The 57,671-nt window shown below is 63.6% G+C and carries 48 protein-coding genes and 2 pseudogenes (1 of these 50 running past the window's edge); 21 read left to right on the forward strand and 29 right to left on the reverse strand.

Annotated elements, in window-relative coordinates:
• Positions 1 to 177: 177 nt before the first annotated feature.
• A complete protein-coding gene (locus Q8T13_16945) occupies positions 178 to 2,583 on the reverse strand; it encodes an ABC transporter permease (protein ID MDP3719452.1) in 2,406 nt (801 codons plus the stop codon).
• A gap of 97 nt (positions 2,584 to 2,680) precedes the next feature.
• Here Q8T13_16945 and Q8T13_16950 point away from each other — a divergent pair, with 97 nt between their 5' ends.
• A complete protein-coding gene (locus Q8T13_16950; GenBank protein MDP3719453.1) occupies positions 2,681 to 3,196 on the forward strand; it encodes a PH domain-containing protein in 516 nt (171 codons plus the stop codon).
• Entirely contained in the window at positions 3,186 to 4,760 is a 1,575-nt protein-coding gene (locus Q8T13_16955; protein MDP3719454.1) for a PH domain-containing protein, read from the forward strand. Before Q8T13_16950 ends, Q8T13_16955 begins: the two co-directional genes overlap by 11 nt.
• A gap of 22 nt (positions 4,761 to 4,782) precedes the next feature.
• On the opposite strand, the gene Q8T13_16960 is transcribed toward Q8T13_16955, so the two are convergent.
• The gene (locus Q8T13_16960) at positions 4,783 to 5,655 is read right to left on the reverse strand and encodes a hypothetical protein (protein MDP3719455.1); all 873 of its coding nucleotides are present in this window, start codon (positions 5,653 to 5,655) and stop codon (positions 4,783 to 4,785) included.
• Between the two features lie 174 nt (positions 5,656 to 5,829).
• On the opposite strand from Q8T13_16960, the gene Q8T13_16965 reads away from it, so the two are divergent.
• Positions 5,830 to 7,353 (forward strand): multicopper oxidase family protein, encoded by a 1,524-nt coding sequence (locus Q8T13_16965; protein MDP3719456.1) that lies wholly within the window; start codon positions 5,830 to 5,832, stop codon positions 7,351 to 7,353.
• 2 nt (positions 7,354 to 7,355) lie between these two features.
• Here the strand turns inward: Q8T13_16965 and Q8T13_16970 are convergent, their stop codons facing one another.
• Positions 7,356 to 8,351 carry a sodium:calcium antiporter gene (locus Q8T13_16970; GenBank protein ID MDP3719457.1) on the reverse strand — a complete coding sequence of 332 codons (996 nt, stop codon included), beginning with the start codon at positions 8,349 to 8,351 and terminating at the stop codon, positions 7,356 to 7,358.
• 10 nt (positions 8,352 to 8,361) lie between these two features.
• On the reverse strand, positions 8,362 to 9,264 hold the full coding sequence (locus Q8T13_16975) for a universal stress protein (protein MDP3719458.1): 903 nt from the start codon (positions 9,262 to 9,264) through the stop codon (positions 8,362 to 8,364).
• A 179-nt stretch (positions 9,265 to 9,443) separates the two neighbouring features.
• Between Q8T13_16975 and Q8T13_16980 the strand changes: the two genes are divergently transcribed.
• The 4 genes from Q8T13_16980 to Q8T13_16995 all read left to right on the forward strand — a co-directional run bounded on the left by Q8T13_16980 (position 9,444) and on the right by Q8T13_16995 (position 13,647).
• Positions 9,444 to 10,586, forward strand: a complete 1,143-nt coding sequence (locus tag Q8T13_16980) for a hypothetical protein (protein MDP3719459.1) — start codon at positions 9,444 to 9,446, stop codon at positions 10,584 to 10,586.
• A 15-nt stretch (positions 10,587 to 10,601) separates the two neighbouring features.
• Positions 10,602 to 11,057, forward strand: coding sequence for a cytochrome c nitrite reductase small subunit (nrfH, locus tag Q8T13_16985; protein MDP3719460.1), 456 nt, complete (start codon positions 10,602 to 10,604; stop codon positions 11,055 to 11,057).
• Positions 11,054 to 12,439 (forward strand): ammonia-forming cytochrome c nitrite reductase subunit c552, encoded by a 1,386-nt coding sequence (locus Q8T13_16990; protein MDP3719461.1) that lies wholly within the window; start codon positions 11,054 to 11,056, stop codon positions 12,437 to 12,439. The genes nrfH and Q8T13_16990 overlap by 4 nt, the downstream gene beginning before the upstream one ends.
• 113 nt (positions 12,440 to 12,552) lie before the next feature.
• Positions 12,553 to 13,647 carry a WYL domain-containing protein gene (locus Q8T13_16995; protein ID MDP3719462.1) on the forward strand — a complete coding sequence of 365 codons (1,095 nt, stop codon included), beginning with the start codon at positions 12,553 to 12,555 and terminating at the stop codon, positions 13,645 to 13,647.
• Here the strand turns inward: Q8T13_16995 and Q8T13_17000 are convergent.
• Positions 13,556 to 14,827, reverse strand: coding sequence for a VWA domain-containing protein (locus Q8T13_17000; protein MDP3719463.1), 1,272 nt, complete (start codon positions 14,825 to 14,827; stop codon positions 13,556 to 13,558). The genes Q8T13_16995 and Q8T13_17000 overlap by 92 nt on opposite strands.
• Positions 14,828 to 14,922: 95 nt before the next feature.
• Positions 14,923 to 15,483 (reverse strand): outer membrane beta-barrel protein, encoded by a 561-nt coding sequence (locus Q8T13_17005; GenBank protein ID MDP3719464.1) that lies wholly within the window; start codon positions 15,481 to 15,483, stop codon positions 14,923 to 14,925.
• Between the two features lie 186 nt (positions 15,484 to 15,669).
• On the opposite strand from Q8T13_17005, the gene Q8T13_17010 reads away from it, so the two are divergent.
• A complete protein-coding gene (locus Q8T13_17010) occupies positions 15,670 to 16,071 on the forward strand; it encodes a hypothetical protein (protein ID MDP3719465.1) in 402 nt (133 codons plus the stop codon).
• Positions 16,072 to 16,117: 46 nt separating this feature from the next.
• Here the strand turns inward: Q8T13_17010 and Q8T13_17015 are convergent, their stop codons facing one another.
• The 4 genes from Q8T13_17015 to Q8T13_17030 form a co-directional block, all read right to left on the reverse strand.
• Positions 16,118 to 19,372, reverse strand: a complete 3,255-nt coding sequence (locus Q8T13_17015; GenBank protein ID MDP3719466.1) for a UvrD-helicase domain-containing protein — start codon at positions 19,370 to 19,372, stop codon at positions 16,118 to 16,120.
• Complete coding sequence (locus tag Q8T13_17020) at positions 19,365 to 22,460, reverse strand: PD-(D/E)XK nuclease family protein (GenBank protein ID MDP3719467.1); 3,096 nt, start codon at positions 22,458 to 22,460, stop codon at positions 19,365 to 19,367. The genes Q8T13_17015 and Q8T13_17020 overlap by 8 nt, the downstream gene beginning before the upstream one ends.
• A gap of 75 nt (positions 22,461 to 22,535) precedes the next feature.
• Positions 22,536 to 22,877, reverse strand: coding sequence for a transcriptional regulator (locus Q8T13_17025; protein MDP3719468.1), 342 nt, complete (start codon positions 22,875 to 22,877; stop codon positions 22,536 to 22,538).
• Positions 22,878 to 23,031: 154 nt separating this feature from the next.
• Complete coding sequence (locus Q8T13_17030) at positions 23,032 to 23,364, reverse strand: hypothetical protein (protein ID MDP3719469.1); 333 nt, start codon at positions 23,362 to 23,364, stop codon at positions 23,032 to 23,034.
• A gap of 192 nt (positions 23,365 to 23,556) precedes the next feature.
• On the opposite strand from Q8T13_17030, the gene Q8T13_17035 reads away from it, so the two are divergent.
• From Q8T13_17035 to Q8T13_17045, 3 genes are all read left to right on the forward strand, one after another.
• Positions 23,557 to 23,859, forward strand: a complete 303-nt coding sequence (locus Q8T13_17035; protein ID MDP3719470.1) for a hypothetical protein — start codon at positions 23,557 to 23,559, stop codon at positions 23,857 to 23,859.
• A gap of 41 nt (positions 23,860 to 23,900) precedes the next feature.
• Positions 23,901 to 24,113: a hypothetical protein gene (locus tag Q8T13_17040; GenBank protein MDP3719471.1), complete on the forward strand. Its 213-nt coding sequence runs from the start codon at positions 23,901 to 23,903 to the stop codon at positions 24,111 to 24,113.
• A gap of 181 nt (positions 24,114 to 24,294) precedes the next feature.
• On the forward strand, positions 24,295 to 24,735 hold the full coding sequence (locus Q8T13_17045) for a hypothetical protein (GenBank protein MDP3719472.1): 441 nt from the start codon (positions 24,295 to 24,297) through the stop codon (positions 24,733 to 24,735).
• A 73-nt stretch (positions 24,736 to 24,808) separates the two neighbouring features.
• Here Q8T13_17045 and Q8T13_17050 read toward each other — a convergent pair whose 3' ends face one another.
• Together Q8T13_17050 and Q8T13_17055 are read right to left on the reverse strand one after the other, a co-directional pair.
• The gene (locus Q8T13_17050; GenBank protein ID MDP3719473.1) at positions 24,809 to 25,117 is read right to left on the reverse strand and encodes an RCC1 domain-containing protein; all 309 of its coding nucleotides are present in this window, start codon (positions 25,115 to 25,117) and stop codon (positions 24,809 to 24,811) included.
• Positions 25,097 to 25,411 (reverse strand): annotated as a pseudogene (locus Q8T13_17055) (transcriptional regulator). Before Q8T13_17055 ends, Q8T13_17050 begins: the two are co-directional and overlap by 21 nt.
• Before the next feature lie 176 nt (positions 25,412 to 25,587).
• Here Q8T13_17055 and Q8T13_17060 point away from each other — a divergent pair.
• Both Q8T13_17060 and Q8T13_17065 read left to right on the forward strand, forming a co-directional pair.
• Positions 25,588 to 25,866 (forward strand): type II toxin-antitoxin system VapB family antitoxin, encoded by a 279-nt coding sequence (locus Q8T13_17060; GenBank protein ID MDP3719474.1) that lies wholly within the window; start codon positions 25,588 to 25,590, stop codon positions 25,864 to 25,866.
• Positions 25,863 to 26,210 (forward strand): type II toxin-antitoxin system VapC family toxin, encoded by a 348-nt coding sequence (locus Q8T13_17065; protein MDP3719475.1) that lies wholly within the window; start codon positions 25,863 to 25,865, stop codon positions 26,208 to 26,210. Before Q8T13_17060 ends, Q8T13_17065 begins: the two co-directional genes overlap by 4 nt.
• A gap of 42 nt (positions 26,211 to 26,252) precedes the next feature.
• Here the strand turns inward: Q8T13_17065 and Q8T13_17070 are convergent, their stop codons facing one another.
• Together Q8T13_17070 and Q8T13_17075 are read right to left on the reverse strand one after the other, a co-directional pair.
• Complete coding sequence (locus tag Q8T13_17070) at positions 26,253 to 26,456, reverse strand: DUF433 domain-containing protein (protein MDP3719476.1); 204 nt, start codon at positions 26,454 to 26,456, stop codon at positions 26,253 to 26,255.
• Between the two features lie 19 nt (positions 26,457 to 26,475).
• Entirely contained in the window at positions 26,476 to 26,760 is a 285-nt protein-coding gene (locus Q8T13_17075) for a DUF2442 domain-containing protein (protein MDP3719477.1), read from the reverse strand.
• 394 nt (positions 26,761 to 27,154) lie between these two features.
• Between Q8T13_17075 and Q8T13_17080 the strand changes: the two genes are divergently transcribed.
• From Q8T13_17080 to Q8T13_17115, 8 genes are all read left to right on the forward strand, one after another.
• Positions 27,155 to 28,585 (forward strand): MoxR family ATPase, encoded by a 1,431-nt coding sequence (locus Q8T13_17080; GenBank protein MDP3719478.1) that lies wholly within the window; start codon positions 27,155 to 27,157, stop codon positions 28,583 to 28,585.
• On the forward strand, positions 28,582 to 29,034 hold the full coding sequence (locus Q8T13_17085) for a hypothetical protein (GenBank protein MDP3719479.1): 453 nt from the start codon (positions 28,582 to 28,584) through the stop codon (positions 29,032 to 29,034). The genes Q8T13_17080 and Q8T13_17085 overlap by 4 nt, the downstream gene beginning before the upstream one ends.
• Complete coding sequence (locus Q8T13_17090) at positions 29,031 to 30,404, forward strand: VWA domain-containing protein (GenBank protein ID MDP3719480.1); 1,374 nt, start codon at positions 29,031 to 29,033, stop codon at positions 30,402 to 30,404. Before Q8T13_17085 ends, Q8T13_17090 begins: the two co-directional genes overlap by 4 nt.
• Positions 30,405 to 30,409: 5 nt before the next feature.
• Complete coding sequence (locus tag Q8T13_17095; GenBank protein MDP3719481.1) at positions 30,410 to 31,498, forward strand: methionine adenosyltransferase domain-containing protein; 1,089 nt, start codon at positions 30,410 to 30,412, stop codon at positions 31,496 to 31,498.
• 195 nt (positions 31,499 to 31,693) lie between these two features.
• Positions 31,694 to 32,116 carry a hypothetical protein gene (locus Q8T13_17100; protein MDP3719482.1) on the forward strand — a complete coding sequence of 141 codons (423 nt, stop codon included), beginning with the start codon at positions 31,694 to 31,696 and terminating at the stop codon, positions 32,114 to 32,116.
• Positions 32,117 to 32,481: 365 nt separating this feature from the next.
• Complete coding sequence (locus Q8T13_17105) at positions 32,482 to 32,694, forward strand: DUF2283 domain-containing protein (GenBank protein MDP3719483.1); 213 nt, start codon at positions 32,482 to 32,484, stop codon at positions 32,692 to 32,694.
• Positions 32,695 to 32,752: 58 nt separating this feature from the next.
• Positions 32,753 to 33,454: a DUF433 domain-containing protein gene (locus Q8T13_17110; protein ID MDP3719484.1), complete on the forward strand. Its 702-nt coding sequence runs from the start codon at positions 32,753 to 32,755 to the stop codon at positions 33,452 to 33,454.
• The gene (locus Q8T13_17115; protein MDP3719485.1) at positions 33,451 to 33,870 is read left to right on the forward strand and encodes a hypothetical protein; all 420 of its coding nucleotides are present in this window, start codon (positions 33,451 to 33,453) and stop codon (positions 33,868 to 33,870) included. Before Q8T13_17110 ends, Q8T13_17115 begins: the two co-directional genes overlap by 4 nt.
• Before the next feature lie 438 nt (positions 33,871 to 34,308).
• On the opposite strand, the gene Q8T13_17120 is transcribed toward Q8T13_17115, so the two are convergent.
• From Q8T13_17120 to Q8T13_17190, 15 genes and pseudogenes are all read right to left on the reverse strand, one after another.
• Complete coding sequence (locus Q8T13_17120) at positions 34,309 to 34,512, reverse strand: hypothetical protein (protein MDP3719486.1); 204 nt, start codon at positions 34,510 to 34,512, stop codon at positions 34,309 to 34,311.
• A 416-nt stretch (positions 34,513 to 34,928) separates the two neighbouring features.
• Positions 34,929 to 35,324: a DUF5615 family PIN-like protein gene (locus Q8T13_17125; GenBank protein ID MDP3719487.1), complete on the reverse strand. Its 396-nt coding sequence runs from the start codon at positions 35,322 to 35,324 to the stop codon at positions 34,929 to 34,931.
• A complete protein-coding gene (locus Q8T13_17130; protein ID MDP3719488.1) occupies positions 35,321 to 35,554 on the reverse strand; it encodes a DUF433 domain-containing protein in 234 nt (77 codons plus the stop codon). The genes Q8T13_17125 and Q8T13_17130 overlap by 4 nt, the downstream gene beginning before the upstream one ends.
• A gap of 120 nt (positions 35,555 to 35,674) precedes the next feature.
• Positions 35,675 to 35,878, reverse strand: a pseudogene (locus tag Q8T13_17135) (ATP-binding protein).
• 260 nt (positions 35,879 to 36,138) lie between these two features.
• Entirely contained in the window at positions 36,139 to 38,313 is a 2,175-nt protein-coding gene (locus Q8T13_17140; protein MDP3719489.1) for a phospholipase D-like domain-containing protein, read from the reverse strand.
• Complete coding sequence (locus Q8T13_17145; GenBank protein ID MDP3719490.1) at positions 38,313 to 39,863, reverse strand: hypothetical protein; 1,551 nt, start codon at positions 39,861 to 39,863, stop codon at positions 38,313 to 38,315. Before Q8T13_17145 ends, Q8T13_17140 begins: the two co-directional genes overlap by 1 nt.
• 137 nt (positions 39,864 to 40,000) lie before the next feature.
• Complete coding sequence (locus Q8T13_17150; protein MDP3719491.1) at positions 40,001 to 40,933, reverse strand: DUF5655 domain-containing protein; 933 nt, start codon at positions 40,931 to 40,933, stop codon at positions 40,001 to 40,003.
• A 406-nt stretch (positions 40,934 to 41,339) separates the two neighbouring features.
• On the reverse strand, positions 41,340 to 42,632 hold the full coding sequence (locus Q8T13_17155; protein MDP3719492.1) for a hypothetical protein: 1,293 nt from the start codon (positions 42,630 to 42,632) through the stop codon (positions 41,340 to 41,342).
• Between the two features lie 33 nt (positions 42,633 to 42,665).
• The gene (locus tag Q8T13_17160) at positions 42,666 to 44,762 is read right to left on the reverse strand and encodes a macro domain-containing protein (GenBank protein ID MDP3719493.1); all 2,097 of its coding nucleotides are present in this window, start codon (positions 44,760 to 44,762) and stop codon (positions 42,666 to 42,668) included.
• Between the two features lie 105 nt (positions 44,763 to 44,867).
• The gene (gene radC / locus Q8T13_17165; protein MDP3719494.1) at positions 44,868 to 45,530 is read right to left on the reverse strand and encodes a DNA repair protein RadC; all 663 of its coding nucleotides are present in this window, start codon (positions 45,528 to 45,530) and stop codon (positions 44,868 to 44,870) included.
• A 4-nt stretch (positions 45,531 to 45,534) separates the two neighbouring features.
• Entirely contained in the window at positions 45,535 to 48,456 is a 2,922-nt protein-coding gene (locus Q8T13_17170; protein ID MDP3719495.1) for a DEAD/DEAH box helicase family protein, read from the reverse strand.
• Positions 48,449 to 49,783, reverse strand: a complete 1,335-nt coding sequence (locus Q8T13_17175; protein MDP3719496.1) for a restriction endonuclease subunit S — start codon at positions 49,781 to 49,783, stop codon at positions 48,449 to 48,451. The genes Q8T13_17170 and Q8T13_17175 overlap by 8 nt, the downstream gene beginning before the upstream one ends.
• Positions 49,784 to 49,785: 2 nt before the next feature.
• Positions 49,786 to 51,777, reverse strand: a complete 1,992-nt coding sequence (locus tag Q8T13_17180; GenBank protein MDP3719497.1) for an N-6 DNA methylase — start codon at positions 51,775 to 51,777, stop codon at positions 49,786 to 49,788.
• An 81-nt stretch (positions 51,778 to 51,858) separates the two neighbouring features.
• On the reverse strand, positions 51,859 to 54,267 hold the full coding sequence (locus Q8T13_17185; protein MDP3719498.1) for a DEAD/DEAH box helicase: 2,409 nt from the start codon (positions 54,265 to 54,267) through the stop codon (positions 51,859 to 51,861).
• 333 nt (positions 54,268 to 54,600) lie between these two features.
• Positions 54,601 to 57,671: the 3' portion of a tetratricopeptide repeat protein gene (locus Q8T13_17190; protein ID MDP3719499.1), read on the reverse strand. 1,732 nt of this gene lie beyond the right edge of the window; the window shows 3,071 of its 4,803 coding nt (coding positions 1,733–4,803); its start codon lies beyond the right edge, outside the window; the stop codon is at positions 54,601 to 54,603.

Consider the following 57,671-nt stretch of genomic DNA (forward strand, 5'->3'; position numbering starts at 1 on the left):
GGTGCTATCACGGGGGTTCAAGCCGAAGGTGCTATCACGGGGGTTCAAGCCGACCCTCCGTGCTTGAACCTCCGTGCTTGAACCTCCGTGCTTGAACCTCCGTGCTTGAACCTCCGTGCTTGAACCTTCGTGCTTGAACCTTCGTGGTTGAACTCCCGTGGTTGAACCCCCGTGAGGCTACTGCTCCCGCAACGCGATCATCGGATCTACCCGCGTCGTGCGCAGCGCCGGCAGCACGCTGGCGGCCACGCCGGCAATCATCAGGACCGTCGCGGCCAGGGCAAACGACGGGATGTCGAACGGCCCGACCCCGTAGAGTATGCCCTGCATCGAGCGCGCCAGCAGGCTGGCGGCTACCAGGCCGACCGCGCCGCCAATGGCCACGAGCGCCACGCTGCTCTTCACCACCAGCGCCACGGTGTTGCCGCCCGAGGCGCCAAGCGCCATGCGCAGGCCAATCTCCCGGGTCCGCTGCGACACCGAGTACGACAGCACGCCGTAGATGCCGAGCGCGGCCAGCAGGAGCGCAGCCACCGCGAACAGCGCCAGCAGCGTGGTGCTGAGGCGCGGCAGGAACACCGCGCGCGCGAGAATCTGATCCATGGTGCTCAGTTCGTAAATCGGCTGGCCCGGATCGACCTCCCAGATCACCCGCTGGATGGTGTTGGCCACCGTCATCGGGTCCTGGTTGGTGCGCGCCACCACCGCCATGCCGGCGGTCGGGCTCTGCTTCATCGGCAGGTAGACCTGCTTGCGCGGCTCGCGGTCGAGGCCCTGGTTGTGCACGTCGCCGACCACGCCCACCACCTGGCTCTTACCGTGGGGGTTCTGGATGACCAGGCCAAGCGGGCTGCGATCCGCAAAGTAGCGGCGCGCCATGGTCTCGTTGATCACGCTGGTGCGCGGGCCCACGTCGGCATCGCGCTCGTCGAGAAAGCGGCCCTCGATCAGCCGGATCTTCATGGTCTCGAAGTAGCCGGGCGCGACAATGCGGACGTCGGCCAGCGGATCTTCGGTGGGTGGCGGCGGCTGTCCTTCGACGTTAAACGGCAGGGCGCCGGCGGCGCCCACGTCGTGCAGCGGCATGGCCGACACCGCCGAGGCGTTGGTCACCCCGGGCGCGCGGCGCATCCGCTCGATCACATCCTCGTAGAACCGCACCTGCGTCTGGCGCTGGTACTTGGTGGCCGGCAGCAGCACGCGCGCGGCGATCAGGTTGGTGGAGTCGAACCCGGGATTCACCTCCAGCAGCTTCGAGAAGCTGCGCGTCATCAGGCCCGCGCCCACGAGCAGCACCAGCGCCAGGGCGACTTCCACCACCACCAGCCCGCTCAGCAGGCGGCGCGCGTACGGGCTGCCGGTGGTGCCAGACGATTCCTGCATGTTGTCGCGCAGGTCCTGGCGCGACGCGTGCAGCGCCGGCAGCAGGCCGAACGCCAGCGCGACGCCAATCGAGATCACCGTCGTGAACAGCAGCACGCCGCCGTCGAGCGCCAGGCCGTCCATGCGCGGCAGCTGGCTTTCGGGCAGGTTCGACAGCAGCCGCAGGCCGCCGAAGGCGGCGAGCAGGCCCGTCACACCGCCCGCAAACGACAACAGCAGGCTCTCGGCGACGATCGGCTTGGCAATTTCCCAGCGGCTCGCACCAAGTGCTCCGCGCACGGCCATCTCGCGCCGCCGGCTCGACAGCCGCGCCAGCAGCAGGTTGGCCATGTTGGCGCACACGATCAGCAGCAGGAACCCGACCGCGCCCATCAGCACCATCAGCGCCGGGCGCGACGCGCCCACCAGTTGTTCATGAGCGGCGACGACGCGCGCGGACCAGCCGGCGTTGCTGTCCTTGAATTCGGCGGCAATGCGGCTGGCGAGGACGGTGACTTCTTCCTGCGCCTGCTGCGCCGAGCTGCCTGGCGCGATGCGGCCGACCACCGTCAGCGACCGCGCCCGGCGCGATCGGCCGTGCATGTCCTTGGGATCGAACGCCAGCGGCGTCCACACCTCGACCTTGGTGCTGGTCGGGAACTCGAAGGCCGGCGGCATGACGCCGACCACGGTGAACGGCACCGCATCCAGTTGAATCACCTGGCCGATGATGCCGCGGTCGGCGGCGAGCACGCGCGTCCAGAAGCCATGGCTCAGGACCACCACGCGGTCCGCGCCGGGGACGGCCTCGTCCGCGGTGAACGTGCGGCCGAGTGCCGCGTTGCTCTTGAGGACCTTGAACAGGTCCGGCGTCGCGCGCAGGCCGGGGACGTTCTGCGGATCGCCGGTCCCCTTGTACGAGAAGTCGACGTGCCGGTACGCCGCCAGCGATTCCAGGCTCGTGGCCTCGCGCTGCCAGTCCTCGAAGGTGGGGATCGAGACCGGCCCCTGGTTGCCGTCGGGGTTCACCTCCCACAGCACGGCAATCTTCTCGGGATCCTCGTACGGCAGCGGGTTGAGCACCACCGTCTTGATCACGCTGAAGATCGCGGTGTTGGCACCAATGCCCAGCGCCAGGGTCAGCACCGACACCAGCACGAAGGTGGGCTGCCGGCGCAGGGTGCGGAAAGCGTAGGTGAACGCGGCGGTCCAGTCGGACATGCGGGCATTGTATATGGGTGCCTGGGTGCCAGGGTGCCAGGGTGCCAGGGTGCTTGGGAGTCAAACTTCCAGCCGGCAAGTTCCGTAGAATCAAGCAGTGAGCGAATCTGACAGCGTTGCCGACGGCCTGGACCACCAACTCGATCCCCGCGTCATCCCCATGCAGCGCATTTCCGGCGGCCTGTTCATTGCGGCGGTGCTGTTGGCCTCGCTGGTGGGGTTGGGTATCGCGCTGCTCGCCGGAGACGACATCCCGGGGTGGTTGCGAATGATGCTGTCGCTCGTGTGGCTGGTCCTCGCCATGCTTGGCGGCGTGTTCGCCTATCGCTGGCCGGTGCGTGCCTACCGGCACACCTCGTACCGCGTCGACGACCAGGGCATCGAGATCCGCCAGGGCGTGTACTGGCGAATCGTGATCAATGTGCCCCGCTCGCGCGTGCAGCACATCGACGTCGCCCAAGGCCCACTCGATCGGCGCTATGGACTCGGCAAGCTGGTAATCTACACGGCCGGCACCGATCACGCGAAGGTCGAGCTCGAGGGCCTCGCGCACGAACGCGCATTGCGCGTCCGCGCGCACCTGCTGCCGTCGGGAGCGGGCGATGCCGTCTGAACAGCGCCTGCACCCGGCGACGCTGCTGTTCGATCTGGCCGGTCACATCAAGCGGTTTGCCATTCCCGCCGTGCTGGTGATCGTCGGCGCCTCGCGATCGACCGGCGGTGACGGCGGCATGGTCCGCGGCGTGCCGGCCGGCTGGGAAGCGTGGCTGCTCGTCATGTTCGTCCCCGCCATGATCTTCAGCGTGGCCCGCTACCTGTCGTTCCGCCTCCACTACGACGAGCGTGAGCTGGTGATTCGCACCGGCCTGGTGTTCCGCAACGTGCGCCACATTCCGTTCGCGCGCATCCAGAACGTGGACGCCGTGCAGAACGTGTTTCATCGCTTCTTCGGCGTGGTCGAAGTGCGCGTCGAGACCGGCGGCGGCAAGGAGGAAGAGGCGCGGCTGAGCGTGCTGCCACGCGCGGCCTTCGACGAGATGCGCCAGCACGTCTTCAGCGCCCGGTCGGCGAACGGTGGAGGCAACCCCTTCCTGGGGTTGCCTGCAGAGGCCGGCGCCGAGCCGGTGCCTGAGCCGGCCGGCGACACGCTCGTTCACTTGCCGCTGCGCGAGTTGCTGCTGTGCGGGTTCCTCGAGAACAAGGGCATGGTCCTCGTCGGCGCGGGCGCCGGCGTCGTGTGGCAAACCGGCCTCGGCGACCTCATCATGGGCCGGATGTTCGGCGGCAGCGAGGCGGTTGGCCGCGGCTTCTTCCGCTCGGTCTTCCGAGGCATCTTCGATGGCGGCCCGCTGCCCATCGCCAACATCGGACTGGCGATCGCCGCCTTCGGGTTCTTCCTGATCGCGATCCGCGTCGTGTCCATGGTCTGGGCATTCGTGCGCCTCTACGACTTCCGGCTGACGCGCATCGGCGAAGACCTGCGAACACACTACGGACTCTTCACGCGGGTGACGACGACGGTGCCGATCAGAAGGGTGCAGACGTTGATCGTGTCGGCCGGCCCCCTGCACCGCTGGCTGGATCGCGCGACGGTGCGCGTCGAAACCGCTGGCGGATCCGGCCAGGGACCATCGTCTGCCGGCGGCCGCGAGTGGCTGGCGCCGCTGATTCGCGTCGCGGCGCTGCCCGGCCTGATTGAGCAGGTGGTGCCGGGCGCCGACCTGTCGTCGCTCGAGTGGCATCCGGTCCACCCGCGCGCGTTCCGCCGGGCAATGAAGCCGAATCTGGTGGTCGCGGGAGGCCTGACGATCGCTGCCAGTCTCGCGATCGGCTGGGGCGCGATCGGGGTGCTGGTGCTCGCGTCCACCTGGGCCGTAATCAGCGCCCGGCAGTATGTCGCGCACCTGGGGTGGTCGGAGACAGACGAGGTGGTAGTGATGCGCAGTGGGTGGCTGTGGAAGCAGGTCACGCTCGCGCGGGTCAACAAGATCCAGGCGGTATCGCTATACCAGACGCCGTTCGATCGCCGCGCCGCCATGGCGCGCGTGCGGGTCGACACCGCGGGCGCGCGCGAGATGTCGCATCGCATCGACGTCCCCTACCTGGACGTCGTCATTGCCAGGAACCTATACCGGCGCCTGTCGGCGCATGCTGCCGTCACCGCGTTCAAGTGGTGAATGTAACGGTGCCTGGCCCCAATTAGCCCTTTTTCATTGCAGAATCTGCGACTTCGAGGCGTCTTCTGTCGCCATCGTCAAGGACATCTCCATACAAGCGATGGGCGCACGAGGGACACACGCCATGTGAGAACTCCGCGTCGCTGTGGTCGCGCACGTAGCGCTCGATCTGCTGCCACTCGCCCGCATCGGTGCGCACGTGCTTGCAGCTGGCGCAAATCGGGATGATGCCGTGCAGCGCCTGCAGCTGCTGGGTGGCGTCCTCGGCGCGATGCTGTGCCAGCCGCTCGCGATCGCGGGCCTCGGCCTCGAGTTGCCAGGACTCCGCGACCTGGTGCTGCAACAGACTCCGGCGGCGGACCGCAAGAACGCCAATGGTGTTCAGGAACACGATCACCACCAGGTCGGCGATCAGGCCTGCATCGGATGGCCCGTTCAGCCACCACAGGCGCGCCCCGACGAGGAATGCCGACAGCAGCAGCGGCGGCGTGATCTGTCGCATCAGCGTGTTGGGCACGGCCCCATACATGACGCCCAGGATCAGCAGCATCGTCGTCAAGACGAGGGTCGAGCCGCGGGGTTGCTGAAGCTGCAAGGCGATCAGCACGGGCACCACCAACAGCGCAATCATGAACGTGTTGCGCGACAGCGCCTCGCGCGTGCGCGAGCGCTGGAGCAGCCACAGGCCGCCCAGCGGCAGGGCCAGGGTCATGGCGCGGACCAGCACCCGGCTCTCAAGGCTGGAGGCGCCCGGCCGGATGCCCATCAAGTCGATGGCCGCGAAGATGCCCGTCGGAATGCAAATCGTCAGCAGCAGGGCCTGAATGAGCTTGCGGTCGCTACGAACCCGCAGCGTTTCGAGGGCGTCTGGCGAGAGGGGCGCGGGCGTACTCATGGATCCTTGCTGAGGTGCACGATGCGTACCGGTTAGTTTACTGAAATTTCGCCGATCGATCGGGTGCGCCAGGGGAATATCCCCCGTGAGTCGCTGCATATTCACCCCGCGATGCCCCCAAATCGGGCTGTAGCCTGGATGCTCCGCGGCCTGAACATTGCAGCTGGTATCGACATGCATCGACGAGATTTGCTTCGCTTCCTCAGCCTCTCTGCCCTGGCCGGCGCAACCGGGCGGGCCTACGCCGCCGGCGCGCCGGCGCCGTTCGGCCAGCTCCCGTCGGCCGGGTTCACGCCCGATGTCGAGTTCACGCTGGCCGCCGCCTCGGGAGAGGCGTCGATCCTGACCGGGGCGCCCACCAGCGTGTGGCGATTCACCGGCCAGGTCACCAAGGGTCCGGCCACCACCCTGCAGGTGCTGCCCGGCTCGTATCTCGGTCCGGTGATTCACGTCCGCCGCGGGCAGAAGGTGCGCATCCGCTTCCGCAACCAGCTTGCGGAAAGCTCAATTGTCCACTGGCACGGTCTCGACGTGCCGGAGCTCGCCGACGGGCATCCGCGTTTCGCCGTCGGCCCCGGCCGCGACTACGTCTACGAGTTCGAGGTGATCAATCGCGCCGGCACGTACTGGTATCACCCGCATCCCCACATGCGCACGGGCGCCCAGGTCTATCGCGGGCTCGCGGGCCTGTTCATCGTCCACGATGCTGAAGAAGACGCGCTCGGCCTGCCATCAGGAAGCGCCGAGCACCTGTGCGTGCTGCAGGATCGCCTGTTCGACGCGCGCAACCAGCTGGTGTTCCGCGGCGACAACATGATGGAGATGACGAACGGCTTCCTCGGCGACCGCGTCATGGTGAGCGGAAGGCCGCAGCCGGTCATCGACGTGGATGCCGGGTGGCAGCGCATCAGGCTGCTGAACGGATCGAACGCGCGCATCTACAAGCTGGCGTGGAGCCGCGACGTGAAGATGACGCTGATCGGCGGTGATGGCGGCCTGATGGAGCAGCCGGTTCGCCAGTCGGTGCTGACGCTGGCGCCCGGGCAGCGTGCCGATCTGCTGGTCGATCTCACCGGCATCGCCGCCGGCACCGATCTTCATCTCGACAGCCAGGCCTATCCCGAAGCCGATGCGGGTGTGGTCGGCATGATGGGGATGGGCCGGGGCATGGGCGGCGCGGCGAACGGCGCTCCGCTGCGCGTGATGACCCTGCGCACACGCGCGCGCGCCGGCGTGGCCTTCTCGGTGCCGGGGCGGCTATCAACGTTTGACGCGACGTGGACCGCCGGTGCCGGGGCAAGAATCCGCCAGGTGCCGATCGTGTTCCAGCGCATGGAGTGGCTGCTCGGCGGCCGCACATTCGAGATGACGCAGGTGGCGCCCGAAGAAACCGTCGCCGCGGGATCCACGCACGTCTGGGAGTTCATGAACCTCCCCAACGGCATGGGCATGCAGGCCGCGCATCCCATTCACATGCACGGCCGCCAGTTCCGCGTGCTGCAGCGCAGTGGGGCGGCCAACAACGCCCTGCGCGAGGGTTTGGCCGATGGCGGGTGGCGCGATGTCGTGCTGGTGCTGCCGGGTGAAACGGTGCGCGTGCAGGCGACGTTCTCGAGCTTCCCTGGGCTGTACCTCTATCACTGCCACATCCTCGAGCACGAGGACATGGGCATGATGCGCAACTTCCGCATCACCTGATTTCAGCCGCGGAGCAGGTAGGTGAGCGCGACCGCGACGAGGTAGAACGCGGCGATGGCGCCGGTGTCCCAGGCGACCACAAATCTCTTCGTCAGCACGCGATACGTCAGCCCCGTAAGGAACAAGCCGTTCATGGCGACGATGGCGACGATGGCCACGCTGTGGCTCGGCGACGCCTCCGCCAGCAACGGTCCCCCGAGGTAGAACACATCATCGAGGCCCAGGATCAGGAGGTTGAACAGGTTGCTGCCGAGAATGTTGCCAACCCCGAGATCGATCGCGCCAATGCGCACGGCCGCCAGCGAGACGACAATCTCCGGCAGCACCGTGGTGATGGCAATGAAGAAACTGCCGACAAAGGCATCGCCCAGGCCAGTCTGGCGGGCGATCTCGGCGCCAATTTGCGGCAGCATGAGCGCGGCGGCGACCACCAGCAGGGCGGCCACCGCGTAGTGCAGCACGGCGGTGCGCAGCGGCACCTGAGCGTAGTTCAATTCCTCGGCCACCTCCTTGCTCTCACGCGCCATCGTCTGCTTCTGGTGGGTGAAGATGACGCGCATGGCGACGAAGTAGAGAACGATCAGGATGGGCGTCGACATGCCGATCCAGCCAAGCGGCGGCAAGCGCGCGCCGGCCAGCAGGCCGAGGCCGGCGACCGAGATCAGCAACAGGCCAAACCCGATCGACAGCGCGTGCCCCTGATGCGCCCGCGCGCTGATCGGCTCGGGCTGAACCGCGTCCATGAGCGAGAGGATCAGCAGGTTGAACATGCAACTGCCCAGCACGTTGCCGATGGCAATGTTGGGGAGCGGCGCGAGCGCCGTGGCGCCGAAGCCCGTGATCAATTCCGGCAGGCTGGTGGTGGCCGCCAGCAAGACGAGACCGGCCCAACTGCGGCCGAAGCCCATCTTCTCGCCGAGCACGTCTCCGTAGCGCGCCAGGCGCACGCCCGCGAACACGATCACCAGCGCCACGGCGAGGAACTGAAGCCAGATCATCGGCCGCGGCTTACGCGGGGACGCTGAGGACCGGGCACGTGGCCCCGCGCAGCACCGGTTGACTGGTTGAGCCGGACAGCATCACCTCGATGCCGCCCGCGCCCTGCGCGCCCACCACGATCAGGTCGGCGCCGCCATCGGCCGAGCGCGACAGCAGCAGTTGCGCCGCGCGTCCAACCACGACCACTTCGTTGATGGCGCACCAGGTTTGCGGTTCGCCCGCCAGCCGCGCGTGCAGCCACTCGCCGGCGCGCGTGATGGCCTCGCGGTGGTACTTCGCCAGGTCGACGTCCAGGAATGGGCTGGGTTCCCGTTCGTGCAGGAACTCGATGGCGTGCAGCACGGTCACGCACCCGCCCGACTGCCGCCCGAGTTCGAGCGCCCATTTCAGCGCGGCGAGCGAGGCCGGCGAGAAGTCGACGCCGCACAGGATGTTCTTGAAGACCACCGGCAGTGCGGTAGCGGTGCCGGTTGCCGGCGGCACGGTCAGCACCGGGCACGGCGCGTTGCGCACGACCCGTGCGGTGACCGAGCCGAGAAACAGGCGGCTGAACCCCGAGCGGCCGTGCGTGCCCATGACCAGCAGGTCGGCCGGCAAGGTCGAGGCATGACGCAGGATGGTGGTGTGGACCACGCCGCTGTCGGCGATGAGCGACGTGCGATCGTCCTCGACCGGCGAGCCTGGGAGCCGCCGCAGTTCGGCCAACACGTCGTCCCGCGACGTGGCCAGGAGGATGCGCTCGGCCTCCTCCAGGCCCACCACTGGCTCGATGGCGCTACCAAGCGTCGGCACCACGTGCAGCAGCGTCAGGGTGGCGCCGTACCAGTTGGCAAAGGCCCTGGCGTAGGTGGTGGCTCGCACCGACGTTTCGGAGAAATCAATTGGGCAAAGCACGTGACTGAAATGCCTCATGGCCTCAGCTCCTGGGATGGTGATATCCCCGTAAAGGAGCATCAAATATGCCAAGAAAATGGCTCGAAAATCGGTAATTTCTGACCACAACCTCAGGAATAATCCCCGCGACCGGCCGCATTTTCGGCGGGTCGTATGGCATGCGGTGTGCATCTGTTGGCAGTGTGATTCGCACCTGCGTGGTTGTCTTTACGGTTGGGCTGGCGCTCTCCGGATGCGCCAGTGGCCGCTTTGGTCCGCCGCCGGAAATCAAGGCGCCCGGAGGGCCGCGCACGCTCAAGCAGTTGAGCGTCGAAGAGCGCCGCGCGGTGATGGAGCGCGCGCGCGTCTGGCAGTCGGTCAACACCTCGTCGCTCGATTTGATCAAGGGCCCGGCACTGCCCGCCGCCGAGCGCGTCGGCGCAGAGACCACCTGCACCTACGTGCATCCTGACGAACCGCTGTCTGGCAACACGCCAAAGTTTCAGTGCGCCATCGCCAAGGGCGACGAGGTGAAGGTGAAGTACGGGCAGGCCAACGGCGAGGTCTACGCCGAGGTCGCGGCGAGCCGGCTGCTCTGGGCACTGGGGTTCAAGGCCGACACGATGCTGCCGACGCGCGTCACCTGCATCAATTGCCCGGTCGATCCGTTTGCCGTCGGCGCCAGCGACTGGCGCAGCAAGCCGCCTACCGATGTCGCGACGCGCGTGTTCGATCCGGCCGTGATCGAGCGCGACCTTCGCGGCAAGAAGGTGGCGGTGCCTGGCTACGAAGGCTGGGCGTGGCCCGAGCTGGATCAGGTCCGCCCACGCGAAGGCGGCGCCACGCGCGCACACCTGGATGCGTTGAAGCTGCTCGCCGTGTTCATCCAGCATTCCGACTCGAAGCCGGATCAGCAGGAGCTCGTGTGCGAACAGGGCCGCACCCGGAAAGACGCCGAGGGCAACGAGACCTGTCCGGCGGCGTGGCTGGTGATCAAGGACCTGGGCGCGACCTTCGGTAAGGCGACCCGCCTCAACAGTAGCAAAATGATCCTTGCCGATTGGGACAGCGCCGGTGTCTGGAAGGCGGGACAGCGCTGCATCGGCGACCTGCCGCGCTCGCTCACCGGCAGCCTCGAGGATCCCCGCATCAGCGAAGCGGGACGCCGTTTCCTGTCGCGCCGGCTCGCGATGCTCAGCGATCGGCAGATCCGCGACCTGTTCACCGTGTCGCAGATCGAGAAGCGCGGGGAAGAGATCACCGGGGCCGATGGCCGCAGGCGCAAGGTGACCGTCGCCGACTGGGTTCGCGTGTTCAAGCGCAAGCGTAGCGAGATTGCTGCCGTCCAGTGCCAAGCGTAGTAGATTAGACATCCCATGACACGATTCCGGGTTGCGATTGTGGCTGCCCTTCTCCTTGGCGTCACACTCGGCATCGGCACGTACACGTTCGTCTACGCCAAGGGCTACTCCTACCTCACTAACGACCCGGCGGCGTGCGCCAACTGCCACATCATGGGCGACCACTTCGCCGCATGGCAGCGCTCGAGTCATCGGTCGGTCGCGGTTTGCAACGACTGCCACACGCCCGCGGGGCTGGTGCCGAAATACATCACCAAGGCGCAAAACGGTTTCTGGCACTCGTTCTACTTCACCACCGGCGGCTATCCGGATCCGCTGCGCATCACGCCGCGCAATCACGACATCACCGAGCAGTCGTGCCGCAAGTGCCATACCGAGCTGACCTCCTCGATTGACCGCGCCCACAGCAACACTGGCAAGGGCGGCGTGACGTGCACGTCGTGCCACAACGAAGTAGGACACATCGAATGAAGCGACTCATTTCCGTCCCCATCGCCGTCGCCTTGTTGTCGGCCGCCGCGGCCGTTCTCGTGACGGCGCTGTTGGTCAACATCTTCACGCGGCAGCAGGAGGCGCAGACGCCGTTCTTCACCGTCGTGCAGCTCGACGACGAGACCGAGGATCCGGCAGTGTGGGGCCGGAACTTTCCCATGCAGTACGACAGCTACCTCCGGACGGTGGACCAGGTGCGCACGCGCTACGGCGGCAGCGAGGCGGTGCCGCGCACGCCCACCCAGGCCGACCCGCGCAGCATCGTCGCCCAGTCGCGGCTGGAAGAGGATCCGCGGCTCAAGACCATGTGGGCCGGCTATGCGTTTGCCACCGACTTCCGCGAGGAGCGGGGCCACGCGTACATGCTCGATGACCAGACCTATACCGAGCGGCAAGGCGTCACGCAGCAGCCGGGCACCTGCATGCACTGCCACGCGTCGGTGTATGTGCCGTACAAGAAGCTGGGTGGCGGCGATCTGATCAAGGGCTTCGAGGTGATGAACCAGATGAAGTACCAGGAGGCGCGCACCAAGGTGACGCATCCGGTGGCGTGCATCGATTGCCACGATCCCGCGACCATGCAGTTGCGGATCACCCGTCCCGGCTTCATGGAGGGCATCGTCAAGGTGAAGGCGGCGCGGGGGATCAAGGACTATGACGTCAATCGCGACGCCACGGCGCAGGAGATGCGCACGTTTGTGTGCGGACAATGCCACGTCGAGTACTACTTCAAGGGCCCCGAGAAGCGGCTGACCTATCCCTGGGACAAGGGCCTGAAGGCCGACGAGATTCTCGCGTATTACGAAGAGAACGGCTTCAAGGACTGGACGCACGCCGAGTCGGGCGCACCGGCGCTCAAGGCGCAGCATCCCGAGTTCGAGCTGTGGAGCCAGGGCATTCACGCGAAGTCGGGCGTGACCTGCGCCGATTGTCACATGCCGTACCAGCGCGTCGGTGCCATGAAGATCAGTGATCACCACGTCCGCAGTCCGCTGCTGAACATCAATCGCGCGTGCCAGACGTGTCATCGCTGGTCGGAAGAGGATCTGCGCCAGCGCGTCGAGACCATCCAGGATCGCACCTACAGCGTGCGCAACATCGCGATGGATGCGCTGATGGCGCTGATCGCCGACATCAAGACCGCAAAAGCCGCCGGCGCCACCGACGCGGAACTGGAAGCGCCGCGGCGTCAGCAGCGGCGCGGCCAGTTCCTGCTGGACTTTATCGAAGCCGAGAACTCCATGGGCTTCCATGCCGACCAGGAAGCCATGCGCGTGCTGGCGCTGTCGCTCGACGAGACGCGCCGCGGGCAAGCGGTGCTGCCCGGCAGCAAGTCCACCGCGGGCGCCGGCGGGCGGTAAAAAGGGACCTGCTCCCCTTTTACGGTTTGCGTAAGCGAATGGATGATTGGGGTCAGGCCCCCATTCTCATCCTCCTGAACTATTGACCCGCTGGAGCCGATAACTCCACGGACATGCCTCGTAACGCCGAAGTGATCCGCCAGTGGAAGCTGCTGCTTCACCTCGACGGCCTGGCCCACGGCCGTGCCGTCGACGAACTGGCTGCCGAACTGGGCGTCAACAAGCGAACCGTTTGGCGCGACCTCGCGGCCCTGCAAGAGGCTGGCTTCCCCCTCGTCGACGCCAAGCGTGACCGCAAGACCGTGTGGCGGGTGATGCAGTTGCCGCTCAAGTCGCTGACCGACGCCGGCCTGTCGGTCACCGAGGTGTGCTCGCTCTACATGAGCCGCGCCCTGCTGCTGACGCTCACCGGCTCGCCGTTCGAGGCCGGCCTCAACTCGCTGCTGAAGAAAGTGCAGCGCGCCCTGTCGCCGAAGAGCCGCCAGTTCCTCGACGAGCTCCCCAACGTCGTGCGCGTCAGGCCCGAGCCGCGAAAGAATGTGTCGGCCGGCTACAACGAGATGGTGGCCAAGATCATCGAGGCCTCCACCCGGCGCAAGGCGGCCGAGATGCGCTACTTCTCCGTCAGCAGCAACCGGCAAAAGGACTACGTCGTTCATCCGTATGTCGTCGAGTACTCGGATGGCGGCCTGTACCTGCGCGCCTACGTGCCCGAGTACGACGAGGTCCGGATGTTCGCGGTCGAGCGCATCAAGACCATCCGCATCACCGAGCAGTCGTTCACGCCCGTCAAGGCGGTGAGCGACGACGACTTCGAGCCGTCGCTTGGCCTGGGCAACGGCAAGCCCGAGCGCGTGATCCTGGAGTTCTCGGCCCGCGTCGCGCCCTATGTGCGCGAGCGGGTGTGGCACAAGTCCCAGCAGATCGAAGAACTGCCCGACAATGGCTTGCGCCTCGGGTTGAAGGTGTCACGCGACTGGGCCCTGCACGGCTGGATCCTGAGCTGGGGTCCACACGTGCGCGTCACGGCCCCGGCCTCGCTCGCCCACGAGATCCTCGACATGCTGGACGATGCGCGGGAGTTCTATGTGCCGCGGCTCAAGTTCGAGTCGACGTTCATTCCTCCGGTCGCTTCTTCCGGCGCGCCGTCCCTCCCGCTTCCCGGGAATGGGCGATCCGGTAAGCGTCGAAGTGCCGCCCCTTCATAGCCAGCGGCGTCATCACCTCGGCGAACGCGACTTCGTCGTGATGTAACTGGTCGATCAGCGCCAGCACGCCTTTGTCACCCGGCGCCATGGCGCGCAGGTCGTCAACCATCTCTCGCAAGATCCGCTTGGCCGCGTCGAAGTCGCCGCGCCGATTCGCCGCCAGCGCCGTTGAGCGGGCCCGTTCGGCGAGCATGGCGGCCACGGCCAGGCGGACGTCCCGGTTCACGGGCTGGTTCCTGTCTTCCAGCGCCGCCACCGACCGCCACGTCACGGGCACTGGCTCAGCGAACAGCACGTGATCGCGATCCGACACCCGGCACTGCACGCCGAGTTGCGCGCCTTCGGGAGACGCGCCCTTGAAGGCCACGGCGACAATCAGCACCAGCTCCTGATCGGCCACCAGGTCGCCGCACTGCACGCGGAGCCGGCCGTCGGCCTGCCCTGACGGCAGTTCGTTCAGGACCATGGCCTCGACGCCGGGGTCGCACGCCACCTCGAACACCACCTCGCGTGCCACCACTTCCAGCGTTTCGCCCAGCTCACTGGCAAACAGGTCTGGAATCTGCTTCGCCTTCTCGATGAAGTAGAAGTGGCCGCCGCCCTCGGTGGCGAGGCGCGACAGCAGCTCCTCGTCAAAGTCGGCGCCCACACCAAACGTCGACGTCACGATGCCCTCTTGGCGCAGTCGGGACGCTGACGCGATCATCTCACCGTGATCGACCACGCCGTGGTTCGCGAGGCCGTCGGTCAGGAGCAGCACCTTCGACAACGCGCCACGCGGCTCCGCGGCTCGGGCCAGTTCGGCGCCACGCAGCCAGCCCCCATGCAGGTCGGTTGACCCCCGCGCATCCACCGATTTCAAGCGCTTGGTTGCCAGCGCCTTGGCTTCGGGCGTCGCCGGCGTGCGGTCCAGCACGGTCGTGACCTGTTCGTCGTAACACACCACGCCGAGATGGTCGTCTGGCTTCAGCAATCGGATCGCGTGGGTGACCGCCTCGCGGGCCATGGTCAGCTTGTTGCCGTCCATGGAGCCGGAGCGGTCGAGCACGAGGGCCACGTCCACCGGCGTACGAACCGCGCCGGCGGCCTTTGGCGGCGGTGGAGCGCTGATCAGCACGTGGAGGTAGCGGACGGTCGGAGTGTTGGGGGGAACGAGCGCGCGATCGGGTTGGAGATGCATGACCCCAGTGTCGGTGACGACTGCGACACCCAGGGTCACACTGAGCACCGGTTCGTAGGAATCGCGAGGCCGGGCGGGCCCGGCCTCGCGGCCAGTCAGAAGCGAACGCCGAACCCGCCATAGACACGGGAGACGTTCATGTCGGATCCGGTGATGCGCATGTACCGATAGCCGGTATCGATAAACGCCTTGGCACCGGCCGGAATGATCACGCCTCCGCCCAACTCGAAGGCGAACTCGGTCGAAGTCAGCGAGTAACCGATCTCGTCCTCGACCAGGCTCGTGATATCGCGACCGGCGTACTCGAACTTGCCGGCGAGGTGGGCCAGACCGGCGCCGGCAATCCCGTAAGGCCGAACAGACCCCTCAGACAGGCCGAGCCGGACGCCGCTGATGCCGTAAAGGGCCGGCACCGATGCGTTCAGGGAGCTATCCACAAAATTCAAGATGTCTTGAATCTCGCTGGGCATGGCGTCCTGCATGCGTCCCACCGAGCCGTAGATCTCGGCCACCGGCGCGAGTCGTACGGTGAACTCCCCGGCGAACACAGTGGCGGTCTCAGATTGGAACGTGACACCGGCCTGACCGCCAACGGAGCCGCGGTTCTGCGCGGTGGCGGGCGTGGCGGCAAACGTGAAGGCGGCGAGCGAAAGCACAAGTGTTGCAGCGCGATAGATCAAAGTGAACCCTCCTGGTGGTGCGGGCGAACGTGCCCACCTCCAGTCCCCATCGTCTGCTGCCACTGCGACGGCTCAGGTCGCAGTTCACACCCGCAGATCGCCCGCCTTCCTGCGACCCACCCTGTCGCAGGCGGGCGCCACGATTTCTGCGGAGGATAATTGATGAAGGCAGTGATCTTGACCCTGTGTGTTCTCGCATCTGCGTGTGGTGGCGGGAGCAGCAGCCCGACCGCCCCGTCGGCGACGCCGCAACCTTACAACCAGACCGTTACTGGCACTGTGAGCTCACTGGGGATTGTGCAGCATCCGCTGAGCATCCCACGGTCCGGCAACATGACACTGACACTGAGCTGGGGCACAACGGCGGACCTGGACCTATACCTGACCAACTCGTCGTGCAACGCCTACCCGCCGGACTCGTGTCAAATACTGGCGGCCTCCGATGGCGTGGCGGCCACGGAGCGAATCACCCGCACGGTAACATCCGGCGAAAGTTTCAAGATCTGGGTCGACAGCTTCTCGTTCTCTCCGCAGAACTACACGATCGCGATCTCCATTCAATGATGCAGGTGGGGCCTGACCCCCTTTTTCACCAAATGGTGGATTGGGGTCAGACCCCAGTCACACGCGTTTGCACGATCGCCGATGTGACCTTGGCGTCGGTGAACTTCTTCCAGGCATCCGCGTAGGCCTTCAACTGGTCCGAATACCGCGCCTGGAGCATGGCCGGGCTCACGTCGATGTCGGTCTTGTAGTCGACAATCTTCCAACCATCGCCCGTTCGGTAGACCGAGTCGATGGTCCCGTTGATCACCTTGGGGACGCCGGCACCGTCCCCGGCGGCCTTGAGGGCAAACGGCACTTCTTCGTGGCACTCGTTCGATGCCTTCGCCTCCGCCCAGAACTCCTTGCTCGACATGGCCTGCACCGTTGCCACCGCATCATCGATCACCGGCCGCAGGTCGGGCGTCTCCATGGTCATCCACAGCGCCAGTCGCCTCAGGTCGGCGGCCGTCACGTCCTGGTGCCGCAGGGCGTGTTCAAGCAGCCCGTGGATCAAGCTGCCCCATGCCGTGCCGGCATCGACTCGGCGGCTTGGAGTATCGGCGGTGATCACGCCCGTCGGGTCGTCCGCCTCAGCCTGCGGCGACGGCCTGGGCAGGTGCTTGGTCTCCGTGCTGACCGTGGCCGCCGCCCACGACGCTCGCATGGCGTGCAGGTGTCGCTGTTCGGCGTTGGTGACCGCGGCCGCCGCAGCGCCCTTCGACAGATCGACCACCTGCGTGACTGGTGGACTCGCGATGGCCGGTACGCTCAGCTCCGTCGCCTGGCCGCAGAACTGGTCGAACACTTCCCACGGCCGCCGGCCACCGGCGCTCTTGGCCCACCGGCTGATCACCAGCATGTCTTTCGCGCGAGTGGCGGCCACGTAAAGCAATCGCTGCTCTTCCGCCTGGATGTACAACAACTCGTCGTCGTGATGCTGATCCCAGCCCGCAGGCTCGGCCACCACCTTCTCGCCTTTTCCGAACTCGCGCTTGATCTGGAAGTAGCCGTGAGCCTTGTCGGCCTCTCGCACCACGCGGACATCTACTCGCGGCGACACACCACTACAGGGATTGGCCAGGAACACCACCGGCGCCTCGAGCCCCTTCGCCTTGTGCAGGTTCATCAACCTGACCACGTCCTCCCGGCCGGGCTCCAGCGGCAGGGACTCGACATCGCTCGACTCATCCGCGTCGGGCTGCAACGCGTCGGCGGCATCAGCAAGCGTGAAGCCGTCTTCGACGATCGAGCGGATGCGGTCGACGGCGTGAATGAGGTCGCCGGCTTCGACGCCGCCGGGAGTGGTGGCGGCCAGAGCCAGGTAACCGGTGCGCTCGAGAATGCGCTCCACGGCCGCCGCAATCGGCATCACCTGGGTCCACCGATGCATCTGCCGCAGCGACGACAATGCCGACGACACGCGACCAATGGCGTCCTGATCGGACTTCGGAGCCTCGGCGAAGATGCTGAACCAGCCGTCCGCCTGCTTATAGGCGAACAGGTCGCGATCGCTCACGCCGAACAACGGCCCACGCAACACGCCGACGAGCGACACGCCATCCTGGGGATCGGCGATGGCGCGCAGCAGCAACGCCAGCTGCAGCACCTCCTCCGAGTCGCCAAACGCGCCGGCACCACTCACCTCCACTGGAATTTGCTGGTCCTCGAAGGCGCGGGCGTACACCTCCATGTCCTTTTTCTTGCGGAGCAGGATCAGGAAGTCGCCGTAGGTCCGGCGGCCGGCGGCCACCTCCGCCTGGACAAAGCGCGCCATCGCGGCGGCTTCATGCGCAGCAATATCCGACTTGTCCACGGTGTCGGGCGTCGTCAGCGTGAACAGACCATGCTGCCCCGTCAGCTTCGTCCGTGCCGGCTCCAGTCGCGCGAACATCGGCGAGTGCGTGGACGGCGTCGCCGGGAACGGCGTCGAGAACACGTCGTTCGCCAACTCGCACAGCTCCGAGGCCGAGCGGAAGTTCGACGTGAGCGACACCACCTTGCCGTTGGGCATGCCTTCCAGCCGGGCACGGACTTCGTTGTAGATGTCGATGTCGGCGCGCCGGAAGCGATAGATCGACTGCTTGGGATCGCCAACGACGAACAGGGCGCCCGGGCGCAGGGCCACGGTCCGCCAGTCGGCCCGGTTCCCGACTCCCGACTCCCGGCTCCCGTCTGAGGCAAGAAGAATCATGATCTCGGCCTGGACCGGGTCCGTGTCCTGGAACTCGTCCACGAACAGCCAGCGATACTTATCAGCCAGCGCGCGGCGAACATCGGCATTGTTGCGCAACACCCCGGCCGCCAACTGCAACAAGTCGCCGTAGTTCAGCGTGTTCAGCCGGCGGCGTTCCGCGGCGGCGTAGTCGCGGGCACGTGACAGCAGCGCGACGCTCAGTCGATAGACATACTGGCGCCACGCTTGCAGGAACGGCTCAACGACCTCGGTCCTGAACGGTTCATGAAGCGCCTTGATCTCTGCGGCAATCTTCTTCTTGGCAGCGGGCTCGTCTGCCCACCAGTACTGGACGATCTTGGGTTCGAAGTCCCAGGTCTCGAGCAGCGTGACGACCGTGCGCGCCTCGCCGCGATGCATCTGCGCCACGCCCCACTGCCGGCGAAACCTGCCGGCGCACTGCTGGGTCTTGCACGTCGTCGCGGGATCAAGTCTCGACGGCAGTCTCTTCTGGAGCGCCGCCCAGAACGCGTCCAGTTTCGCCCACGCGGCCGTGGCGTCAGGGACACCAGCCGTTCCGCATGGAAACGCCACCTCCTCGTAGAGGCACACCGTATCGAAGGCAGAGTCCAAATCGGCTGGACGGGCGCCGATGTCGAGCATCTCCAGGATCAGCGGGTCGCCGGCCGACTTCAACTGGCTGCGATAGTCGCGCCAGCTCTGGCGCCGCAGCCGCGTGTCTTCGACCTCGTCCAGCTCCGTGAATCCCGGCGACACACCTGCTTCGACCGGACGCTCGCGCAGCAAGTGTGCGCAGAACGAGTGGATGGTGCCGGCGAAGAAGCGCTCGATGTGCGAGAGCGCGGCTCGCACCCGTGCGGCGAGCTCGGCATCGCCGGCCGCGTCCCTCAGTTCCTTCTCGAGCGCGAGTTGAAAGCGACCGCGCAGTTCGGCGGCAGCCTTGCGCGTAAACGTCACGGCGGCCATGTGTTGAACCTCGTAGGCGCCGCTCGCCACGCCGGCCGCCATGCGCTCGGCCATCATCTGCGTCTTGCCCGACCCCGCACCCGCCTCCACGAGCTGGTTGCACGCCAGCTCGGTCTTGATGGTGTCGCGCGACTGCTTGTCGACCAGTTCACTATTCATGGGCCGCCAACCTTCGATAGGGCTCGAGTCCGGCATCGGCGCTCGTCTTGGCTCCGGCCCTGGCCTGGACCCTCGCGCCACAGGCGTTGCCGAAGTCACACCACTTACACGCCGACTCGTCTGGCGCGTGCACAAACAGGCCCGAGGCAATCACCTGGCGGAGGTCAGACAACACGGATGTGAGCTTCGCTGTTGGCATGGCGTCGATGGTTCGCCGCTCCTGCCCGCCCTTGGCGCTGGTGAAGTAGTAGGTGCCGTGCGTGACCTTGGGAGTCTTCACGCGGAGCTTGAGAAGCTCGGCCGCGGCCAGGCCGTAAAGCGCATGCTGCAGCTTGCGCCCGCCCGAGGTGATGCCGGCCCAGTCTTTCTCGAAATAGCCGCCGGTCTTGTAGTCGATCACCTCGAAGCACGCGTCGCCGACCTGGTCGATGCGATCGATCTGTCCGGCGAGGCGGAACTTGAGTCCTCCGCCAAGGTCGATGACGATGGGCTCCTTGCGCGCCAGCGGTTCGCCTTCTTCGCTGCCGGGCCGGCCGAACGACACTTCGAATCCCACCGCCGTTCGGCTGGCGTCGCTGGCGTCCTCGGCCGTCACGAACAGCACCACGTCGTCCATGAAGCCCTGGAACTCGCGGTCGAACACCTCCTGCGACGGCGGCGGCATCTCGACGCGCAGCTTGTCCAACTCGTCGCGGGTGATGGTCGCGCTGAACGCGAGGTCGTCCTTGATCGACAGACGCCGCTGCTCATCGCGACTTCGCCGCATCAAGCGGGCATAGAGCGCGTGCAGCAACGAACCGCGCGTCAGCGGGTCCAGCCACACATCACTATCGCGCCCCCCATCGTCCACCGCCACCAGCCCCAGGCCGCGTTCCAGGAAGTGGCGGAAGGGACACTCGGCTGCCTTCTCCAGTTGTGTGGCCGACACCGGAGCGTCACGCGTGCACGGGTCGAGATAGGCGCCGGCATCCGGCACGAACCCATCGAACTCGGTGAAGGTGTCCGAATCGCGCTGGTCGTCGGCGTGCAGGCCCTGCTGCAGCGCGGCGTACTGCTGAAGCACCGAGGCGCGTCCCGAGAGCCCGGCGCGCTTCAGCCCGTGGAGCCACCAACTGGCCTCGCCGAGCGCAGACGAGTCGTTGGCGGGCACGCAGGACGCGGGGGGGGCCAGGGCCTTCAACAGGTCCGGGAACGAGCTTTCGGGCTGGCCACTCACAATGCGATGCGCCTGGAGCATCAGCCACGACGGAAACGTCTGCCGGAACTCTCGGAGATCGCGGCAGGAGTAACTGAGCGTGATCGACACCGAGCCGCTGGTCGCCGCCAGGCGATGGAGCACGGCAGACACGGCCTCCTCACTGCGATCACTCGACAGCCGGAGCAGCGGGCTGATCCGGCTGCGTTCAACATCCAGCAGGACCGGATCTTCGGTGGCCGACGGGAACACCCGGCCTTCCTCGAGGCCGACGACAAACACGTGTGGGCGACCGGGGTAGCCCACCTGTGCGAGCGCCGAGACGTGGAGGTGACCGGGGCGCGCGCGGTCGGCGCCGACGTGGAGTCCATCCACGCGCTCGTTGATGAAGCGCAGTCCTTCCATCAGGGTGCACCTGAAGGATCCCAGTGCCTTCAACTCGGCGGTGGCACTGGCCAACGCGATGGCTGCGGCGCCATCCAGTGCACTGGTCTTCGCCACACACGATTCGATGAACTCGCTCACGCCATCGACGAGGTGCTGGAGTTCGATCTGGTCGGTCGCATCCGGTTCCGGAATGCTGCGCAGTAACGACGTCACCCACGCCAGCAGTTGATCCGACTGCGCGGCGTTGCGGGTGGCAGCGTCGCGCTGTTCGTCTGGCAGTTCGGTGTCGGCGGCGCGCAAGCGATAGCGGGCGGACAGCTTGCCGAGAGACAACTCGTAGGTCTTCCGGCCCCAGGCGGCCTCGGCTTTCACCAGCACGCGAGCGGCCTGCCCCGGCGAGAGGTCGCCATCGCCGAGCGTGACGTCGCCGGACTGCAGCAGGCGGCGTAGGTCGCCGGCCGCGAAATCGCTTTCGATCCAGGCGCCAAGGCCCACCAATGCGCGACCGGGCCGGGTCAGCGTCGCGGGGAGACCGGAGGACAACGTGACGGGCCACTCGTGCCGGCACGCCTTCTCCCACAGCAGCACGGTGTAGTCGGCTGACGCGCAGGCCACTTCCACCTGGTCGAGCGGGCAGCCCACGTCGAGAATGCGGCGGAACACTTCTTCCACCTCCGCCTCTCGCCCACCCGCGTGGAACAGATGGACCTTCTGACGTGGGGACGAGCCGGTAGGCTTTTGTGGGGGCAACCCTTTAGGGACCGGAGCCTGCAGGAACGCCAGTGGCGATGCGGCGTCGGGCGCCACAAACTCGTGGACCGCATTCACAAGTCGCCTCGGAGTCGCGGCACCAGGCAACTCGAACGACCGCGGTGCCATTCGCTCGCCCGGCAACGCATCGAGCAGCCGCCGCTGCAACGGCGTCCACGCGGCAGCAGGCATCTCGGTCCAGCAGTCTTGTGGCTGAATGGGGCACCAACCGGGGTGCTGCAGCGCCTCTTCGTAGACAGTAGCCATGTCACCACGTGCGCTCGTAGACAGGAACGCCTCGTAGGCGCCATACAGCGCCTGCATCTCCGCGTGCTTGTCAGGCGAGCCAAACGCGGTGGCCACCAGATCCACCGGCCTCACGCCGGCCATCCGCAGTTCCCGAATCGTGGTCCACAGCGCCTGTGCCATGGCCGGGTGATGGGCCAGTGGGCGGAAGTACGACGGCTGCCCGGGAAGATCCAGGAGCAATCGCATGATCAGCGCGGGCCCGAGACCTTCTTCCGATGGATCAATGCCGCGCTCCACCAGGAACGGCGCGCCCATTCGGGTGGCAATGTCGAGGGGCGTGACGAACCGCAGGTTGGCCCAGTCGCGACCCTCGAGCACCAGCCGGTCGCCGAGCATCCGGCCAATCGCGTGGGTGGGCACAAACACCCACTTGGCGCGCGTGGGTGCTGCCGCGCAGAGGTCCGTGAGCTGGGAAATGAACGGATCGCGCGAACCGGCCTGGGGCATGGATGAGGGAGTGTATCAAGTGCTGTGTGACAGCACCGGTCACACCCGGCTAGCTTGCGCAGAACAGCGCCAGGCTCAGATGGTCGCCAGTCTCTCGACCGTGTCTGGAAAGCGCTTCACCAAGTGGATAAGCAGTGCGGCTTGGGCGTTGGGTTTCGCCCGGCCCTGCTCCCAATTTTCCAGAGTCCTCACATTCGTCCGCAGGAAGGCAGCAAAGAGCGCCCTCGACATCTTCAGTCGCCCTCGTATCACGCCAAGCTCCCTTGGCGTTAGGTTTGGCACCGGCCGATACTCCACAGCATGCGTGCGCAGCGTCCGCTTGCCCTGACGGGCAGTGGCCAATGCCGTGAGTCCCTCGCTGAGCTCAGCAAAGAGATCCCGCCGGTCGTGAACGCCTTTGTGTTCCTTCTTTGCCATTCACTCGCCTCGTCTCGCCGCCAACTCGGCCTTTACGGCGTTCTTCAGTACCGACCATCGCTAAAAAGCGGGCAGCTCCACGAATGTCGCCTTCATGAATATACGCAGATAACGTATAGATGTAAACGGTTCTATTCCACCCTGGCGTAGCCGGCTACCGCCGGGCCATGCAAACTGGCCACTCCGGCTCCGGCGGTGGCGGCAGCATCTCCGCAAACTGCAGGTCGGACTTGTCGAGCAGATACGTCTCCGCAGAAACCACGTGGTCGCGGATCAAGGTCAGCGCCGCAATCCGATCCAGGCGCTCGTCGATCATGCTCTCCAGGATGTGGTCCGGCAGCCACGGATGCTCATCGGTCTGATCTTTCGGATCCATCTTCAAGTCCGCTCGGTAGCGCTCCAGTGCGCTTTCGTGCAACCGGATCCGGCCCGCCACTCTCGCCTTCAGCACATCACCCGGCATCGTCAGCTTCAATCCATCGATCATCACTCACCACCCTCTCCACGCGACGACGATGCCATCGTCTGAAAGCGTGCGGCAAGACGAAAGATTTGCGATGCAGTTGCGGCGGCACGTACGCAGGAACTGCAATGTCGATCGACCTATCTTTCATCCTCGCGATCTTCGGTCGAACGCCGTCGCCCACGACGATGCTACCGTCGTCTGAACGGGTGCACGATGATCAATCCCATAGACCCGATCACTTGTAAGGCGTGCGCGCTCAATCGCGCGTTGATCGCGAAGCTTGACGAGCGACTCACGGCGCTCGAGATTGAGGTCCGCGGCGCCCCGGTGGATGTGCTGCTGGAAGAGTTCGCGGCCGACAAGGCCAAACGGGATGCCAGGCAGACAGCCATCGACGATTACCACCGCCTCCAGGAAGAGGAGTTCTACCGGAAGCTGCCCGAGCTGAAGGCGGTCGCCGCGCAGCAGCGGGCGAAGTATGAAGCGTTTATGCGGGAACGGGGATTTGAGCCCTGACCTGCAACTCTCCCAGGCGGACTGCTAGAATTCAGACAGCTATGGCGCCCCTAACGGCCCTCGCCGATGCGCTCTATCGCGAAGAAGTCATTCGCGCCAGGGCGATGCGGCCCGAAGACAAGCTGTTAGAGGGCCCACGGCTGTTCGAACGCGCGTGCCGGCTGATGGCTGATGGCGTCCGCCATCGCCATCCGGAGCTCGATGAACAGGCTGTACTGGCGAAGGTCAAGGAACAGTTGGACCGGCTGGATTAGGGCTTCACTGCCGAGTGGCTGATCGACCCTAGCCAGTACGCTATTTCTTCCACATTCCGACGTCCACCCGAGCGAAGAAACTGAGACCGCTCGAGCCACACGTCTCGAAATCATTCGGGATCACGCCCTATTTCGATTGGCCCGTCGTTAGCAGGTTATCGCTGCGGAGGACGATGCTACGATGGCCAACGATCACGTTATGACACTGGATAAGCAGCTTGCGAACCTTGAGGTCACGGTTGCGAAGGGGTTTCAAGAGCAACGGTTGCGCCTCGACAAGATCGACGGGCGCCTTGGCAAGATCGACGGGCGTCTGGACGGGATCGATGGAAGCCTGGGTAAGATCGACGGGCGTCTGGACGAACACACCGGTCGCTTTGACCGCCTCGAAGGTCGCATCTCCGCTCTCGACTCGAAACTCGACGTCGTGGCGGAATCGATTCGCGGGGACGTGACGACGATCCGCGAGCTGGTGACCGGCTTCATGGGCGAGATGCGGCGCACCACGGATTTAATCCGCAAGGAACACGCGGTGGACCGCCGTCTGACGCGACTGGCCCTGGCCGATCAGGTCGTGCGCATTCGCAAGGTCGAAGGCGGCGCGTCAACCTCGGACAACTAGGCGCTGCCACCTGTTTGCGTCTCGTAGGGCGCCCCTTTATGGGGCGCCACTGCGAAGTGGCGACATCACCGGCTTATGGTAGTACCCGCCCGTCGTGCCCATGCGCATCTGTCCGTGGCCATCGTGGCCCCATGGCAACCTGCAGCACCTTGCCGGGCAGGTCGATGGGGATGGGAGTGGTCACCAGGCGGTTCGCGGACACCGGCCGCGCGGCCTGCCCATCCGGATCGCGTCCCCAGCCGACGACGGTGCCGTCGGCTTTGACGATAAGTGTGAAGTTGGCGCTGGATGCGATGTCGCGGATCAGTGGCGCGGTTTGCGCCGCGGCCCCCGCCGGCGACAGCAGCGCGATGGCCAGGCAGATGGCCGCCAATCGCTCCACCGTATCGGGAAACCGCTTCACCAGCTTGATCAGCAACGCGGCCTGGGCGTTTGGTTTGGCCCGGCCTTGTTCCCAGTTCTCGAGGGTGCGGACATTGGTCCGGAGGTAGCCCGCAAAGACGGCCCTGGATAGGTTGAGGGTTTCTCGCAAACGCAACAGCTCGCGCGGTGTCACGGCGGGTGCCGGCTTGAACTCAACCGCGTGAGTCCGCAGCGTCCGTTTGCCGCCCCGGGCCTCGGCCAGCGCAGTCATGCCTTCGGTGAGTTCTGCAAAGAGATTTCGCTTCTTGCTCATGCTATTTGGTTCTAACTCCGAACGCGCATTATACGTTGCTTGCGTATGAAGAAACCGGACCAGCGGGATGAACCAGCGGCGTTCCCGCTAGTCAGAATAACCATCGTCTGACCTATTTCGCCCGACCCGATCTTCGGTCGAACGCAGTCGCCGGCGACGATGGTAGCGTCGTCGTCATGAAACGCGAACGCGGAGACTACGGTGCGGATGTTGAGAAGCAGATGCTCATTCGAGACTTGATTCAAGTCACGGGCGAATCGGAGGACGAGGTGGTGATCGTCTCCCTGCAAGAGCGCCTGGCGCGCCTGACGAAGCCGGTGTCGAAGGCGGAGCGGATGCAGCAGGTGTTGAATGTGCTGGAGACCTCCTGCCGGCCCGCGCGCAAGGTACCGAGTCAGCCCCTTACGCGCAAGGAAGAGGACGCCATCCTCGGCTACGGACCGGAGGGCGTATGACGGTCGATGCGCGAACCCTCGTCGCGATCGCGCGCAAGGAACCGGGCTTCGAGGGCCTGGTCGCTCAGTTGGTTGACGACGAGAACCCTCGGGTATGCGCCACCGCCGTGGCCGAAGCGGCGATCATCTTGTCGACAAGGGGCGACTGGATGTCGGAGCTGACGCTGGACGTCATGATTGGCCAGTTGGGTATCACTGTGGTGCCTTTTACCAAGGACCACTGGCGAGGGGCGGTCGCGGCGTACGAGAAGGGAATTAAGGCCGGCCAATCGCCCCCGCCGGCCTTCGGCAGGTGCCTCAGCGCCGCGGTCGCGGCAAAGCTTGGCGCGCCGCTGATCGAATAGGCTGAGGCCCCGTTAGTTTAGGAACCCATGCCAACGGCATTGCTATTTTAGGTTTGGCGCCGAACCTAAACTAAGGGCGGCAGCCAGAGCTTCAGCGCTCAGTTGCGGGTAACTGGCCAGGATTTCAGCCTGACTGGCGCCGCCGGCTGAGAACTCGAGCAGGAACTCCACACTCAACCGCGTGCCACGAACGCAGGGTTTTCCGCCGAGAATGTCAGGGTCTGTGACGATCCATCCTGAGGTCATGTGGGTTCCCGGACAGATCTCAGGCATCGGCGTGGGCAGACCTGAGGACCGGAAACAGTTCCTCCGGCGACCGTCCAGTCAGCCGGATGTACAGGGCGTCTGGGCACAGGTCAAGGCCGGAACCCCACTCGACGGCACCGTGCGACCCCACCCGAACCGCGGTGAAGAACGCCGGGTCGTCCCACGCTTGGAAAACGCCGCGACCGGCCAGGTCGCCAAGATCGACTTCCCCCTGTATGCCGTCGTCGTAACGCAGCCAGATTCGGTAGTTGGCGAGTGCCCTGACTTCTACAGGTTTTGGCATGGTCAGCACCTCAAGAGCAGCCGGGATCAGAATACTCCCACGGCGGCCAGCCACGCCAAAGGATCGAGAGTGCGCCATGCCGACGACGATGTCATCGTCCTGAGGACTCCGCAAGAGGCAGAATTTGCGATCTGCCTACACCCCTGACGTCACGCGCGCAACCAGCTCGTCAACCGTCCCAAGCCACCCCAGCAACTCCATCGAGGTCCGCCTTCGCGCAGCGCCACGGTCTCGCGGACCAACACCTTGACATCAATCACCATATCCCCATACATTGATTCCGCTGTCGTCATTCGACGCAGCTAGTCATCAAGACGATCCGAGGGACGTGGCCCTATGACGATCACCAACCGGCTTCGAGTCGGTGGTAATGCCGCGATCGATGAGGTGCTGCATGTCCGATACGACTCCTCCGTCCCGGGGCCGCCTGGCCGGCCTTGGCGCCTACGGCTTCCTCGCGCACGAGCCCGTCATCCTCGCCGCGCTCACGAGCGGCGACCCGATCCTGCTCATCGGCCCGAGCGGCACGGGCAAGACGTTCCTGCTCAACTCGATCAGCGAAGCGCTCGGCCTCGAGCACCGGCACTACAACGCGAGCCTGATCTCGTTTGACGATCTCGTCGGCTTCCCCTATCCGGACGAAGAGAAGGCCTCGGTCCGGTTCCTGGCCACGCCGGCCACGGTGTGGGGCGCCGAGTCGGTGCTGATCGACGAGATCAGCCGCTGCAAGCCCGAGCACCAGAATCGTCTGTTCTCGCTGGTGCATGAACGCAAGATCCAGGGCCTCGCGCTGACGAAGCTGCGCTACCGCTGGGCCGCGATGAACCCCTGCTCGACCGACCAGTCGGGAGGCGAAGACTATCTCGGCGCCGAGCCGCTCGATCCCGCGCTCGCCGACCGCTTCGCGGTGATTCTGCAGGTCGGCGACTGGGACGCGTTGAGCGACGCCGACCGCCGGCTCGTGGCCAACCCCGCCGGCGAAGGCGTGTCGGCCGACGACGGTGGGGAGCTGAAGACGGCGCTGGCCGCCTGGCAGACAGCCTTTGCCGCACTGCAGGACCACTGCCCCGACGCCCTGGTCAACTACGTGTGCGCCGTGACGACCGCGCTCGGCGACGCCGGCATTCGCCTGTCGCCGCGCCGCGCGCGCCTCATCACGCGCACGCTGCTGGCCGCGACGCTCGTCGAAGGCCTCACCACCGAGACGCTCGGCAGCCGCGCCGGCGAGACGCTGTTCCGCACGGTGCTCGACGCCAGCCTGCCGCAGCGCGCGTGGGGCGAGACGCCCGATGCCGACAAGGTGGCCGCCGCCCATCGCCTGGCCTGGGATACGACGATGCTCCACGGCCGCGATCGGTGGCTGCACCACTTCCACCTGCAGCGGCCGCTCGACCGCAAGGCGCAGTTGCTGCTCGACGAGTGCCCGGACCCCGACGCGGGCACCCTCGCCATCGAGCAACTGCTGGCGAACGAGCCCAAGGCGCGCGCGGCCGCGTTTGCGTTTGCCGCCTATCCGGCTGCGGTGGCCGGACGCCTGCCGATTGGCGCCGAGGCCGTGAACGACCTCGGCCGCCTCGCACAACCCATCCTCACGGTGGACGGCGAGATCACCTGGCAGGAGCGGCTCTCCCAGCAGAACAGCACGCATCCCGAGCTGGCCGCCTACGCCCCCGTGCTGCAACGGCTCGGCGCCGCGCGCCGTGAGCGCGCCCAGCAGCTCCTCTACTTCTGCCTCGTCCACAACCTCGTCGTGGCCAAGCCCCGCGAGTTCGAGCAGGAGTTCCACCGGACCGTGCAGGTGTTCGGCGAAGGGAGGACCGCGTGAACGCCGCCTGGAACGAAGACGTCTACGAGCGATTCGCCAACACCGGCGGGCCCATGAGCCGTGGCCGGTCCGAGCGGATCCGGTCCACCCTGCTGGGGCAAGACGAGGGCGCGGTGCGCTGCCCGCGCGTGCTCCGCGTGGGCCTCGACTTCGGGCGCCGCAGCCCGTTGACCTGCGTGCGCGATCTGCTGAAAGACTGCGGGTTCGCCGACGAACGGGAGGCGCGCGAAGCGCTCGCCCTGCCGGACGAGCCGCGCATTTGCCGGCCCGACCCGGCCCCAAGGCCGGCGCCGGTGGCCTCGCTCCTGGCCAGCGACGCGCTCTACCAGGCGCTCGTGCTCGGGCTCTGCACGGCGTGGTGCTACGACCCGCGGCGGCCCGTGCTCTGGACCTGCGCCAGCCTCACGCGCCAACTCGAGCTGTTCGACGGACGGGGGTTCTACGCATGAACGCCCAGGTCTTTCGCAACATCTACCGGGAACTGATCGACGAGAACCCGCTGGCCGTCCGCGCCGTGCTGAAGGTGCTGGCGGTCGAGTTCACCGACAGCGTGCCGACGCTCGCGGTCACCTGCGAGGCGCGGCCGCGCCTGCTCGTGAACCTGGCCTTCCTCCGCGAGCACTGCCACACCGAGGCGCAGGTGAAGGCCGTCGTCTGCCACGAGTTTCTGCACGTGCTGCTGCGGCACACCGAGCGGTTCACGGCGCTCACGCCCCCAGAGCACCTCGCCGTTGATGCCGTAATCAACGCGATCATCCACCGGAGTCTCGGCCCCGACTACAGCAGCCTGATGAGCCAGTACTACGCCGATGAGCGCGGCGTCGCGCGGCTGCTCAGGCCGCCCACCGCGCCCGAGCAGAATCGCATACTGGATGTCGGCTACGGTCGCCGGCGCGTGCGCCCCGAGGAGAAAACCATGCTGGCTGCCTGGGCGGGGCTTTACGACGGGCGGCTCGTCGCCGACGACATCCGCGATCTCGCGCGCGACCTCACCAGCCGGCGCCGGCAACCGGCCGGGCTCTTATTGGGCAATCACGACTCGCTCGACGGCGGAACCCCGGCCGCCGGCGCAACGGTGTCTGAGGCCGCCCCGCTGACCGGTCCGCTGGCCGAGGCGCTCGAGACCGCGCTCAAGTCCATGAACGGGTCCGGAGTCTTCCGCAGCCCGAAAAGCCGGGGCGTTGGCGCTGACGCGTATCGCAGCGAGGTGCGCGCGGCCGACACGGCGGTGGACCGGTGGCGGCGCGAGACCTATGCCGTGCTGCGGCGGCACCTGCTGCCGGACCCGAAGTCGATCGCGCGCGAACCGTCGCCGCGCAGCTTCACGCTGCCCGTGCTGTCGCCGGGCGACCGGCGCGCCGCGCTGCGATCGCTCTGGAGCCCGTTTCTGCCCGACGCGCGGTGGGACACCGAACATCCGGCCCGCGCCGGTTCGGCGCACGTCTACCTGGATGTCAGCGGCTCCATGAACGCCGAAATGCCGGTGATCGTCTCGCTGCTCGGGCGGCTGGCCGCCTACATTCGCCGCCCCTTCTTTGCCTTCAGCAACATCGTCGCGCCCGCGCGCATCGAGCAGGGCCGGCTCGTTGCCGACACGACCGGCGGCACCAGCATGGGCTGCGTGCTCGCGCACGTCGCGCGCACGCGGCCGCGCGCCGCCATTGTCGTCACCGATGGCTACATCGAGCCCCTCACTCGCGCGCAGGTGGCCGCTGCCGCCGGCACGCGCCTGCACATCATCGTCACGCGCGACGGCAGCCCCGCCCTCCTGGCGAATGCCGGCCTGCCTTACACACAGCTCTCGAGGTGCCCGTCATGATCCGCATGAGTGAAGTCGTTCTCCCGGGACATCCCGACAAGTTCTGCGACCAGGTGGCCGACGCCATCGTGGCCGCGTGCTACCAGGCCGACGCCCGCGCCTATTGCCAGGTGGAGATGAGCACGTGGTCGGACCAGGTGTTCCTGACCGGCGGCATCGTGACGCGGAAGCCGCTGAAGCACTCGCTGGCCGACATCGTGCGCGCCACCGGCCGGCGCATCGGCTACGTCGCGCCCAACGCCATCGACGCCGATCGCTACCAGGTGCACGACACCGTGTGCCAGCGCCGGGAGGATCCGCGGACGTGGACCGATCACGTCAACGACCAGTGCATTGCCGTCGGGTGGGCTGGATACGACGCCAGGGTCGGGTGGCTACCGCCCGAGCATTACCTGGCGCACCACCTCGGCGCCGCGCTGGCGCAGAGCTGCCGGAACGGGCGTTTGCAGGGCCAGGGACCGGACGGCAAGCTGCTGGTCCGCCTGCGCGAGAGCACGGACTGGTGGCAGCTCGAGCAGATTCTCGTCACCCTGCAGCAACTGCCCGACATCGCGCTGCTCGAGCTCACCGCCCGCATCGTGGACGATCTGCGCGACGCCTACGCGCGGCTCCGCTCGAAGGATCGCCGGTGGGCGGCACCGTTCGACGACATCGAGCTGCTGATCAATCCCAACGGCGTGCTGCTGAATGGCGGCAGCGACGGCGACAACGGTCAGACCGGGCGCAAGCTCGTGGTGGACTACTACGGCCCGCGCGTGGCCATTGGCGGCGGGGCGCTGTCGGGGAAAGACCTGAGCCACATCGATCGCGCCGGCGCCTATGCGGCCAGGCATGCGGCGCTCCATGCCGTGCAGACCGGGGCCGGCACGTGCCGGATCGCGGTCGCGTATGCGCCCAACCGTGACGTGCCGCTCGACGTGGTGTACGAGATGGACCAGCGCGGCGAGCAAGCGCCGCCCGCGTGGTTTGCCCACTCGGCGGTGCGAGAGCGGTATTGCGGCGGCGCGTTCGTGGCCGGCCTCGGGACAGGTGGGCACTTCGTGGATCCCGCGCTGGCGTGGAACTCAAGAATGACAGTCGGGGCGCTTTCTTGAAGACTCCGGTTCCCGCTGGTGTCGTTTATTGCCGCATTTCTCGATCCGATGGTACGCAACATCTGCGACGAGTGAGACCGCGGACCACGAGATCATTCGGGATCTAACCCAATTTCGATTGGCCCGTCGTTAGCAGGATCCACCTTCGCCAAGGGCTACGGTGGACAAGTCCCGTGGCGGAAGGACGATGCTACTATGACGACGGACGACGATATGCGCGAAGAGATCCAAGGTCTGGGAACAAGGTTCGATGGACTCGAGCAGAAGTTCGGCGGACTGGAGCAGAAGTTCGGCGGACTGGAGCAGAGGTTCGGCGGGCTGGAGCAAAAGTTCGATGGACTCGAGAAGAAGGTCGATGGACTGCCGACCAGAGCCGACCTGGCTGGATTCAGGGACGAGATCATCAACAACTTCCGGATCCTGGCCGAGGAAGCCAAAGCGGGTGCACGGCTTGCTGCGGAGGGTTTTGACGGGACGCTCAAGAGAATCGAGCGCGACCTCGGCGACCTGAAACAGGAGATGGTCACCAAATTCTCGGACCATGGCCAAGCGTTGGCAAATCACCACCAGCGGCTGCTCACGTTAGAGCGCCGGCGACGCCGAACCAAGCGTGACTAGTTCTGGGCTGGTTTCACTCGAGAAACCAGCTCCTCCACCGTCCCCAGCCACCCCAATAGTTCCGCCGACGTTGGCGGCAACTCATACGGATGCTGATGGCATGCCCGGCTGAGTCCCGCGCACGCGTAGGACGCGCGTTCAGCCAGCTCCTCGTCGCGGAGGTAGTGCGGAAGGCATAGCAGCTGCGCCTTCATCGAGCACTGCTCCATCCCGGGCGCGGCCCCCTTCGCCAAGGCTGCGGCGGCCACGACGGCGGCATCTCGCCCGGCTGCATGTGGGCGTAGAATGCCGGTGTGGAGCCGGATCCTGAACTGTTTTTCGAGGTCCTGCCGGCTCTGGGATTCCGGGGTCGCGGGGACGCAGATATGGCCGAAGTGAAGATGTTCTACGACCGGGAGGGCCAGACCCTGACCGTTTGGTTTAGTGAAGCAACTCCGGAGTACATCTGTGAAGAGACTGGCGAGGAGGTTGTCCTGATGAAAGACGTGGCAGGGCGCGTGATTGGGTTCGAGAAGCTGAACTTCTCGATTCCTCAGTCCGATTCGCTTCACGTGGCCCTCGAAACAGTGCCGGCCTGACGGGTTGCCTGAGGGCGTCAGGCTTCTCCGTTCGCCGAGCAAGGGGTAGAATGCAGGAATGTTGGCAAGGAGGCCCGCCGCCAATAAGGATCATCGCAACCAACCCGCGTATCCCCTGAGTGAAGCTGCCAGGTATCTGAAGCTCCCGGCCGCGACGCTGCGTGCGTGGACGGTTGGGCGGCCGTACCCGACTGCTCATGGCCAGAGCCACTTCCCGCCGCTGATCAGGCCGGCATCTAAAGAGCCGCCCGTTCTGTCGTTCTGGAATCTCATCGAGGCGCATGTGCTTCGGGCGCTGCGAACCGAACACGGGGTTCCCATCAAGGCGCTGCGCCAGGCCGTGGACTACGCCGAGAAGAAACTGAGCATTGAGCGCCTGCTCCTGAGCCCCGAGCTCAGGTCCGAGGCCGGCCGATTGTTCTTGGACCGCTACGGCGACCTGATTGACCTGCAGGCCTCCGGACAACTCGCCATGAGGCAGGTGTTCGAGGCGCACCTCAAACGCGTCGAGTGGGATGAATCGCGGTTCCCGGTTCGGCTGCGTCCGTTCGTGATGGCCGAGTCGTCGCTTGATGGGATGCCCATCGCGATTGACGCCAATATTTCATTCGGTCGCCCAGTGGTACTTCGCGCCGGCATCTCGACGGCCGCTATCGCTTCGCGCATCGACGCGGGCGAGACAACGGACGACCTCGCAGCCGATTACGGGCTTACCGTGGAGGAGATTGAGCACGCCGTTCTCTACGAGCGGGCGGCTTGAGCGTTGTCTTCTTCACCGATCGAGATCTTGGCCTGCAGTTTCCAGCAATCCTGACTGCCGGAGGATTGACCGTCGAGCGGCACGGGGATCACTTCGCTCCCGATTGTCCGGACAGCGATTGGCTGGCCGCGGTTTCCGCCAAGGGCTGGGTAGCCCTGACCCACGACAAGCGAATCCGCTATAAGCCGAACGAACTGGCTGCGGTCGTCGACCACAAGGTGGCCTTGCTAGTCGTGGTTGGTGACGCGCCCTACTCGGAACTGGCGAAGGCCTTCGTCGCGACAGCGCCAGCTGTCTTGAAGTTCATCGCCGAACACGAGCCGCCCTACATTGCCAAGGTGTATCGGCCGTCGCCCACGGCGGTCAAGGCCGACCCGTCAGCCACCGGCCGCGTCGAGCTGTGGTACCCCAAGTAGGTGTGTTGCTTGCGACCGAGGCAGAATTTGCGCTCTCGCCCTATGCCCCTGACGTCACGCTGGTAACCAGCTCCTCAACCGTCCCCAGCCACCCCAGCAACTCTGCCGACGTGGGCGGCAGCTCATACGGATGCTGATGGCATGCCCGGCTGAGCCCCGCCCACGCGTAGGACACACGCCCCGCCAAGTGCCCATCGCCGAGGTCTTGGGGTCCTAGCGTCTTAGGGTTCTGAAGATAGTACGGAAGGCATAGCAGCTGCGCCTTCATCGAGCACTGCTCGATCCCGGGAGCGCGGACCTTCCAGAAATCATCCAGGGCACCTTCGAGGGCCTGCCTTGCCAGCAGGGCCGTGGCCCGCGGCCACAAGCCCGCCGTGGATGGGTCAATCCGCTCCATCAAGTTGCGCGCGGCGGTCACGACTTCGGCGTGCGCCAGCATCACAGCCCCTGGACCTTCTCGGCCAGCTTCTCGGTATCGCGGATCAGCAGTTGGATGTCGCCGGCGAACTCCTGGTGCGCGCCCTCCTTGCAGCCCTTGAACGCATCGCCCGCCCAGCTGCCCATCTTGTTCAGGCGCGCCATCACGTCGCCGCCGCGGTCGCGATCGTCGAAGAGGGCCAGTGCGGCCAGGGTGGTCCGCATCTCCGATACCAAGTGGGTTCCAGCGCGGCCCCCTTCGCCAAGGCTTCGGCGGGCCAAGCGGGCCAGGCCGTCCACGCGCGAGGGGTCCATGGATTGCACCGGGTCGTCGATCACCACGAAGCGGAACGGGCTTTCGGGCAGGGTGGCGCGTGGCAGGAACAGGCTGAGGCCGTGGTCTGAATTCGGACTCGCTCGGCATTCGGCTGGCGCTGCATCCCGACTGGCTGCGTTGCTCCTCCCTTACATATGTGCAATATGCTCGGTCGTCGCGCCTTGCCATTCGGGCGCATCGCCACCCTCGGTGCTCGAGCGAATCCGAATCCTGACCACCCGGGAGTGCAGTTCGCCGCGGCTCTTCACGCGCAAGGCAGTGCGGCCGAGTCCAAACCTGTGGCTTGGCTTCGGCACGCGATGACCTAGCCGCCAATCGGAAGTTGGCGGACTCTAATTCGGAGACCGGACTGCGATTTCTGCTCCACTGTGAGGAGGAAGGGCGTGGACAGATCTCCCGCAGCCGTGTTGGCAGCTTCGAGGGTAGCCAGCACGACGCCGCTTGAAATGTGCCCGGGGCGCAAGAACACGACGCCTGTCGAAATCGCCGAGCCTTGCAGAGCCAGCCGGCCAAAGTCTGGGTCGTGAGTGAGGACGACTCGGCCATCGGCGTCCGCCCGCTCGAGGATCAGGCTATCGGCGGCTCCTGCCAGACCCAACTCCGAAACGGTTACGATCTGGCAGCCGAGGGCTCTCAGCCCAGAGACGACTTCGGGGTTGATGTTCTCGTCCGCTAGCAACGCGAACGCGAACAGGTTCATGCCGGTTGCGGCAGGTCGATTGTGCGGTCGTGCTTGAGTACCTGGGCCGCGTAGGAGAACGCTGCTGCCAAAGCCTCCGAGGTGAGTTGGGGGTAGCTGGTCAGAATCTCGTTCTGGCTGGCGCCGCTTCCCGCGAGCTCAAGCAGGAACTCCACGCTCAGCCGCGTGCCACGGACGCAGGGTTTTCCGCCAAGAATGTCAGGGTCGGTGACGATCCATCCTGCGGTCATGTGGGTTTCCCAGCCTTTGACTCGATGCTAGCGACCATCGGGGGAGGTGTCAACACGGGTAACCATCGCGGACCTTTGAGGGACCCTCGTCCAGCATGGAGCCCAGCTCGTTGTCCCCTACCCTTCCTTCCAGATCTTCGAGCGATCCGACCAGCGCTTGCTGTCGCCGGTGAGCAGCACTTCCAGCGCCTCGGCGAAGCTGGACTTCCCGGAGCCGTTTCGCCCGACGATGATGGTCAGGCCGGGGCCGGCGGTCAGCGTGAGGGTTTGCCTGGGGCCGATGCCGCGGAAGCCTTCGACGGCGAGGGAGGTGAGGTATGCGCCCGTGCCTTTGGTTGCCGACGGCTTCTCGTCGGCCTTCGCCGTCGTCTTGGCGTTCTGGAGGACGCTGTCGAGGGCGTCGCGGCCGTCGCAGGCGGCGAGGACGAGGGCGCTCCAGTTCTTGGTGAGCAGTTCTTCTATCTCCAGGCGGGTCCGAACCAGATCCCGAAGGTCGCTATTCATCTGATGTCCGATCTAGAACGCGCTTGGTCTCGCAATCGCGTATCGCCAACGCTGTGACGCTCGCCGGGCGCAGTCGTCTACTACGCTGTTTCCTTCATCCACGCCTGGCTTCGCTGGACGGATGCGCGAACCGCAACGCACCAGTCAGTCCAACGAGCCTCCGCGAAAATGTCGTGATGAAAGAACTTCGGAGTTATAACGTCGCCCATCGGAGTGCGGACACGTATCCGACTCACTCTGCAGGCTTCGAGTCGACGCCCCAGCCCCATAAAGAGTGTGCACAACCTGACAAACGCCTCAAGATCGGGCTTGATTGCCTCCTGGATAGCCAAGGCACGAAACCGCTGCTCAAGTGCGGGCACATACTCTCCGTAGAGTATTTCTGAGAGCTCATGGAAGATGCTCGCGTACTGTCCAAGTCGCTGCCGGTGTTCGTACCAGTCCTCAGCACTGAGAGGACGATCTGCAGATTCCAGTCCCACCAGCGCTCGTTGCGATTGCGACCATAAGACGTTGCCAATCGCCAGGGCAATGTGCATGAAGTTTGGCACACCTGCAACGGACGGTGTCGAGCAATGGCGTCGCATCCTTCGGGTGTGACGCTCGCAGAATCCGATTGCTGCCTCGTGTAGGGACGCATACGCGCGAAGGTTGCCTTGACCGAGGCCGTTAATCGCGGCGTCCCCGTCGTGCTGGGGTCTGGCTCTTCGATAGTCAAACGGCCGCTCGGCGTTGATTACCGGGATGTCGCAGTGCGTGAGAAAGTTCTGCAGCGTGTCGGTTTCATTCAATTGAAGGAGCTCGTCGAGCATTGCCGCGAACAGGGTAGCGCTACGCTGGGCCTCTCGAACTCGTCGCTCACGGCCTTTGCTTCGCCCGGTCTCGACATCCTGCAGGTTGAGGAGGAATAGACGGTTGCTGGCGAGCACGGTTGAGCGACCGGCTGCCGCTTCGAGGTGAACAACCGTGGCACCGGCGGCACACCTCTCCGCGGTAGGGCTATCAACCGTTGCGACCAACAGTGCTGGAGTCGACAAGGATAGGGGGACGCGGAGCTGGCCTCCATCCCCGGTAGACAGGATAACGAACCACTCGCTCAGGCCGCTGGGCGGTTCTCCGACCCGGCATGCAAGAACTTGATCGGTGAGGGTTGCTTCCAATAACTCGATTGGGGGCGATGGCACACGCGGATGACGTTCTTTCGGCGCTGTTCGCACCTTCAGTGGATCAGTTAGGACCGCCGCGGAGCCGCAAGGGTCGAACAGACGTTCAGGCTTGCAGACCTTGGTCGACAAACCGTCAATGACAATCATCAACTCGCAATTGCCGGTCTGGCTCGTCGAGAAGAGGCCCGAGTGCGTAAAGTTGGCGCTACCGAATGCGAGTCGAACCTCATCTCCAGCGATCACCGCTAAGGCCTTAGCATGGAGGGGTTGAGGGTGACTGTCATCGTCGACCGCAATGTCTTTCACGGTCGCTGCGCCATTTCGAACGGCAGGATGTCGCACCCAATCAGGTGTTAGCGTGGTCAACCCGTTCTGGGTCCAAAGCGTGTACTTTTCGGCATTGAGGTCCCGGATCACGCGCGTGAGCGCTGCCGGGGTAGCATCGAAATATCGCGACACCGCGTGGAACGCAGTTGGACGCTTCTGGACGCCGTCGCACACTTGCTCCCAGATCGAGCGGTCTAGATTGTGAATCAAGCGCGCTGACGGACCAGGCGTAGCAGGAACCGAAGGTCTGCTCAGCCAAGGTGCGCCAACCAGGAGTTCCCGTAGATTGCCTTGTAGGTCGTCGCCCGGCGAGCTGTCGGCCAATCTCAGCAGGAACTGCACAGCCTGCTGGAACAATGCGAGGTGTTGTTCATCCTTCGCCGATTCGTAGCGATACACCCCGACAAGTTCGGCGTTTGTAGTTAGTCCCGCCTTACTAAAATTCGCGCTCCCAACGATCAGAAGCCCTTTCTCCTTGCTTGCGAACAGGAATAGCTTGGGGTGGAAAATGCCGGGCACCGAGATGGGGTGCAATAGATAACGGAGATTCGCAAGACGAGGCCATTCCGACGGCGGCGCGGCGAGAATCTCGTCGTAGATTCGACGGTCGAGAATGACCGACACGTTTCCGTTCTCCGATAGGGACTTCAGCCGGTCCAGGCAATAGTTCTCGAAGAAGTTCGGGTCGAACGTGAAGGTGCAGATTACAGCGTGATCGAATGTGTTCCGACCTAACGCCTCGTGAATGTCTGACCTCACCATCACACGCCTTCCGAGAGGGACCGCCTGAGGACGTCTCTTCCTTCTGCAGATACAACGAGGCTGGGCTTGCCCTTGGTGCCGACCCAACGGAGCAGCCCAAGGTCGGCGAGAATGCTGACGGCCTGTTTGTGCCTAGACTCGCGAAAGTAAGGTGTGCAGTCCTGCTCTCGGTAGTACCGGCCCTCCTCGTGACGCAGCCAACAACTTTCGAGTCGGCCCTTGCCGTACATGACTTGGTCGTGCTGCTTAATGACCAACACACAAGCGATTCTCAGGGCCGTGCGCCAGTCCATCGCTCCATCGAACCAACTATCCAACAGTGGTAACACGTTAGGACTCGACAGCTCGTTGCCTGATTCCTGGGCAACCGCCAAGTAGCTGACGTCAGTCTGAATGCCTCGCCATTTGCCATACAGAATGGCGAGAACGACGCAAGAACGGGCCACTAGTTCCGGTGGTGACCCTGCATCTTCGTGGCAGAACCATTCGCTGAGTACGTTGTTGTAGGGGTAAGCAGAGCGAAGTTTGACGCACGCGGCTTCGTCCGGTTGGCGGCCGATCTGAAGGGCAGCCATGAGAGCCTTGGGAGTGGCACACCGGCGTCCAACGGCGCTATGCAAGTATTGGGCAAATCTCGAATCGGTCAGTTCGTCTAACACCTCGTCCAGGGTTGCTCCGCCAGGATGGCCAGCAATAGCATCGATCACTGCCTGAAGCACCCCTTCAAGTGCCTGCGTCAGGAACTGCTGCAGGCAGAACTGCCGCCAGAAATGCGTTGGCCTCTGCAATTTAGCTTGGCTCACGAAATTCTTGGGACGATCTCTTGAATCGACAAGCACCCCAAAATAGGACGGGCCGAAGAGAAGCTGATCGGAGAGAGTGGCCTCCAACACCGGAATGTCTGCCTGCATGTAATCGGAAACAGTCTGGAGCACTCTCGCCAGGGAACCGCGCCGTCGGATAGTCGATTCGCTTGGGGTGGGGACGTTCAAACCGAAGAAGAGGTTGATCAGGAGCCGACGTTCCTGTGAGGCAAAGGGTCGACTGAGGCCATCCAGACCCAATCGCTCACTGGAGCGCTTTAGCATGTTCAAGGGAACCGTCGCTTCTTCGAATCCCTTTTGGCGCAAGTACGGGGCCTCAGAGACGGCGTCCTGGAATACCCGAGCCAGGTCCTCGGCCATGCCGGGTGTAAGTCTGTCAAGCCCATCTTCGAGTCGCTGCGTCAGCCCAAGTTCGTACAGGCAACCAGAGTAGTACTGACCAAAAGCACCCAGCCGATTCGAAGGCAGGACCGCGAAGTCGGTTGAGATCTGACCGCTTGCCTTCGCTCGCGCGACCCGCACTTCGACAGCTCGAACGCCGACAGGATGGGTGCCATCGGCTCCAAGTAGTGTTGCGATTGCCACGGCTGCGTCACGGCGCTGAAAAGCCTTCACAAACGCGTCACCGCTACGTGGCTGATCCTGTTCGTGGATATGGCGAAGGATCCAACAATAGAGAGAGTAGTAGCGCGCGCGGTCTGTCTGGGTGGTAATTGCCGGCAGCATGCGGCCAGACAGCATGTGGGCAACACGCGATAGGCCGAGAGGGTCTCGACCGCCTGCATCCGTGACCACACGTTTGGTCCACTGAGGAAGGAGGGCGGTTGCACCTGCGGAACCAGGTCGAATCTTCGTCTGGGTACTCAGCCGCCCACCTCTTCGTAGGCCTTCCTGATCAACGGCTTTGCCAACTCGACTTCAGCCGAATCGGATACGGTGATCTCCAAGTCGCCGGTTCCAAAGTGCCCGATCGATGAGACGTCTCGACTGATTCCCTTTGGGCCTGGGAACTTCTTCGGGTCGAGCTTCAGATACAAGAGGAGTTTCTTGTGCTTCACTTCCATACACAGGATGTTCTGTGATGTCTTGTAGCTGACGTAGAGCTTCTTCGGAGCGACGTCGATCGACGAGTCGAGGCCGGTCGTGAACTCGTTGACGGCGAGCGCCAGTTCGCGAATTGCCTCGGGCTTACCTTCAAGGTGTTCGTCAAACGTGTAGACACCAATCGCACGGGCTGCAGCCGACTTCCTGCCCGCCTCCACCATAACTGGGTTCTTCCCGGCCAATGGCGCACCGATTCCGGCGTCTGACTTGCGGAAGACTTCTTCCAGATAGACAACATCGTTAGCGAAGGCGCGGTAGGTCCACAGTTCGAGGCCCGCGCCCATCATCCGAACCGCGTGCAGGTCGTACTTCCGGAAGTTCGGCGCTATACAAATGACTCTAACTGTTGACCAATCGACCTTGATCTTGTCGCCCAATGCCTTTTGGGCGGCAACCTGGAAGTCGCCTCTGTGATCGTGAATCCAGGCGAGATAGAAGAGGCTTTGGTTGACCAGGTCAGAAGCCTCCGTGACCTTGTATTCGATGATGACGGGGTTATCGTCCTCCGACAGGGCGAGGGTATCGATGCGACCCGCGTGCTGTGAGCCAGTCGAAAACTCGGTCGCGACTAGCCGACACTTGAATACGGCGTCTAAGTTCGATTCAATCAGCCGCTGCAGCACCTTCTCGGACGTAAAGGGACGCTGCGGAACCGCCTGGAGAGTCGTCTTCGCAATCGAGAACAGTGGCATTCGCGCTAGGCTCCGTCCATGAGGCTGAGTCCAGGGCAGTTCGCTCTGGCATTCTCGGACAACAGCATTGTCGAAGAACACTTGAGTTACCAGTCCGAATTTGTCCAAGGCTGGGCGCGTCAGACCTCTCTGAAGGCCGGCCGTTGGGCGGCGTTGAACGCTCGGATCGCGATTGTGTGCGCCAAACCGTGGCGGCCTTCCGGCGTACCGGCGGTCGTTACCCCGGCAAGCCAACATGCGACGTCCACCAGGGCGTCGGTTGCTTCTGCCTGCGAGGCCCCCGATTCACGTAGGGCACCCGCCACCGCGTCAAACAACGCAACATGTACTGGAGTGAGTGGCGCGTTCATAAGGTAAAGACGCTCGTCAGGCAGTTTCCTGACACCAGTGCCAAGAGCGAACGGACCTAGGCTCGCAGCGCCGCCGCGAGTTTGGCGAGATACACGAGCGACCCTGATTCAAGCACGAGAGCACGAAGGGTCACAAAGGCGTCTGCCGGCATGGCCGCCACATGTGCGCCAAAATGGTTTCGGATCGCGCCCACTTGACGGGTTGTCGCCCTCAAGTCGGCGACCAGCTCAGGATCGAGGCCGGCCCCCAGGTCACAGTCGAGCCCCATTACGCGCAATAGGTGCTGTGACTGGCCAAGCGTGAGGAACTGGTGGGCCGCCATGGGGCTCCGGGAATCAAGCTCGTTGATATTGACGTGCTGTGGTTGTCCGAGTGCACGCGAGGTGTCCACCACGCCGCTGCCGGCCATCAGGTCTGGGTCGAACAGGCCGTACCTGGCGGGCAGCGGCACTCCGCGGTTCCGCCTGGCTACTTGCACCGGTGCCAGGTTCAGTTGCCGCTCAAAGAGTTTGCACAGCGGCAGACCGGCCGCTGCGTAGTCAACCTCGAGGTTCGCCGACGCGAGAGCGTCGGTGACGACGATGACGGTCGACAGGAAGGCGCGGCTCTCGTTGTCCAGTTCCGGCCAGATCGCTGTGACTGGCTCGGGTAGTTCGGGTGGATCGGCCAGCGCATGAACGGCGGCCCTTGCGCTTTGAAGCCGGCGCTCGTCCTGAATCTGCACCACGTCCAGTTTCGATGCGGCAAATGCACGACTCTCGAATTGGGTTTCCTCCCCATACGAAACCACTCCGAGGAGTGAGGCAAGTAACTCGTCAAGCACCTCAGGCGAGTTCTTTGACCTGACGGGCCGCGGCGTGAACCGTTGGTCCGGGGACACCTCTCTAAGTGCGAGACTGAACGGTCGAAGCCCCGCTCCCTCACCGAACTTCATCGCAACGTTAGCAGCGACCTCCAACTGGGCGACTACCGTCGTCGGAGATGTCGGCACGACCAAGCGAGGGCCGGTGAATGCCGAACGTCCCACGACCACCACCGGAAGCTCGTCCCATCGAGCGCCGCCAATCCCCACGAACTGCTCGAGCAAGGCCCACGAACCGACTGAAAGCGGTTCGTGCCTCTTCTGCTTCGTCCCCTGGGCGTCCGCCCATGCCGCAGCCATGTCCAGAGGCACAAACACCACCACGCTCTCGCTTGTGACGGCCTGGATTCGGTCGGCGTCGTTCCGAATGGCCGCCATCATCGACTCGTCGGTTGGAGAGAACAGAACAAGTGCCTGAAGGGGGATCTGATCGAGCCGGGACCGAAACGCTGCGAAATATTCCGGCCCGTAGAGTTGGGAGGACATTGTACGGCTCAGTCCAGTTCGCGCGCCATCTCGCTAGTCTTTCCAGATCACATCGCCGGCAGGAACCAGAATGGGATCGACTCGCAAGGGGTTCGAGAGCGGATACATGAGGTAGGTTTCACCGGGGCGAACGGGCTCGTCAGTGAACAGCGTTTCGTCCATGCCTTCGTCGTTCAACGCGCGCACGGTGCGGCGGCCCCAGCGGTCGATCTCAAGGGACTGGATCGTCACGACAAATGGGAGCAGGCGACCTTCCGGCCTGGCCAAGGCGACCAGGAGTTGCCGCGCGTGGTGCAGGAACCCCAAGGCATCGGCCTCTGACGCAACCGGGGCCCCAGGTTTGAAGTGCGAGAACGAGTTGCGAACGCCGGTGAGCGCGTCTTTCCCCTTAGGAAGGGATGTCTCGCCCAGGTCGCGCTGCAGCACGAGAGCTTGGGGCGCCTCCGTCGTTCTGAGGTCATCGATGACCTGCTCGCAGTAGATCAACAAAGGACCGAGACCAGACTTCACAAGATCGCCTGGTTTCGAGATGCTGCCGCGACTCCTTAGGTAGATCTCAGGTGCTTCGGAAAACGCCGCTCGGCAAATGAATCTAAGTAGTACATGGCAAAGGTACTCCAGCTGTCTCGCCACATCGTGAACCACGCTCGACGCTGCCGACAGGCCCTTGACGCGCACAAGCTGTTCGGAGCGGTCGATAATCTCACGCACCTGCTTCGGGCCATGGCACGCGGTGGCCGAAGGGAAGCCGACAGCTGAAAGGATCTCACGGACAAGTTCGGCGGAGTCAGCCGCGTCATCGGAGGACTGGCCGACAACCTGTTCATAGATAACGTGCAGCGTCGGAAGGTCGAACGTTCCACTCAGAAGGTCGGCCGGTTCGTCAATCCGAATGCAATGCTCGAGGAGCCGGAGCTCGAACTCGCCCTGGTAGCCCCTTTTTAGCAGGAGTCGGTCGATCCTCGACTTCAGTTCGTCGTGCTTGGCCAGCTGATCGAGTAGCAGTCGATGCAGCCTTCGGACATGCGATCCTTCCGGCACGGCAACGACTTCCTCAGCAGGTCGAGCCGCGACCACGGGCTCGGGCGGACGTTTGACGCTGGCGCCATCGCTAGGGCCTTGCAGGTCGAACAGCGGGCCGCGTGCGGGATGGATGAACTTCTTGTGCAGGCCTCCCATCTCGACTGCGAGCCGCGCGAGGCTGCTGGCCGTTGGCACGTCGTCGTCTGCCCTTCCTTGATCTGGCGGTAATGACCGCTCAAGGCACTGAAGGACGGAGAGAAGGGCTCCTGTCACTTCGGCGGTCCATCTGGGCTGGCGGCTGCCATGTGCGAGTCGGTTCCGGACCATACTCGCCCGCGACCAAAGCTCAGGTGGAAGATCGCCAGGATTCATCGTGACGTGCGCTTGGTCCAGCAGATGGGCAACCACCGATGGCCAATGGGAGGCGGTCCCGATCTCCAGCAGTGACTGCAGCGAGGTGACCAGCCAGGCCGGCAGACTCATGCCGCTTGTCAGCATCCGGTTGGCGGAGGAGCGAATCTGCGCAAACGAAGTGTCCAGGCTGACCAAGGGCCCGATGGCGTCGCACGCGATCGAGAAATTTGGAGCAGGAGCCGAGACGATGATCCGAGACAAGGCTGAAGGACCAGCAATTGAGTCCTGGATCGCGCGAGCCAGAAGTGAGGCAGAAACCTGCGGCGTAATTCGACCGGCACCAGACGCGACCAAGGGGAGACCTACTGCAGTGTGCCCATGCTGCTCCGATAGCTCGAACACTCGCGTGTAGAGCTCGCTCAGCTGGGGTTGCGTCAAACGACGGTTGCTATCAAAGTCGACGGTTACGGCGTGGAAGATCGCTTTGGCCTGTAGGCGACCAGCCACCGTGACCACCACATCGCCTAGCGCCCATTTGTCGCTTTGCGCCGCCACACTGGCGGCAATCTCGGACTCACCGGCGCCTTGCCAGAGAGCCAGCGAGACGCCGCCGCCATGACTGAGGTAATTGTCGTCAGAACTGACCAGAACATCGACAGGGATGCCGAGTTCCGACAAGGACCGGTTGGTGATCAGAATCTCGCTGTCGCCGACCTGAATTGAGTGCTCGGCGAGCTGGAGGCCTTCGCTCATCAGCTGAGTCTATGGCTGCCTGTATCAGGCGGCAACCACAGTCGTCAGCACACGGCGCCAGGGGGTGCAGGACTGTGAATCTTTCGGCCTCGGTCGGTGTGGGCTCTACAGCCGTCCGGCTTCAAGGAAACTGTAGTAACCAGTCTTGTCGAAAACAATGTGGTCGAGCAGCTCAATCCCGATGATGCCACCCGCTGCCTTGAGTTGAACCGTAATGGCTACATCGTTCGGCGATGGTTCAACGCCGCCGCTGGGATGATTGTGGGCAACGATCACGGCCGACGCCCGATCGGCTAGTGCATCTGCGAAGACCTCTCGAGGATGGACCGGGGTTCGGTCAATCAGGCCTATCGAGATGACTCGGATATTCAGAACCTCGTTTGCGCCGTTGAGGCTGGCGCACAGAAAGTGCTCCTGCTTCCGATCGGCGTAGTGTCGAATGTGGGGGAGAAGGTCAGCCGGGGCCACGATCTTGGCGCCCTCGGGCTTGATCCGGCGACGGGCGAACTCGATGGCCGCGAGAATGAGGGCGGCCTTCGCATCGCCAACTCCCTCGAACGACACCAGGTCGGTGGCCACTACCTGCAGACCCTTCTCGTCCATGAGCCGGGCCAGCTTCCCTGCAAGGGTCATGACGTCCATTCGGGCTGTGCCCTTTCCGAGCAGGACCGCCAGCAACTCCCTATCGCTCAAGGCCGCCGCGCCCTTCGCGAGCAGCTTCTCTCGCGGCCGGTCAGCCTCCGGAGTCTGCTGGATCGTCTTGCTCATGGACTCACGCCGGTGAGGATAGATGGGTTTGGATAACAGTGACGGCCATGATGTCGAAGATGCCGCCTGTGTCTGTGTATTTCGGATCGGCGAGCTCATCGTAGCGACCTCGTGCGTCGTAGGTCGTCTGGATGTCCCCGTTCACCTGGCCGCGATACGGCCCATCAAGATAGATGCGGTCGTCACGATGGGCCCGGACTGTCGTACGGATAGCTGGATCGGCGATCTTCTCCTCGGTTACTTGCTTAATATAGAGCGCCTCCTCGTCTGTGATGTCGTATTTGGCCCGGATTTGCGCGATCACGTCCTGAACGGACACTTTCGCTGGCACCGGGCCTGCGCCTCCTCTGCCCTTGCCTGGCTGGAGCTTCACCGGGCCGCCGCTGGTCATCACCCCCGCATACTGAACCGCGGCCTTGGTGACCACGGTTGCCCGAATCTGCTTCATCAGCTCGGACACGGTCCCAGCCTTGATCAGCTGCGGGCCGACCCATTCAGCGAAAGTGGCGAATTCGCGAATGTCCGCAGAGTAAGTGAAGAAGCACGTCAGGAAATGGTAGCTCTTCACGAAGCGGGCCAGCAGATACGCGAACGCCTTGCGGTGCTCCCAAGCGGTGAGCTTGGACTGAAACCTCGCCCGCAGGGCATTCACCTGAAACTGCACCTGCGCATCCGTCCCTGTCTTGAGCAGTGCCACCACATCAGCGGCGTCTTTCTGGGTGAAGAGGCCGACGGCGAGAATCTCCGCGAGGAGCTTTGAACAGGTCTCTTGATCCGGCTCATCTGGCTTGAACGGCGTGCCTTTCCGATACTTCGAGAAGGCCTTGAGGATTTGCTTGGCGTTGTTGGTGAAGTCCACGACCACGACATCTTTCTTGCCGTGGTGACAGCGATTCAACCGTGACACCGTCTGCACCGCGTTGCGGTCGAGCACCGGCTTGTCGAGAAACATGCCGGCAAGTAGAGGCTGGTCGAATCCTGTCTGAAACTTGTTCGCGACCACGATCAATCGGTAGTCGTCACCCTCGAAGCGATCTTCAATCAACTCCCCCGCCTGCAGCTCATTCACGGAGTATTCGCTGATGGCGGCGTTCGTCTCGGGATGGACGAAATCCGAAAAGGCATAGAGCACCTTGTAGTCGGCCCCGCGCTCTTTGAGCTTTTCTCTGATGATATTGAAGTATCGCAGCCCGGCTACGCGCGAAGAGGTGACGATCATCGCCTTGGCGCGTCCGCCGATGAGGGGCTTAACATCCTTCTCAAAGATGCGCAGCATGACCTCGGCCTTGTATTGGATCAGCCCGTCATCCTGAAACGCCACGTTCTGTAGCGCTTTTGAGACGACCCCCTTGGGGTAGAGCTTTTCCTCATCCGGCTTCGGAACGACCGAGCAATGCAGGTTGTAGAGCGTCTTGTAGGAGATGATGCTCGCCGCCACGTCCACGATGTAGCCCTCTTCGATCGCTTCCGCTTCGGTGTAGCTGTCGAAGGGCGTACCGAACATCGACACAGTGGCCGGTGCTGGTGTAGCGGTAAAGGCGACGAACAGCTGATTCAGATCATGCTCGCGAATGACCTTGGCGATCTGCTCTTCGAGATCCTCCTCGGGTGCCTCATTGTCCGGCTCGCCCTCTTTGCGGAACGGCAGGCGGATGGCAGCACCCATCTGGCCCTCCTGCGAGCGGTGGGCTTCATCAATCAGAAACGCCACCCGCAGTTTCTTCAACTCTGGGTTCTGTTGCAATGTCTCAAGGACGTAGGCGAGCTTCTGCTGCGTCGTAACGATGATAGATTTCCGCTCCTTAAGAAACCGCGGCAGGTCGTCGGCCTTTTTCGCAATTCCGACCACATCCTTGAGGTGGGTGAACTTGTCGATGTCCTCACGGATGTTTGTGTCGAGCGACTTACGGTCAGTGAGAATGAAAGTGATGTCCACCAGCTTCTCGTTAGTGCCGGGCTTGTAGAGACTGTGGAGCCGATCGGCCAGCCAGCAGATGGACAACGTCTTGCCGCTGCCGGCCGAATGGTCGGCCAGATACTTCTTCCCGATGTTTCCGGTGGTTACGAAGTGGGCTGTAATGTCTTCCGCCACGTGCCGCACCAGGCGGCTTTGGTGGTACCTGGGGAAGATTGTGGAAGCTGGACGCTCCGGCTTGTCACCTTCTGCCGCCCGCTCAGGAACGCGAACTAGAAAGAACGACAGCGCCTCCAGCAATTGATCCTGCGACAGCACCTCCCGATAGAGAAACTCCACGGGATACTCGTCGGCATTTGTCGGGGTGTTGGTGAGACCCATGTTGTGCCAACGGAAATTCTCTTCCCTGCGTGGGTCGGTCGCGGCCTTCGCGTCACTGGTGTCGGCGGCGAGGTAGAGGAAGGGGTGCTGGAAGATCTTGCGCGTATGATCGCGGGCTACGAATTGCGCTACGGCGTGCTCGACATTCTGATTGGCCTCGTGCTTCAATTCCAACACGACGATGGGCAGACCGTTGAGGTAGAGGACAAAATCAATCTCGTGATTCACGTCGCCGAAGTAGAAGTGCGGGCGGAAGGTGATGCGGTTCTCGGCATATTTGGCGACGGCAGCGCTCGCGGCGGACCGTGGCTTCGGATAGAAGAGGCGGAACTCCAGCCCGCGCACCTTGAGCCCCTGCCGGAACAGCATCCAGAGCGGCGTGTGCTCCAGTTCCTTGCGCAGCGACTTGAAGACTTCCTCCCGCGCATCCGTGCCGTAATCGTCCATCAGCTTTTTGAGCGTGTCGGCCTGGCTGGCCTTAAGGAAAGCCCAGAGCTGGTCCTCGGCAATGCAGTGGTCGGTGTCGGTGATGTCGGACTGCTCAAGCACTGCATACTTGTGCTCGCGGACAAGGTAACCAGCGATGTGCTTCTGAAAGGTCAGCTCCGGCGGTTCAATCATCTTAACCATGTGCTTTGACGCGAGTGATATCGGCCTCGGCGATTCGCCGCTGGCCGGTGACGCATTCGTGAATCAGCGACTTGCGGTAAGCGGTGAGGGTTGCGATTTGGCCTTCGATAGCTGCTTTCACATCGTTGCATTCCTTGGTGCGTCGCTCGATTTCCGCGCATACCTCTGTTTGCTCGTCCCGCGGCGGTATAACCACTCGCAAGCGCTTCAACTCTGACGAGTTGAATGTTTTATTAACTTTGTCCTTCGCGCCGGAGAAAAACCCTGCGTCCTTCAATATTCCCAAATAGCTGCGTAGGAAGAAAGGATCCATGTGCCGACCGCAGCGGATGCGAAGCAGGAACGAGACGTGGGCAACCTCGCCTTCCAAATCGAAATACGCCGTCTTGCCGACGTGATATTGACTGCCATTCCGCCAGTTAAAAAGCAGGTCACCTCGGCGCAGGTAGTCGGCTTTCGTCAGTTCAGCCGGGTCAATGTAGTACTCATGTTCGAGGTTGAGATTTCCGTCGATCGTCAGATTGCTGACGGTCAGAATGCGTACACCATCACCAGCAGACTGGCCCTTCTCAAGTTGTAGCGTGATGCCATAGTTGACCTCACAGGCAAAGCGTATCTGCTTCACGTCCCAATGCGCGGGAATGGCGCCAATGGATTCGATACCGGAGTCTTTGAGTGGGAGTCCAGGACGGAGGCCCTCTGACAAGACTTGATGTGCGGCGGATTTGCGGACCTGATCAAGTGTTCCGAGTTGTTTACGTTTGGCGGCCACCGCCGCGTCAATTGACGCGCAACTCGCATCCAGATACGCCGCGATCCGCTGTTGGTCGGTAGGCGGTGCATCAGGCCAAGGCATTGCTTCAAGTTTTTCGGCTGTAAGGTGGGCGATGGTTGTGCGACTCACGACCGCATCAATGAATCCAGCGTGTTTTACGTTGTAGAGCCAGTAGTAGAGGAAGCGGGTCGATGCTTTCTGACGCGGGCGCACCCGATTGACTGAATTTTGGAAATAACACGCATCAAGTCCTGCGGTCCAAGTTGCACAACGCCCGACATCGCCACCCTCATTGACAACCAAGTCGCCTGCACGCAGGAGCAGTTCCTTCTTTTCCCGTGCCGAGAACCACATCATTTTGATGTCAGAGACATCGACGCCCTCCCACTGGACGTTCGCAGACCGGAGATAGGGCTCTTCCGTTTCCAGTTCATTGTCTTGATCCGGCTGAAGCATCTTTCCGAGGACGACCTCAAAGTCGCGCTTCAGAATCCTCTCCTGCCAAGGCGTTGGAATGGTCTTTTTACCTTTCGTGGTGAGCGGTGCGGCCATGGTTAAGATTTCCGAATTTCGAGGCGCCCCAGCATCTTCTCCGCGTCCTTCTCCAGCCTCCAGAACTCCGCCAGCAGGTCCTTCACCGGCGTTGGCGGCTGGTAGCGGTAGAAGTATTTGGTTGGCAGGATTTCGTAGCCGAGTTGCGGGCTGTCGGCCCAGCGGATGATCGGCTTTGCAATTTCACGTTTCAGGAAGGCAGCGATGTCGTCGCCGTGCGGGATGAATTCGTCGTCGGCCACGTAGTGCCGGTGTGTCCACTCCACGGAAAGCGTTTCGTCCGCCTCAGCCAGCGCCTCCTTGAACTTCTTGGCGGCGTTGTCTTTTGCCTTGACGGTGAACTCGACGGTGTTCTCCTGGCCCTTCATCTTCACCCGCACGCGGAAGGTGAGGTCGCTCTCGTGGAAGTCCTGCTCCTTCTTCACGTTCGCGGCGGTGAAGGCCTTCTCGTAAGGTTCGGTGATGGTCGCGGGCTTGTCGTGCTCATCCGTCTGCCAGAAGACGACGCTGACCTTGTGGTAGGCGAAGTCTTCGCGCGGGAAGAGTTTGACCTGCTCATCGGCGTAGGCCTTGGCCCAGCCTTTGGTGTAACGCTCCTCGATCCACGCGCGGTGAGTGTCGGTGATGCGGTGGCGTTTATTGCCAAAGGATTTCGGTTCCTTTTCGAATTGCTGGCGGGCGTCGATGAGCATCACGCGCCCGCGATGGCTGGCGGGCTTGTCATTTCGCAGCAGCCAGATGTAAGTGAAGATGCCAGTGTTGTAGAAGAGCTGGTCGGGAAGCATGACGATGGCATCCAGCCAGTCGTTCTCCAGAATCCAGCGGCGGATTTCGCTCTCGCCCGAGCCGCAGTCGCCATTGGAGAGAGTCGACCCATTGAAGATGATGGCAATGCGGCTGCCACCTTCCTCGGGCGTGGCCATCTTGGCCAGCATGGTTTCCAGAAAGAGCAATGAGCCGTCGTTCCCTCGCGGCATCCCGGCCCGGTAGCGGGTCTTCTCCAGCTTCCGCGCTTCCTTTTCGTAGCCATCCTTGCCACCCCAGGTGACGCCGAAGGGCGGATTGCTCAGCATCCGATTGAAGCGCCATTTCCCCTCCGGCCACTGGTCGCCGGGCTCCTTGCTATTCTTCTCATGCGGGATGAGCGAGTTGCCGAGGTGGACGGTGGCCTGCCGGTCGTTCTTGATGAGCAGGTCGGCCTGACAGACGGCGTAGTTGGTGGGGGAAAGCTCCTGGCCGTGCACGGTTACATATTTCTCCACGCGTGCTTTCTCTTCCGGCGTGTCGGCTCGCTCCAGCAGGTGCTCCTTCGCCACAGACAACATGCCGCCCGTGCCGCTGGCGGGATCGTAGATGGAGAGGTGCTTGTCAGGGATAGGGATATCGAGCAACTCGACCATCAGGCGCACGACCTCGCGCGGCGTAAAGTGCTCCCCGGCCTCGTCGCCACTCTGTTCCGAGAAGCGCCGCAGCAGCTCCTCATAGATGTAGCCCATCTCGAGCCCGGAGAGCTGTTCGGGCCCCAGCGCGAGTTCCTTGTATTGGTTTAGGATCGGGGCCAGCCGGTTATGCTTCACCATCAGGCCGATGGTGGCGCGATAGTTGAAGTGTTCGATGATGTCGTCAACGTTCTTCGAGAAGCCGTTGATGTAGGCGCGGAAGTTCTCCTCCAACAACGCGTGGTCTTCCTCATAGACCGATCGAAGCGTCCAGTTGGTGGCGTTGGAGAATGGGCTTTGCTTGGGATTCAGCTCCAGTTCCTTGACCAGCTTGGCGAGTTCCTTCGCGGTGAGCTTGGGCCGGTTCTTCAGCACCTCGACCGCCTTCTTCTCTCGCCAATCGATCAGCACACACTCCAGGCGGCGAATGACGATGATCGGCAGAATGACGCTCTGGTACTCGTAGGACTTGAACTTCCCGCGCAGGCGCTCGGCGGATTTCCAGATATCGGAAGCAAGGTTGTCGAGCTTGGCTTTATTGAGTGAGAGTGCCATTAGGAAGTCCTGTCCAATCTCGAAAAGAAGATGCCCGCGTACGCTGCAAAGTTAGCCTAATCGGCATCGCGCGCCATAATGTCATGCCGCCGCAGCGTTTGTCTCCACCTTCGACTCGCCGGTCATGACGTTGTACTGGGTCAACAGGCTGTCGCCGTTGAGCGACGAAACCGCGTCTGCGGCCACGAGCCAACGGCTGCCCGGCCGCGGCGACACGAGTTCGTAAAGCAGGCCCTGAGGCGTATAGCGATAACCGGCAACCGTGACTTCGATCGGGCCATCCTGGCTGGCGTAGATCGCGCGCTGGCCCGATGCAATCACCGTTACCCAGTCGCTATTTGATTGCGGCAGCACGCTCGAGGCCGCCGGCGCTTCGGCGGTCAGCGTGCCCAGCATCCAGCCGAACGAGCGCAATTCGGCAAGAACGGCGTCACTCTCCTGCCGTTCCTCAGCAATCGAGACCGCCCGGTCAAGGACCCCAGAAAACCGCTCAGCCAAGATCTGCGTCAACCGGAGGCTACCGTTGGTCGCATCGTAGATGCAGATCCCTCCTGTGGCGTCGGGCAGCGCGGGGTTGGTGTTGGTGCGAAACACGCCAATCCCCAGATCGCGGCACTGGATGCCGCATTCCACGCAGAGGGCTTCCAGCACCCGTGCGGCCATGGCCTCCGACACCGCGAATCGATCGGGGAAGTACCAACAGACACCCGTCGTCTGAAAGAATCGGCCAATCGGTTTTTGGTAGTGCTCAGACCCAGGCCCGTAGACGTGCTCGGTCTTAGTGCTGCCGCGCTGCTCCACGAAGCCCACGACCCGCTCGCTGACCTGGAGTTCGACTTCGGCGACAAAGCCGGTGTCGGACTTCTGAAGATTCAAGATCCCGCCCTGGAAGCGCGGAAAGACGACGGTCTGGGTCTGAGGGCGCGTCGTCCAGTGACGGCAGCGCATCACCTTGATCTCGCCCGTTCGATAGACGAAGCCAATCACCCGGTACGGGCGCGCCATGTAGTAGTGGACAGCACCCGGATATGCCTCCCTCAGCGCCTGGGACATGGAGAGCGTTCCCAGCGGATTGCCACGGACATCTGTAACCCTGAAATCCTGCTCGGTTGCCGAGCGCAACGGGAACTCGCGATGAGCGCCGCCCTGCCCTCGCTGCTTGAGCGGGTACAGGTCACTGGCAACGACGTCGGTGGGATTCAGCTCGTTCTCGACCAACTGCACGAATGAAGGCGGCAGCGACGCGAAAGACGGCTCCGTAGAAGGCGCCTTCCCGCTGGCCGACATCTCGGCTGCCGCACAGAGAGCATTCGCGTATTGAATGTAGCGATTGTCGAGATACAGCCAGCTCGGCTCGACCGTGCGAGCCAGATAGTCCGTGAGGCTTCCCATCGTCCCTTCATCGTCCAGAACGATGCACACCGCCGCACGGCGCCGGCCGGCTCGTCCCAGTCGCTGGCGGAACGACTTGACCGACGGGGGGGTGTTCAACAGGACCACCGTGTCGATCTCGCCGATGTCGATACCCATCTCGAGGGCGCTGGTGGAAACAAGCCCCGCCAGGGCGCCGTCGGAAAGGGAACGCTGGATCTGCCGTCGGTCCACCGCCTCGTAGCCGGCGCGGTAGGGAAGAATCCTTCCTAACGCCTCGGGCGTGTCCGCGTCAGCTTCTTCTACCTCTCCACCCGCATCGTCTTCCGGCTGCGTGTTTCGCGCTCGAAGCGTGGCCGCGACGACACGTTCGACCATCTTCCGCGAGTCGCCGAATGCCAGGAAGCGGCTTCCATCAAGACGTGAGAGTCCAACCAGGAGCTCGACCATGCACTCAAAGGACTTCTTGTGCGGTGCGCGCACGCGGACGATGGTCTTCTCCGGGCTCGAGCTGCCGTCTTGGTCAGGACCGAGGACCGACACCTGCCGACCTGTCAACTGTTCGAGAAACCCGGCGGGGTTGCCAATGGTGGCGGTGCTGGCGATCAGTTGGAATGGCGCGGTCACCGCGGCGAAACGCCGAAGGAAGTAGGCCATATTCGTCCCAAACACGCCGTCGTAGACATGCGCTTCATCGAGGATCAGCAGACGGACGCTTCGCAGGAACGGGCGGATCGCTCGGTCGTTCGCGTGGTTCATCAACCATGCGTGCGTGACGTCTGGCGTCAGCAGTACCACACGAGACGAGGCCAGAATCTGGGCACGCTGCGCCACGGGGACGCTGCCATCGATGAAGCCAAGGCCAATTCCAAATGGGTCGAGGACACGATGCCATTTTTCGAGCTGATCCTGAATCAGCGCCTTAGCCGGATAGAGTGCGACGACCTTCGCGAAGGGGTTCTTGAGCAACAGGTCGAGGCTGGCTGCCATGAACACCAGACTCTTGCCAGACGCCGTCGCCGTCGCCAGGCAGATGTCCTTCCTGCCGGCAACGGCTTGTAGAGCCTGAGCCTGGTGTGAGTACAGGCCAATCGGGAAAGCCGCCTTCAGCGAGGCCACAACGCGAGAATCCAAAGCGTCGGGAATCGGCGCGTAGGAGGCAGTCCTACCCGGAAGCGTAGCGCTCTCCATTACCTCAAACCCCGCCTCGTGCAAAAGCGGTTGGATAGGCGAAATACCTGCAGTTGTCGTGGCCATATGGTCTCCTGGCAAATCTTGAACCCAGGGTATGGACGCACGCCGCCGCCTCTCCTGACACTTCGGGCGCCGCCTGGCGACGGCTAAGCTCTCGGCCGGGGACTTCAGAACTTGCAGTCCTGCCAGGGATTGGTCCTTCGTCGCGACCGTTAAGTCACCGCTTCGTGAGTTCCTGATTAGCAGGCAGCATTCTTTTCAGGAAGGCGGCCCGGCCGAGAGTTCCGTGAACATCCAGTCCGGCACAACCCATCCACCGCTTCTTGCGCGGACGAGGCGATCCGAGAACGACAGCCCTTCGGGATCCACGATGAGGCCGTGCCGCCCCAGCCAGCCAAGAACCAAGTCGCCCTCTGAATCTCCGCGCGTCGCCAACGAATGCCACCAGTCCACCAATCTGCTCGCTGAGTCGCCCAAGCTTTCTACGACCTCATCCGCGCGCAGCCAATCTATTTCATGTTGAAAGCCCTGGGCCAAGCAAAGAGCCAGATTGATGCGATTAAACGGCTCGCTTGCCTTGAGACCACCCTCGAGATAGTGGGCCACAGGCTGGAGGTTCAGTTCCCGTTGTTGAATCTCACCGCGTCGCAACATGTAGGCGATGTTATTGCCGGCGTCCGTTGAACCTTGCTCAAAAGCCCGAAGAAAAGCATCTATCGCCACGTTCGTCTGACCACGCTCGAACAGTTGAACACCCAAGCTACTGAGTTTCTGAGGGTTGTTACCACTGGCCCGCCGCAGCCACTCCTTTCCCTCCGACTCGTTCGCTGCCACTCCGTCGCCCTCAATCAATCGCGTTCCGAGGTCTACCATCGCATCATGGTCGCCGCGCCGCGCACTTTTGCGCAGCCAAAATTCGCCCACCCCAGGCTCAGAAGTCAGGGGGCGTGCGGCCAATAACCTGGTTCCGAGATCGACCATCGCTCGAGTGTCTCCAGATCGACAGGCCCGCAATAGGAACCCTTTACCAGCGTCAACATCTTGAGCCATCTCGAGGCCATCAATCAGTAGAGCACCGAGTAACCGCATCGCAGGACCATACCCGGCTTCAGCCGCGCGTCTCAACATGGCTTCTCCGGTCGCCGTATCCTTGCTGATCTCTTTGCCCGCTATTAGCAGTTTCCCCAACAAGGTCGAAGCGCCGAGATTGCCGGCTTCGGCCGCCGATCTGAGCACGTGGAGGCCAGCATCACGATCGCGCGGCACACCATCTCCAGTGATCAATCGGCGCCCTAGTTCATTCTTCGCATTCCGGTCGCCGCGCTCTGCCAAGAGACTCAGCAGCCTCAGACCTTCGTCGCTGGCTTTGGCAACACCGTCCCCGTCAAGCAGGCGCCTCGCCAAATCTCGCATCGCCGCCGGTATTCCGCGCGCTACAGCGCGTTCGAGCTGCTCCCTTGCGCGGATCTTGTCTGAGGCTATTCCTCGGCCGTCGAAAAGGCGATCGGCCAACTCAACTATCGCCCTGGAATCGCCACGACTGGCCAAGTCGAGCAAGAGTGCATGTCCTTCCATTCTGAACTCGGACGATTCGCCGTCAAGCAGGCGTTCGGCCAACAGAATGCGTGCCTCCGAATCCCCAAGATCCGCGGCCACTCGTAGCCAGTCGATCGCTTCATTTGCTCTGGCCTCCGGAATCTCGCCAAAGTCGATGAGCTTGGCCAGAGCGATCATCGGCTCAACAAACCCCTGGTTCGCGCCCGTCCGAAGCAATACCTCGCCTTCGCCGGGATTGTCGGCTACCCCATTCCCAGCCACGAGTCTCTCACCAAGTTCCCGAAGTCTATGTTGGTTGAAGGCTGCTGCTTCGCTTCGGAGCATCGCTTCTCCTTCGGAGCTAGTCTCCTCGTGGTTCAGCAGATGAATAATCAGAATTCTCCTCGCCGAGTCGCCACCCAAGCGCGCGGCCTCGCGAAGATGTTGTGTGCCGATATCGCGATCTTCTTCAGACGGCTGATGTGAAAGCCATTCCCCTAGTACCGTCATGGCGACAACGTCGCCGTCGGCGATCAACTCTTCGAGTAGTCGGATTCCTTCGGAGCGATTCTTCGCCAGCCCGTTCCCTTCTAAGAATCTTCTGCCCAAATCGCGTTTGGCGCGCTGATGTCCATGATCCGAGGCTTTTCTAAGGATCTCGATCGCCTGGGATTCATTCGGGGCCAAATGGCCGCCAGGCAAGCAATGATGGGCAAAAATGACGGACGCCAAGCCGCTTCCTTCATCAATTGCGCGGCGGAGCCAACTCTCGCCAGCGGCGCCGTCCGCGGCGATACCCTGCCCGGTGATCAGCCTCGATCCCAGAATGCACATCGCTCGAACGTCGCCTGCTTCGGCCGTATCCACCAGTATCCGGCGCCCTTCTGACTCATCCAACTCGACACCATTGCCATCAAGGAGTCGCTCTGCGAGTTGACACGCCGCAAGCCCGTTACCTCGCTTCGCCGCACCGCGAAGCAGGCTGACCGCCCGATCGGAGTCGCGAGATGCGATGGGTCCATCAAACAAGACACTCGCTAGAATGACCGTGAATGATTCATCCTTCGCAGCACTGTCGCAAAGCAAGCTGAGGCCAGCCGGTCTGTCTGGCAATAGACGATCTCCAAACAACAGGCGAGTTCCCAGAAGGGACATCGCTCTTGCGTCGCCAGTCGCAGCAGCACGTCTAAGCCATCGCTCTCCGTTAACGGTGTCTGCTGGAAGGCCTTGGCCGCCCAATAATCGGTCGGCCAGAATGAGGGTTGCCGAGACGTCACCGGCTTCCGCCGATCTCGAAAGGTAACGGATGCCCGCCTCGGGGTCAGCAGAAACGGAACGGCCGTCAATATATCGCGCACCCAGCTCTCGAAGGGCTCGAGGCTCGTTGAGGTCGGCTGCCAACTTTAGGAAGGCGAGGCCGACCTCCACTCCATTCTGTTTCTTGAGAGCACCCAGGCCGATGTCGCGTAGGGGCTTGGCCGCCTCGCGCGACTTCAGGGCGTTCGCGATCGTCTGGGTTACGTGCGATGGCATCGGGGCTTCGCCCATCACCCGAGGTGCTGTAACGAATGCGGCGATTGTGTCTGAGCTGACAGCCGAGTCATTCCCGAGCCATTTGGCAATCGAGGCTAGTGCATTATCCAAGTCGCGGGGGCTGAGGTGGGGGGATCGAACGTGTTGAGCAAAGATGGATTGCGCCAGCTTCACGCGGCCGGAGCTTAGCCCCTCCACCTGAGGGCCAACCCTCCGTAGTAGCTCGACGGTTTCAGCCCGCGTCAACCTTGTGCCGGACT

This window comes from Acidobacteriota bacterium (assembly GCA_030697165.1).
GTDB lineage: Bacteria > Acidobacteriota > Vicinamibacteria > Vicinamibacterales > UBA2999 > 12-FULL-67-14b.

What these genes read in the sequence shown, in the direction of transcription:
- Q8T13_16945 (MDP3719452.1), bottom strand. Translation starts at nt 2,583, where the DNA reads ATGTCCGACTGGACCGCCGCGTTCACCTACGCTTTCCGCACCCTGCGC.
- Q8T13_16955 (MDP3719454.1), top strand. Translation starts at nt 3,186, where the DNA reads ATGCCGTCTGAACAGCGCCTGCACCCGGCGACGCTGCTGTTCGATCTG.
- Q8T13_16960 (MDP3719455.1), bottom strand. Translation starts at nt 5,655, where the DNA reads ATGAGTACGCCCGCGCCCCTCTCGCCAGACGCCCTCGAAACGCTGCGG.
- Q8T13_16965 (MDP3719456.1), top strand. Translation starts at nt 5,830, where the DNA reads ATGCATCGACGAGATTTGCTTCGCTTCCTCAGCCTCTCTGCCCTGGCC.
- Q8T13_16970 (MDP3719457.1), bottom strand. Translation starts at nt 8,351, where the DNA reads ATGATCTGGCTTCAGTTCCTCGCCGTGGCGCTGGTGATCGTGTTCGCG.
- Q8T13_16975 (MDP3719458.1), bottom strand. Translation starts at nt 9,264, where the DNA reads ATGAGGCATTTCAGTCACGTGCTTTGCCCAATTGATTTCTCCGAAACG.
- nrfH (MDP3719460.1), top strand. Translation starts at nt 10,602, where the DNA reads ATGACACGATTCCGGGTTGCGATTGTGGCTGCCCTTCTCCTTGGCGTC.
- Q8T13_16990 (MDP3719461.1), top strand. Translation starts at nt 11,054, where the DNA reads ATGAAGCGACTCATTTCCGTCCCCATCGCCGTCGCCTTGTTGTCGGCC.
- Q8T13_16995 (MDP3719462.1), top strand. Translation starts at nt 12,553, where the DNA reads ATGCCTCGTAACGCCGAAGTGATCCGCCAGTGGAAGCTGCTGCTTCAC.
- Q8T13_17000 (MDP3719463.1), bottom strand. Translation starts at nt 14,827, where the DNA reads ATGCATCTCCAACCCGATCGCGCGCTCGTTCCCCCCAACACTCCGACC.
- Q8T13_17010 (MDP3719465.1), top strand. Translation starts at nt 15,670, where the DNA reads ATGAAGGCAGTGATCTTGACCCTGTGTGTTCTCGCATCTGCGTGTGGT.
- Q8T13_17015 (MDP3719466.1), bottom strand. Translation starts at nt 19,372, where the DNA reads ATGAATAGTGAACTGGTCGACAAGCAGTCGCGCGACACCATCAAGACC.
- Q8T13_17020 (MDP3719467.1), bottom strand. Translation starts at nt 22,460, where the DNA reads ATGCCCCAGGCCGGTTCGCGCGATCCGTTCATTTCCCAGCTCACGGAC.
- Q8T13_17025 (MDP3719468.1), bottom strand. Translation starts at nt 22,877, where the DNA reads ATGGCAAAGAAGGAACACAAAGGCGTTCACGACCGGCGGGATCTCTTT.
- Q8T13_17030 (MDP3719469.1), bottom strand. Translation starts at nt 23,364, where the DNA reads ATGATCGATGGATTGAAGCTGACGATGCCGGGTGATGTGCTGAAGGCG.
- Q8T13_17035 (MDP3719470.1), top strand. Translation starts at nt 23,557, where the DNA reads ATGATCAATCCCATAGACCCGATCACTTGTAAGGCGTGCGCGCTCAAT.
- Q8T13_17040 (MDP3719471.1), top strand. Translation starts at nt 23,901, where the DNA reads ATGGCGCCCCTAACGGCCCTCGCCGATGCGCTCTATCGCGAAGAAGTC.
- Q8T13_17045 (MDP3719472.1), top strand. Translation starts at nt 24,295, where the DNA reads ATGGCCAACGATCACGTTATGACACTGGATAAGCAGCTTGCGAACCTT.
- Q8T13_17060 (MDP3719474.1), top strand. Translation starts at nt 25,588, where the DNA reads ATGAAACGCGAACGCGGAGACTACGGTGCGGATGTTGAGAAGCAGATG.
- Q8T13_17065 (MDP3719475.1), top strand. Translation starts at nt 25,863, where the DNA reads ATGACGGTCGATGCGCGAACCCTCGTCGCGATCGCGCGCAAGGAACCG.
- Q8T13_17070 (MDP3719476.1), bottom strand. Translation starts at nt 26,456, where the DNA reads ATGACCTCAGGATGGATCGTCACAGACCCTGACATTCTCGGCGGAAAA.
- Q8T13_17075 (MDP3719477.1), bottom strand. Translation starts at nt 26,760, where the DNA reads ATGCCAAAACCTGTAGAAGTCAGGGCACTCGCCAACTACCGAATCTGG.
- Q8T13_17080 (MDP3719478.1), top strand. Translation starts at nt 27,155, where the DNA reads ATGTCCGATACGACTCCTCCGTCCCGGGGCCGCCTGGCCGGCCTTGGC.
- Q8T13_17090 (MDP3719480.1), top strand. Translation starts at nt 29,031, where the DNA reads ATGAACGCCCAGGTCTTTCGCAACATCTACCGGGAACTGATCGACGAG.
- Q8T13_17095 (MDP3719481.1), top strand. Translation starts at nt 30,410, where the DNA reads ATGAGTGAAGTCGTTCTCCCGGGACATCCCGACAAGTTCTGCGACCAG.
- Q8T13_17100 (MDP3719482.1), top strand. Translation starts at nt 31,694, where the DNA reads ATGACGACGGACGACGATATGCGCGAAGAGATCCAAGGTCTGGGAACA.
- Q8T13_17105 (MDP3719483.1), top strand. Translation starts at nt 32,482, where the DNA reads ATGGCCGAAGTGAAGATGTTCTACGACCGGGAGGGCCAGACCCTGACC.
- Q8T13_17110 (MDP3719484.1), top strand. Translation starts at nt 32,753, where the DNA reads ATGTTGGCAAGGAGGCCCGCCGCCAATAAGGATCATCGCAACCAACCC.
- Q8T13_17120 (MDP3719486.1), bottom strand. Translation starts at nt 34,512, where the DNA reads ATGCGGACCACCCTGGCCGCACTGGCCCTCTTCGACGATCGCGACCGC.
- Q8T13_17125 (MDP3719487.1), bottom strand. Translation starts at nt 35,324, where the DNA reads ATGAACCTGTTCGCGTTCGCGTTGCTAGCGGACGAGAACATCAACCCC.
- Q8T13_17130 (MDP3719488.1), bottom strand. Translation starts at nt 35,554, where the DNA reads ATGACCGCAGGATGGATCGTCACCGACCCTGACATTCTTGGCGGAAAA.
- Q8T13_17140 (MDP3719489.1), bottom strand. Translation starts at nt 38,313, where the DNA reads ATGGTGAGGTCAGACATTCACGAGGCGTTAGGTCGGAACACATTCGAT.
- Q8T13_17145 (MDP3719490.1), bottom strand. Translation starts at nt 39,863, where the DNA reads ATGCTGCCGGCAATTACCACCCAGACAGACCGCGCGCGCTACTACTCT.
- Q8T13_17150 (MDP3719491.1), bottom strand. Translation starts at nt 40,933, where the DNA reads ATGCCACTGTTCTCGATTGCGAAGACGACTCTCCAGGCGGTTCCGCAG.
- Q8T13_17155 (MDP3719492.1), bottom strand. Translation starts at nt 42,632, where the DNA reads ATGTCCTCCCAACTCTACGGGCCGGAATATTTCGCAGCGTTTCGGTCC.
- Q8T13_17160 (MDP3719493.1), bottom strand. Translation starts at nt 44,762, where the DNA reads ATGAGCGAAGGCCTCCAGCTCGCCGAGCACTCAATTCAGGTCGGCGAC.
- radC (MDP3719494.1), bottom strand. Translation starts at nt 45,530, where the DNA reads ATGAGCAAGACGATCCAGCAGACTCCGGAGGCTGACCGGCCGCGAGAG.
- Q8T13_17170 (MDP3719495.1), bottom strand. Translation starts at nt 48,456, where the DNA reads ATGGTTAAGATGATTGAACCGCCGGAGCTGACCTTTCAGAAGCACATC.
- Q8T13_17175 (MDP3719496.1), bottom strand. Translation starts at nt 49,783, where the DNA reads ATGGCCGCACCGCTCACCACGAAAGGTAAAAAGACCATTCCAACGCCT.
- Q8T13_17180 (MDP3719497.1), bottom strand. Translation starts at nt 51,777, where the DNA reads ATGGCACTCTCACTCAATAAAGCCAAGCTCGACAACCTTGCTTCCGAT.